This window comes from Flavobacterium rakeshii, assembly GCF_009741375.1.
In the GTDB taxonomy this organism is placed as follows: Bacteria; Bacteroidota; Bacteroidia; order Flavobacteriales; family Flavobacteriaceae; genus Flavobacterium; species Flavobacterium rakeshii.
In genome coordinates, this window is the sequence record NZ_WOWP01000011.1 from 173,015 (window position 1) to 230,685 (window position 57,671).

The following is a 57,671-nucleotide window of genomic DNA, read 5'->3' on the forward strand; positions in this document are numbered from 1 at the left end:
CCTAATCTGGAATATGCCCTACCAAGAGCAATAGAATACTTAAAGAAGAAAAAGTTTAGGTTTGAGGCTATGCACTAGTACTGGTAAATTCCTGTACCAGCCCGATAATAGTATTAGCATCCAGTTCACCTGATTGCCTCCACACCATTTGTCCTCCCTTGTAAATCATTAACGTAGGAAGTCCTTTTATTCTTAAAGCATCGGCCAGTTCCTGATTTTTATCTACATCGATTTTTATCACCTTTGCCCTGTCTCCCAGTGCAGCGGCTACATCTCTAATTACAGGATGCATTGACACAGAAGGCTCGTTCCACTCTGTGTAAAAATCGATTAGTACAGGTACCGGGGAGTTTATAAGTTCTCCAAATTTTGACATAAAAAAAGATTTAAACTTACTTAAAAACCTTTAGTTCCAAATAATCTATATACAAATATAACATTTTTAAGCAATCACGCTACTTTTGAGCCTTTTTTTAGTTCTAATACTGTTATTTCTGGCCAAATACCTACCCTACCCGGATAAGCATGGAAGCCAAAGCCTCTGTTTACATAGATGTAGCGTCCTACATTTTCATACAGTCCGCCCCATTGTTTGTAACGGTACTGTATAGGACTCCACTTAACAAAGCCCGGTATTTCTATACCAAACTGCGATCCGTGTGTGTGCCCGCTAAGGGTTAAATGATAATTATCCCTGTGGGTTTTTACCTCATGCTCCCAGTGAGACGGGTCATGACTCATAAGTATTTTAAAGTCGGTTTGCTTAATACCTTCGGATGCTTTTACCAAATCACCTGCCTGCTTAAACCCAATTCCCCAGTTCTCAACCCCAATAAGGGCAATTTCATCATTCCCTTTTTTAAGCTTCACATTCTCGTTAAGCAACAGTTTGAAATCAATTTGCCTGTGCAGGTCTTTTATAGCCTCAAAGTTTTCGTTCTTGTCCTTTTGCGAAGGCCAGGTAACATACTCACCATAATCATGATTCCCTAAAACTGAAAACTTACCGAACTGAGGGGTTTCAATAGATCTAAAAGTTTCAATCCACGGATTCATCTCATCGGCATGGGTGTTTACAATATCACCGGTAAACAATATAATGTCTGACTTCTGCTCATTAATCATATTAATGGCATGTTCAATTTCATGGTGGTTATCAAAACTACCACTATGCACATCAGATATCTGGGTAATGGTAAACCCGTCAAAACTATCCGGAAGGTCGGGATAGTAAATCGTTTTTTTATGCACCTTAAAATTGTACTTCCCTTTTGTCATACCATATAATAAGGAAAGAAAAGGTATAGCAGCCGCACCAAGCGCTATCTGACTAACAAACTTTCGCCTGCTGGAAAGGAAAGACTCGTTTGTAGTACCCGAGAATTCTTTAAGAAACCCGCCAATAACACGAATAATATCTTCCCCAAACATAAATGCCATAAGCATCATTTTAGGAATATAAGTTATTAGCAACAGCCCTATAGTAAAAAGGGTATGTTTGTTTTGCCCTACGCTTCGGTCAAACTGAGTGGCAAACGAGTAAAATATATAAACTACAATTAAAAGGGAAATTACCTGATAAGCAATAAGCACCCATTTTATTCGGGTTAATGTTTTTACAGCTTGAAAAGCATATAGCTCTACCAATACCACAAAAACAAAAAGTATAATCCAACGTAACATCTAATTATTTTTAAATAAGTGGGAATAAAGGTATTTCAAAAAAACACCCGATATTCAAATTTAACAAAGTTTCGCATGGCTCGCCTCAAAAAACGCACCATAAAACAATAAACGACACAGTAGCAGTTATGTAACACAAAAGCCTGACATATTATTCTTATTCTGCACCAGTTTGTTTATTTTTACGCCAAATAGATTTTATCATGTCACAGCAAAAACGACTTTTCCTACTCGATGCATATGCATTAATTTTCCGTGGTTATTATGCCTTTATCAAGAACCCTAGGATAAACTCCAAAGGGATGGACACATCGGCAATTATGGGATTTATGAACTCCCTGCTGGATGTGATAAAGCGCGAAAAACCAGATCATTTAGCTGTTGCTTTTGATAAGGGAGGAAGTGCTGTGCGTACTGAGATGTTTGAGGCATATAAAGCCAACAGAGATGAAACCCCTGAGGCTATAAAACTGGCAGTTCCTTATATACAGGAAATTCTTAAAGCAATGCACATCCCAATTGTAGAGCTTGCAGGCTGTGAGGCCGATGACCTTATAGGAACCATTGCAAAACAGGCCGAAAAACAGGGTTATCAAACTTTTATGGTAACACCCGATAAGGATTTTGCCCAGCTGGTTAGCGAAAACATTTTTATGTACCGCCCTGCCAGAATGGGGAACGGTATAGAGATATGGGGTGTACCCGAAGTACTGGAGCGTTTTGAGATAGAAAGACCGGAACAGGTTATTGATTTTCTGGGTATGATGGGTGATGCTGTGGATAATATACCGGGACTACCAGGGGTGGGAGAAAAAACTGCCAAAAAACTACTTAAAGAATACGGCTCTATGGAAAATCTTTTGGCCAACACACATGAGCTAAAAGGTAAAATGAAGGAAAAAATTGAGCAGAATGCCGATCAGGGAAGACTATCTAAAGTACTGGCGACGATTATTACCGACTGTGATGTGACTTTTGATGAGAAAGACTATGAGCTTTCCAAACCGGATACCGAAAAAGTAGAAGCCATTTTTAATGACCTTGAGTTTAGAAGAATGGCCGACCAGTTCCACAAACTGTTTGCCGATGGCGAGGAGTATAGTGAAATTTCAAACAACAGTACCGCCCCTACCAAAAAGGTAGCCAAAAGTGACGATCAGCAGTTTTCACTATTTGGAGGCGGAGAAGAAACTCCGTCGGCAGACACTGCAACCGAGAGTTTTTACAAAAACCTGGAGACCACAAACCATTTTTACCAGTTGGTTCAGGGTAACCTGGCAACCGGATTACTAATTAAAGACATGCTGAAACAGCCTAGTGTTTGTTTTGACACCGAAACTACAGGAGTAAATACACTTACTGCCGAACTGGTAGGTATGTCATTCTCGTGGGAAACCGGAAAAGGTTTTTACATTCCGTTTCCTGAAAACCGGGACGAAGCACAGGAACTAATCAATAAATTCATTCCGTTTTTTGAGGATGAGAACATAGAAAAAATAGGTCAGAATCTTAAATACGACCTACAGGTACTTTCCAACTACGGCATTACCGTAAAAGGGAAAATATTTGACACCATGATTGCCCATTACCTTATTAATCCTGATATGAGGCACGGTATGGATATACTGGCAGAAACCTATCTGCAATATTCCCCAAAGCCTATTGAGGAACTTATTGGGAAGAAGGGTAAGAACCAAAAGTCAATGCGCGATGTGGAACTGGAGCTTATTAAGGAATATGCCTCTGAAGATGCTGATATTACCCTACAGCTAAAAGAACTTTTTGCACCACAACTGGAAGCTACCGGAACTCGTAAACTGTTTGATGAAATAGAAATTCCGTTAATGCCTGTACTGGCCGATATGGAACACGAAGGAATTAGACTTGATACTGATTACCTGAAACAGCTTTCTACAGAACTTTCAAACGATGCTAAAACATTAGAGCAACGTATCTATGAAGTTGCCGGAGAGACATTCAATCTTGCTTCTCCAAAACAGCTGGGCGACATTTTATTTGACAAACTAAAAATAGGCGGAGCCAAACAGAAAAAAACCAAAACCGGACAATATGCTACCGGAGAGGAAGTCCTTTCTTACCTGGCAAAAGACAATCCTATTGTACAGGATATTTTAGACTGGCGACAGTTGGTTAAACTGCAAAACACTTATGTAGATGCGCTACCGTTACAGGTACAGGAAACCACAGGTCGTGTACATACCGATTATATGCAGACGGTTGCAGCTACCGGACGTTTGAGTTCCAACAACCCTAACCTGCAAAACATCCCTATACGTACCGAAAGAGGACGACAGATACGTAAAGCCTTTATAGCAAGAGATGAAAACTACACCCTTGTTTCTGCCGATTACTCGCAGATAGAGCTTCGTATTATTGCAGCCCTGAGCGGTGACCCCGAAATGGTAAAATCATTCCAAAACGGGGAAGACATTCACGCTTCTACCGCCGCAAAAGTGTTTAATGTACCGCTTAACGAAGTAACCCGCGAACAGCGTAGCCACGCCAAAACGGTAAACTTTGGTATTATATATGGTGTTTCGGCCTTTGGGTTAAGTAACCAAACATCGCTAAGCCGTTCGGAATCAAAAGAGCTTATTGACACTTATTACAAAACCTACCCTACCCTTAAAAAGTATATTAACGACCAGATAGAGTGGGCACGTGAAAACGGTTATGTTCAAACCATATCAGGACGCCGCCGTTACCTTAAGGATATCAACTCGCAAAACGCAGTAGTACGCGGAGCTGCCGAACGTAATGCCGTTAACGCGCCAATACAGGGTAGCGCTGCCGATATTATTAAGATTGCGATGATAAACATCCATAAAAAACTAACAGATGAGAACTGGAAGAGCAAAATGTTACTACAGGTACACGATGAGCTTGTGTTTGATGTTCACAACAGTGAGCTGGATAAAATAAAACCAATGATTAAGCATGAAATGGAAAACGCCTTTAAAATGGCAGTTCCGCTTGATGTGGAAATTGGCGAAGGTCACAACTGGCTTGAAGCACATTAAAAATCACAAAGAGCGCTATTATAGCGCTCTTGTTATTATGTCTTTTGCTGATTTAAATGTTGAGGCTGATAAATTTTTATCTTGAGTAAGAACATGAATATTTAGCATTAAATAATTATAAAAATTAAGCTCAATCATATTACCTTTCACAATAAAACTCTTTCTATATAAAAGTGATGGCGTTTTCACTAGTTCTTCAAAATTTGACGGACAAATTGTAAGCACAAAATCATCATTATTTAATATAGCGGCATCTTGATAGAATTGTTTAAAAGGAGTATTTATAAGACTCTCATTAGATAATTTTTCTAAATAATAAGGACGTACTGAATCATTACTAGACTGTAAATCTTTTTTATATTGCCTATTAAAAGTTACCTTTTTGTATGAATAATTCACGAAACCGTTATAAAAATCATGATAAAACTCATGCAAAATGATTAAATAAAAAACTAGTAGAGTTTCAAATAGACTGTTATTATCTTCATCAACATCTATATTAGGAAAATCATCTAATACATTTAATTTTTTCACATTACGTAATAAAGCAAATTTATTAAGCACTTTTTTAACTCTTCTTGGATTTGTAAAATCCAATTTAACAAGAAAATCTTCAATCCATCCACTCATTTTTAATTTCACACCAGCTGATTCATATATTCTATCTCCAAAATATTTATTCAAAAGAAGCCTTAAACTATTATAGTAAGGCATAGTAAAAGATATATCAAAAATCTTCTCCAAATATTCATTGGCTTTTATCACTTCACCATACTTCGTTCTAACTGCCTCTTCAACTGCTTTTTTATCTATACCACAAAAGAAAATTGTTTTCTCTCCATAAGTAAAAAACAATTTTATTGCTGACAAAAGATTTAGCACCTGTTCTGGTTCACACCTGTCTAAATCATCAATAAATACTATATTGTACTTCTGTTCACTCTTAGCTATAATCTTATCCTCAAGACGAACAAACTCCTTTTTAAAGTTCTCTAATGCTTTGTAAAAAGTCAATTCTTCCTCTTTTGATACTTCTTCAACAAAGGCAGCCGGATCAAGTTCAACTCCGGGACCACCAGGAAACAAAGGGATATTCATCTTGATAGACTTCCCCAATCCTCTTAAAACCCTACCTCCAAATTTTAATATTTCATCACAGGTCTCACCTAATGCATCCCTATTTTCTGAGGCTAAAAATTCAATTAGGGAATAGGCTAAATTCTCATCTTTTTCAAACTCCCAAGCTTCAAAAAAAAATGTATTAAAATCACTTTTTAATTCAGTCTGTAAGTATTTCATTAAGCTACTTTTCCCGCTTCCCCACTCACCATATAGTGAAAACATTTTTATTTCATTAAACTGCTCTTTGTTATTAATCAAAATAGCTTTAATTATATCAGCTTTATCAAGTAAGCCTAAATAGTCAGTTTCATTAGTAAGTTGTTCTACGGGTAAGTTTGAAAGTAATCTTGGTGTGGTCATTTATTTATGTTTTAGGTCAATAAATTTAACTAAATAAAAGTTATAATTTAGTGCAATGAATTTCAATCAACAACCAGCTATGAGAAAAACCGCTTTATTTCTATTTTTCTTAATGGCTTCGGCACAGGGTATTGCCCAAACCGAACCCAAGTTTGAAAAAATAGATCAGCTTTTAAACCACTTTTATACTAACGACCGCTTTATGGGATCGGTTTCCATAAGGGAGGGTAACGATGTGGTTTTTGAAAACGCTTACGGCTATACCGATGCAGAAAACGGCATTAAGGCAAATACCCATACCAAATACAAAATTGGCTCGATAACAAAAATGTTTACTGCCGCTATTGTGCTTCAGTTAATTGAAGACAAAAAGCTTACACTGAACACCAAACTGTCCCAGTTTTATCCGGAGGTAAAAAATGCCGACAGCATAACCATAGACCATTTACTTAGCCATAAAAGCGGTATTTATAACTATACAAATGCTGATGATTTTGTTGAGTATACCGTAAATGCCCAAACTAAAATGGACATGCTAAAAAGGATTGCAGGGTTTGACCCTGTGTTCAAACCGGGTGAAAAAGCCGAATACAGCAACTCTAACTATGTACTACTGGGCTATATTATTGAAGATGTAACCAAAAAAACATACAAGGCAAACGTTAACGACAGAATTACCAGACCGGTAAAACTAACCGATACCTATTATTACTCTAAAACCAACCCAAAAAGAAACGAGGCTTACTCGTATACTTTTGAAGGCGGTAAATGGGTACAGTCGGATGAGTGGGACAGCTCTGTAGCTTATGCTGCCGGAGCATTGGTTTCTACCCCAAACGACCTTACCAAATTCATAAAGGCGCTGTTTGACGGAAAAATAATCAAAAAGGAATCGCTTGAAATAATGAAAACCATGGATATGGGTTACGGCAGAGGGATGTTTATTTTCCCTTTTAACAGCCGTAATTTTTATGGTCATAACGGCGGCATCGAATCGTTTACTTCTGTTTTAGGTTACTACCCAAAAGAACAGATGTCAATATCGGTTATTCAAAACGGCAGTAACTACGACCTAAACGAAATTTTAATCGGCATTTTAAGCTGTTATTATAAAATACCTTACCCATTACCTAACCTGACTATTGCAGAGGTAGCTCCTGAAGTTTTAAAAGGCTATGAGGGAACTTATGATTCATCTGAGATTCCGTTAGAGATAACCGTTAAATACACCGAAAACGGATTGACAGCTCAGGCCACAGGGCAAAGCGCTTTCCCGCTGACTCCTACCAGCGACACTCAGTTTATATTTAATCAGGCGAATATTGAAATAACATTTAAGGATAACAACAGCTTTGTACTCAAACAGGGACAAATGCAGTTTAATTATACCAGAAAAGAACAATAAAAAAAGCCTCCTAAACGGAGGCTTTTTTTATTTTATAACTTACGGGTCGATTCCCTTTGTCTTAATTCGGTTTTAATTACGCGGGTTTCATAATCCGGCTCTTCACCTTCTTTAGCTTCCAGCCTCTTGATAAGCATCTCTGCTGCTGCCGACCCAATTTCAGGTCCGTGCTGGCTTACTGTACTTAGGCTAGGTGTTAGTCGTTTTGACCAAACCCCATCGGCAAAACCAATAATGGAAAGCTCCTCCGGAATTTTAATCCCTCTTTTAATAGCCGCTTTCATCCCCATTACCGATGCGTGTTCGTCGAGAGCAAAAACCCCATCCAGTTTATTATTATCAAACAAATCCTGAAGTTTAGCATCAAACTCCTCGGTACTTTCTGTTCTCAGGATTATTTTATCGTTTACTTTAATTCCGTTTACTGCAAGGGCTTTTAAATAACCCTCTGCTCTAAGTTTACCAACGCTAAGATTATCAATAGTAGAAAGCAAGGCTATATTCTTGCAATTGGACTTTATAAAGTGATCCATAGAATATACAGCCGAATCAAAATCATCTACAATAACCTTATCACAATTTACATCGTCAGATATCCTGTCAAACATCACTATAGGCAAATCATCTGCCATAGCTTCCTTAAAGTGTTTAAACTCGCCTTCCTTTTGCGTCTCTTCGGATATCGAAAGGATAAACCCGTCTATAGTACCGTTACTAAGCATGTCCATAGCGTGGATTTCCTTTTCAAGCGATTCGTTAGAGATACAGGTAATCACATTGTAACCCTTTTCGTTAGCGGTTTTCTCTATACCGCTAAAAACCTTGGCAAAAAACGGGTTCAGGATGTTTGGAATAATAACCCCAATGGTTTTAGACCTTTTGTTTTTAAGGTTCACCGCCATGTGGTTAGGCTTATAGTTTTTAAGCTTGGCAAACTCCTGTACTTTAATTTTTGTAGGCTCACTAATTTCAGGGCTGTTGCTTAAAGCTTTAGACACTGTGGACACAGAGACATTTAGCTCTTTTGCGATCTGTTTTAATGTAGCTTTTGGTTTCATATACTGCGGATAAATTCTTAATGTAAAGAAACGAAAAAAAATGAATTTATAACGGTTATTACACCAATAAAAAGGACATAAAACACTAAAAACTCATTATTCCTTATCTTTTTTATTAAAAAAGAAAAATTAAAATCTCCTTTAAAACCTCCACAACTCACATACAGCTAACCCTTTGAAACAAAAGACTTAAACATTAAAAAGTATTCAAAAATAAGATATTAAACACTACGTATTAAAATCAAAAAATGTTAAAAAAATACAAAAATGAGAATATACCAAAAACCAATATTGAAAATAAGGCGTAAGTAAAAACATCAACCGTACACTAAACCTACATCGGTAGAAAAGCAATTATTATTAACCTCAAAATCTTTAATTATGAAAAAAGTAAAAGTTGAGGAAGTAAAATCAAACCTGACCAACAGGCGAAGCTTCCTTAGAATCAGCGGGCTTGCCATTGCGGGAACCGGTCTTGTTATAGCAGGATGCAGTAACGATGATGATGGTGGTATGACAGACCCTCCGGTAGACAACCAGCTTCCCGGCGTAAGAAACGGAGTATTTGACCTTGGCGGCGGAGATGCCGGTATTCTTACTTATGCTTATGCTTTAGAACAGCTTGAGGCTGATTTTTATACACGAGTAGTAAACGGAAATAATTTTGGTTCTGTTTTCAGTAGTGAAGAACAATCGGTTCTTACTGATTTATACAGACACGAAGTAATACACCGCGAGTTTTTCAGGGCAGCACTAACAGGCGCTCTAAACGACCCAGATCGCGTATTACCTGATTTGGATTTTGATTATGGCGGACTTGATTTCGGCAACAGGCTACAGGTACTGAATACTGCAAAAACACTTGAAGATACAGGTGTAGCAGCTTACAACGGTGCCGGACGATACATTACAACACCTGATTATCTTGTTATAGCAGGTAAAATTGTATCGGTAGAAGCAAGACATGCATCGGCTATCAGGAGCTTATTAAACCCCGGATCGGCAGATTTTGCAGGAAACGATGTGATTGATGCAAACGGATTAGACCTTGCACAAATGCCTTCAGAGATTTTAGCAGCGGTAGGTTCGCTGGGTGTGGTACAAACACCTTTCACAGCACAGTTCTTACCATAATCAACTAACATTTAAACTTCAGCATTATGAATATTTTAAAATTTATAGAGTCGTTTACTGATGATAACTTACTAAACAGTAAAAGCTCCAGAAGAGATAGTTTTAACCAGTTTAAAACATTAGGAAAAAATGCCGCTTTGGCATCCCTGCCACTGGGTATTGCATCGCTTGTACTGGCTCCTACTAAAGCCAATGCAGCCGCTACCGCATTTATGACTACTCAGGATACTCCTACCACTGCCCTGCAACTGGCACTGATACTGGAATACCTTGAAGACGAATTTTACCAGATGGCACTGGATACTAACGGACTTATCCCGGCTGCCGATCAGGCAATAATAGCACAGATATCACAGCACGAAGCGGCACACGTACAGTTCCTTTCGAGTGCACTGGGAGATATGGCTCCTGAAAAACCTGATTTTGACTTTACCGTAGGCGGTGCTTTTGATACTTTTGGAGACTATCCAACATTCATGGCTTTAGCACAGGCTTTTGAAGACACCGGAGTTCGTGCCTACAAAGGACAGGCTGGTAACCTGATGTCTAACGGAGATTTGCTTACCGCAGGGTTACAAATCCACTCGGTTGAGGCACGCCATGCTTCACAGATAAGAAGACTGAGAGGACAAAAAGGATGGATTGTAGGTAGTGATCGCGGCGGATTACCGGAAGCAGCACAGGCTGTTTATGATGGTGAGGAAAATGCAATGCAGGCTGGTTTCAATACCGCATCGGTAATGGCTACAAACGGACCTGATATCCCTGCCGCAGCCGGACCGGAATCGTTTGATGAAATTCTTACCGGACAGCAGGCAAGCGACATTGCTTCGCTATTCTTTGCACAATAAACATAAACATAATTTTAGTATATAGAGTTGGTTTTTAAAAGCCATAAGAGATAATCTTATGGCTTTTTTATATGTTCCCACGGTCTACCCGAAGCACCAAAGCTATTTAACGTACTCATGGCCACATGCATGGAAATAGGTTCGTATTCACAAGCTGCCTTTTCTACAAAGCGTATTTCCCCTCCCCCCATATTTGGAGCATCGGGTATAAATACACTCATAAACTTATCGTCTCCCTCATCAGTAATAAAAGCGAGTAAATAAAAATCGCCATCCTTTAGCAATATGGCTTTCCAGGCTCCTTCTACCTCTGCCCGGTTTTCATCAATAAGCCTGTATTTAAGCACCTGTAAACTGGGCACCACTAAAAAAAGCTGCTGTTCCATTTTTTTACCCCATTGCCTTACAAGTCCTATTTGAATTAACATTCCCGCCACATAACACAAAAAGATAATGAGCAACATACATATAACAGTTAAAGTAGCTGCTCCAAAAAGAGAATGAATATTTAAGAGATTGGAGATTTTTTGACCTAACGGAATTAAAATCTGAATGGCATGATTAATAATTATAAGGATAAACACTAAGGGAATTACCAAAAAAAGCCCTCCTAATATTACTGCCCTGGTTGGTTTTTTAATGATTGACATAGGCAAAAAAGGTTAAGTTAGTATTTGAAAATAAGACAATTACACTAACTAATTTACGGACTTTTTTAATCTGCCAACAAATAAACCACTGAAAATAAACCTACTTACACCAACAATAATTAAATCAAAAGAAAAAACTATAAATATTACATTAACAAGAGAGATTACATTACTCAGTTGCTAATATTCGACTTATAACGTTTATAAAATTTTTTGACCAATTTTTATTACTATGCCCACCTTTAAACTCTTTTACTTCAATAAAAGAATTAAGCTTATCATACTTATTCATTAACAACATAGCATCATCTTTAAGAAAAAAAGGCTCTTCACTCCCATAATATAAATACAAATTAGGATAAATTATATTTTCATTCCATGTATACGACTGCATATTGCCCCCAAAAACAGAAAAACAGATATAAGTACCAATAAGATCCGGATTAGTATTTAACAAATCGACTCCAAATCCTGCACCGTTAGAAACCCCATAGAAATACCTGTAACTACTCTCCGGATTTTGATTATAATCTTGTTCTATTGTCGGTATTAATTCATTAATAAAATACAGCTTGTGGTTTTTAAACCTATCAAACAAAAGAGAATCTTCCTGTCTTATTGGATGCCTGTCTACATATTCAAAATTCCTATAATCCAAATATACCTTTTCTCCGGTACCAAGAGTAGTACTTGTACTATCAGCTATTTTATCGTTTGAAAAGCTCGCAACAAAAATCAAAGGTCTTATTATCCCACCATCAATCAACGAATCAAGTGTATGTTTTTTATCTGTCAAATCACTACCACCATCGGTAGCATAAATTATTGGATATTTTTTGGTTTTATCAAATCCTTTAGGAAGATAAATATCGTGTTTTCTATACTCCGATAGTTTTTTACTATAAAGTGAATCTGTAAAAAACAAAGAGTGTGTCTTCGCATTCGGCTTTTCTCCTTTACAGGAAATAAATAAGCCTGTTAACCCCAAAAATAATAACACAATGGCAGTTTGCAGAGTAAATATTTTTTTAAACGGAGAATTCATTTTAAATAAGTGATTTTATACAAATCTAAAGTAAAATAAAAATAGACTCAAAAGTAATCAATAAAAAAAGCCTCTGATTTCTCAGAGGCTTTGTGCGGGTGATAGGACTCGAACCTACACACCGTGAGGCACCAGATCCTAAGTCTGGCGTGTCTACCAATTTCACCACACCCGCAGGCAGATAATAAAACTAATAGTGTGTTTCATTATTACGGCTGCAAATATACGCATAGTTTTTAAACTTCAAAGTAATTTTTAACCTGTTATTAAAATAAATTTTCACTTTATTTCACTCTAAAATGCTACTCACACAAAATAAGCGTGAATAAAACAATTAAATAATTAAGATAAAAAGGATGTAAATAAAAAAAGCTCCTGAAAATCAAGAGCTTTTTGTGCGGGTGATAGGACTCGAACCTACACACCGTGAGGCACCAGATCCTAAGTCTGGCGTGTCTACCAATTTCACCACACCCGCAGGCCGATAATAAAACTAATAGTTTGTTTCATTAAGAGGGTGCAAATATACAACTACTTTCAAACAAACAAAGAAAAAACGAAAATTTTTTTCATTTTATTTTTTTGTATTTTTGGGCGTCAATTCTATATCATTAATTATAAGATGGATAACATAAAAAGCTATGTCGGACAGCATAAAGACCGATTTATCAACGAACTTGTTGAGCTATTAAAAATACCTTCGGTAAGTGCCGATAGCGCCTATTCTCAAGACGTGATAAACACTGCCGAGGCAGTTAAGGAAAGCTTGGAAAAAGCAGGCTGTGATAAAGTAGAGCTTTGCGAAACTCCGGGATACCCTATCGTATATGGTGAAAAATTTATAGACCCAAACCTTCCTACAGTATTAGTATACGGACATTATGATGTTCAGCCACCAGATCCTGTAGAGCTTTGGACTTCCCCTCCTTTTGAGCCGGTTATCAAAGAAACAGAACTACACCCTGAAGGTGCAATATTTGCACGTGGGGCATGTGATGATAAAGGCCAAATGTACATGCACGTAAAAGCGTTAGAGTACATGACTCAAAACGGAAACCTGCCATGCAACGTTAAGTTCATGATAGAAGGTGAAGAAGAAGTAGGATCACCTAGCCTTAGCTGGTTTGTGGAACGCAACCAGGAAAAGCTTAAAAATGATGTAATATTAATTTCGGATACCGGAATGATATCTAACACTCAGCCATCTATCACAACAGGACTAAGAGGACTTAGTTATGTAGAGGTAGAAGTTACAGGCCCTAACCGCGACCTGCATTCAGGTTTATATGGTGGTGCTGTGGCAAACCCTATAAATATACTGGCAAAAATGATTGCCCAGCTTCACGACGAAAACAACCACATTACTATCCCTGGCTTTTATGACAGAGTTGAAGAACTTTCACGTGAGGAAAGAGATGAAATGGCAAAAGCTCCTTTCTCTCTTGAAGCATACAAAAGAGCTCTTGATATTGATGATGTATATGGTGAAGCGACTTACACCACAAACGAAAGAAACTCCATTCGCCCTACTCTTGATGTAAACGGTATTTGGGGTGGCTATATAGGCGAAGGTGCTAAAACGGTTATTGCAAGCAAAGCGTATGCAAAAATCTCTATGCGTTTAGTACCGGATCAGGACTGGAAAGAAATTACAGAACTTTTCACTAAGCACTTTGAAAGCATTGCTCCAAAAGGAGTAAAAGTAAAAGTAACACCTCATCACGGTGGTCAGGCTTATGTTACACCTATAGACAGCATAGGGTATCAGGCAGCAGCGGCAGCTTATGAGGAAAGTTTTGGCGTTAAACCTATCCCGGTTCGTTCGGGCGGCAGTATTCCAATCGTTGCCCTTTTTGAAAAAGAGCTGAAAAGCAAAACTATAATGATGGGCTTTGGTCTTGACAGTGATGCTATTCACTCACCAAACGAACATTTCGGAGTATTTAATTACCTAAAAGGTATTGAAACCATTCCGTTGTTTTACAAGTATTTTACAGAGATGACCAAGTAATAAATCATCCTACAAATAAAAAAATCCGCCTAATGGTGGATTTTTTTTATCCTATTACAACCCTTTTTAGCTTACCTGCATCTTTAAAAGAAAGAATCAAGGCCACACCAAATGAAGTATACTTTTTTTGTAGCATTGAACGTTATTATATCGGAAAAAAATCACTGTACAGAAGCACCATTGTTTAGTTAACACCTAAACAACTAATTAATTTTGTAAATTTAGAGCAGGAATACACAAGCAAACAGCTTTCTAAATCCGCAAAAAGAGAATAACCATCCGAAATAACCGGCAATAGCTACAATCATAAATGACCGAACAGCAACTTATACAAGGCTGCAAAAAACAAGACAGGCTTGCCCAAAACCATGTCTATAGTACCTATGGTACTAAAGTAATGGGTATATGCAAGCGTTATATGAAAGACCACGAGCGCGCCGAAGAAATGGTAATGAACACCTTTCTAACAGTCTTTCAAAAAATTGAACAGTTTAACAACCAAGGTAGTTTTGAAGGCTGGATTTTACGTATAGCCGTTAACTGCTGCCTTATGGAATTAAGAAAAAAGACAAATTTCAAAAATGAAATAAGCACTGATGATATTGCTATTGCAGTAACAGACAATGACAGCAACCTTTTAAGTAATGATATCGAAAAAATGCTTAACAGCCTTCCGGAAGGAGCACGAATAGTATTTAACCTATATGCAATTGAAGGGTATAAACATGCTGAAATAGCCGAAAAAATGGGAATTAGCGAAGGCACCTCTAAGTCACAACTTAGTTATGCCAAAGAGAAATTAAAGAAAACCTTTTTTAGTTCACAAACCCTAAAGCAATAAACAATGAAAGACAACGAATTGTTTAAGTATTTTAAAGACAGAACTGATGTTTTTAATGAGCAGCCAGGGGATGAGTTATGGGCTAAAATTGAAAATCAGCTCAGCAATACTCCACCTGCAAAAACAGTCCTAAAAAAGGGCTTTATAATAAAGTCGTTACTTATAGTCGGAATCGTTTCGGCAGGAATAGCTTTCACTATTATCAGTCTTAATAAAACTGAGGATATAAAACCTCCCCAAACAAACACCCCTGCTCCTGTTGTACAAAAAACAGACAGCATTCAAAATATCGAAGAAGACTATATAGTACCTGAACCTGTTAATGAGCCTGAGCTTATTGAAGAACCAGAACCTAAAAAGACACCTGTCCCTAAAGCTGAAGAGAAGAAAACAGAGCCGGTTGTTGTTAAACAGAAAAAACAAACCAATGTAACACAACAGCCTAAACCCGAAAAAGCTGAAAGTAAAAAAGAAGAACCAACCAACCAACCAATAATAACAACTTCTACTCCTGTAAAAACGGAGCAGCCTCCTACAGAAGAGACAACGCCAACTCTAACACAGGAGAAACCTGTTTTTAGCGATAGTGAGCTAACTAAACGCCCAGAATTTCCGGGTGGTATACAGGCTTTTTATAACCTAATAAACCGCAAGTTTATTATTCATGAAAAAATTCCGCCGGGAAAATACAAGGTAATGATTGCTTTTGTTATTAACGAGGACGGAACATTATCTGACGTAAAAACAACTAACGACCCAGGGTATGGTATAAGCGCTGAAGTCTTAAAAATATTTAAGTCCATTGATGAAAAATGGATGCCGGCTGAGATAGACGGTAAAGCAGTAAAAACAAATTACTCTTTACCTTTTACAATCACCATACGATAACCAATAAACAACCTACACACCTTCCATTTCTTATACCTTTTTTAATTTATTTAGAAGAAAAATCCGTTACTAGTAACGGATTTTTTTTATTCCCCTCCCAACCTTTTTTATTATTTAGATCTCTATATAAATAACCATACCTTTTTATCTTAATTACTAACTAAACTCACTAATCCACCCCAAACCGGGTGGATTTTTTATTGAAAATAGTTGCACATATCATTTTTTATTCTACATTTGTAGAAACAATTCTAAAATTGTAGAACATGCAGCTTACAAAAACAGAAGAACAGGTAATGGAACTTTTATGGAAACAGGAAAAGGCTTTCATGAAAGATTTGATGGAAGAGTTCCCCGATCCAAAACCCGCCCCTACCACTCTTGCCACACTATTAAAACGCATGACCGACAAAGGTTTTGTTGGATATAAAGAGTATGGAAAGTCGAGAGAATATTTCCCTATGGTTAAAAAAAATGATTATTTCTCAAAACAGGTTAATGGTATAATCAAAAACTTCTTTAACAACTCTGCTTCCCAATTCGCCTCTTTTTTCACAAAAGAAACAAACATGAGCACAAAGGAGTTAGAGGAATTAAAAGCTATTATAGACAAGGAAATCCAAAAGAAAAAATAACAATCATCATTCATAAAATTTATGACACTTAAAAAGAATTCATTATTAAACGCATTAAACAAAAAAACAATAATAGCAATTGCATGTACAGGCATACTGTATCCCGTTAATATAACAGCCGCAAAACAGCCTTTTCCAAAATTTAAGCAAGTAAAATTATTTCAGGAGCAGGAAGAAAAAATATACTCTCTAAAAAAACTGGACAAGAAACCACAGTTTGTAGGGGGTGAGAGTAAAATTTACGAATACATATACAACAACTTATCTATACCCGAAATAAACAAAGATATAACTGTTAAAACAAAAATGTCTTTTGTTATTGAAAAGGACGGAAGCATTACCAATATTACTATTGAAAAAGGAGGAGAGTATGGTATAGGGGAAGAAGCTGTAAGAGTATTAAAAAAAATGCCTTCTGAGTGGATTCCGGGTCAAAAAAACGGCAAAGCCGTTAGGAGTCGCTTTATAATCACAGCAACGATTAAAATTAGTAATTAATCCTAAAATGTAATTATGACTGAATTTCTTATAAAATCGGGAATTAGTATGGTTGTACTCCTAGGGGTTTACAAACTGCTTTTGGAAAAAGAAAAAATGCATCGCTTTAACAGAATATATCTGTTAGCCAGCCTTATATTTTCTGTTTGCGTGCCCTTTATAAGCATTCCTTCATTTGCTAATTACAATAACAGTATTGATACTTTACCACAAATAGCATTAAACGAGATCACCATAACCAGAGGAAGTACAGGTATTAACACCCGGTTTTGGCTTATCTTAACATACATAATCATCACTTCATCACTTATTATAAGATTCTTAAAAAACATACTATCGTTTGTTTTCAAAATAAAAAACAACAAAAAAATAAAATACAAAACAGCATCATTAATATTATTACCATACAACACCTTACCACACACCTTCCTTAATTACATCTTTATAAGCGAGGATGACCATAATAAAAATGCTATTGAAAAAGATCTCTATACACACGAGTTAGCGCACGTGAATCAAATGCATACTATGGACATCCTGCTTATAGAGCTGTTTAAAACCCTGTTTTGGTTTAACCCTGTTTTATATTTCTATAAAAAAAGCATACAGCTTAATCACGAATTTTTAGCCGATGATGCTGTAATAAACAACAATAAAAACACTGCAGGTTATCAAAACCTGCTACTCAAAATGGCATCCGGAAGCCATACTGTTGCACTGGCCAGCAACATTAATTTTTCTATAACTAAAAAACGATTTGTTATGATGACTAAAACCACACCACGATTTTTAGCAATAAGCAAACAACTGCTTGTTGTTCCGGTAATGGCAGGACTGTTTTTAATATCCTGCGCAGAAAATGAAGTAAAACCAGAACCCGAAACAAATTCTGTACAGGAAATTCCGAATGTAATCGAAGAAGACAGTGTAAAACCTGAAGTTCGTATACCCGGACCTCCATCAGAATCTGATGAAATACTTAGTACAGCCGGACTTACCTTACAACCTGAATATCCGGGAGGCATGCCTCAGTTCTATAATTACATCAATGAGAACTTTACAATCCCAGATGTAAAAGAAAATAAAACATTAAAAATTTACATTTCATTTGTTGTGGAAAAAGACGGATCAATGAGTAATATTAAAGTATTACGTGATCCTGGGTATGGTGCCGGAGAAGAAGCGATAAGAGTACTTAAGTCGGTACCTGAAAAATGGATGCCTGGAGAAATGGATGGTAAATCGGTAAGAAGCAGTTTTACCCTGCCTATTACAATAAATATACACGACTAAAATAAAAAGGCTAAACCATGAGTGAATTTCTTATAAAATCGGCGATAAGTATGGCAGCACTTTTCCTGTTGTACAAACTTTTCCTTGAGAAAGAAAAAATACACCGTTTCAATAGGTCTTACTTATTGTTTAGCCTTATATTTTCCTTATGTCTGCCATTTATAACCATACCCATATATGTTAGTATACCTACTATCTCTATTGAGAATCCTGTAACAGTATCCAATATTGTTATGAGTCCGCAAATGGAGTATGGTACAGTAACTAATGTAGTATTACAACCTAATATTGTTTGGGCACTATACAGCATAGTAACATTACTACTGGTTATAAGGTTTACTATAAACATTACCAGGTTATACAGGCTTAAAAAAAGGAACCAAAATATTCCTTACAAAGGCGCAACACTTGTACTTATTGACAACAACATACTTCCTCATACTTTTTTAAACACTGTTTACATCAGTAAAGAGGAATATGAAAACCAGGCAATAGAGCCAGAAGTTTACAGTCACGAACTCACTCATGTAAAGCAGCGACATACACTTGACATACTGTTTATCGAATTGCTAAAAACAATACTATGGTTCAACCCGCTGCTTTACTTTTATAAAAAAGCCATACAGCTTAACCACGAGTTTCTGGCCGATGAGACTGTAATTTACAAAAAAAACATTATTTCTTACCAGCAGTTATTGCTTAACAGGAGTCAACAAAAGGCTCCAACAGCAATGCTGGCAAGTAACTTTAACTTCCCCATAACTAAAAAACGATTTGTTATGATGACTAAAACCACACCTAAATTGAGAGCCGCTTTTTTACAAATAGGCACTCTACCCCTAATTACGGCATTAATATTATTACTATGTACACAGGCTAATGCTCAAGAGCCTCAATTATCTGATGAAGCAGTAGCCAAACTTGAAAAATTCAGGGCAACAGATACTGAAATTAAACAGTTTAAAGAAAATAATCCTGAGGCATTTAGTGACAATCCTGAAGTAGCTTTTAAGAATACTGAATTTACTTTTACAGATAAAAAAGGAAATTCAGTTAATAAAAAAGGGTATGCCAACCTAAATAAAGCGGAAAAAGAAATGGTTAAATTATCTCCTGTAAGAGGAGCAGGCAAACTGGGGTTTGTTGAAGAACAGGAATAATATAACAACCAACAGTAAGCCTTAAAAAAAGAGTTGTAATCCTTAATAGTAAAACAAAAACATAATGGAAACCTTTCTTATAAAATCGGCAATAAGTATGGCAGCACTTTTCCTGCTATACAAACTTTTCCTTGAAAAAGAAAAAATGCACCGTTTCAATAGGTTTTACTTATTGTTTAGCCTTATCTTTTCGTTGTGTATTCCATTTATAACCGTACCAATATATGTTAGTACACCAGTTACTCCTATTCAGGATTCGGTACTGATGATCCATTCTGTTACCGAACAACAACCTGTAATAAATAGCGTAGCACCCACTGTTTTAGTACAACCGGAGGTAAACTACACACCATATATTATTTTGGGGTTATACTGCCTTATAACAGCATTACTGGTTATACGGTTTGCTATAAACATTACCAGGTTTTACAAACTTAAAAAAAGGAATCAAAATATTCCTTACAAAGGCGCAACACTTGTACTTATTGACAACAACATACCTCCCCATACTTTTTTAAACACTGTTTACATAAACAAAAAGGAGTATGAAAACCAGTCGATAGAGCCCGAACTTTACAGTCACGAACTCACTCATGTAAAGCAGCTACACACACTTGACATACTGTTTATCGAATTGCTAAAAACAATATTATGGTTCAATCCGCTGCTTTACTCTTATAAAAAAGCCATACAGCTTAACCACGAGTTCCTGGCCGATGAGAATGTAATTTACAAAAACGACATAATATCTTACCAAAGGCTATTGCTAAACAGGAGTCAACAAAGGGCTCCAATAGCAATGCTGGCAAGTAACCTTAACTTTCCCATAACTAAAAAACGATTTGTTATGATGACTAAAACCACACCTAAAATTAAAACACTAGCTCTTAAACTGGCCTGTGTATTAACCGTTACCGCAATAGTATATTTTTTAAGCACCGAAAATGTAGCTTATGCCGGTACACAACAAAACGAAACGCTTACAGCAACCGATTCTGTTAATCCCGACAGCAGAAGAGATGAATATTTTAAAGGAGTAAATATAATTATTCAGGACAGCCTTAGAGATGTATTTATAAACACCCCTTATGAGAAACTGACTTTGGAGCAAAAACGATACTATCTGGCTAATGTTCCTAAAAAAAATGGAGATTCTGACGGTGTTAGTGAAGAGGATTACAAATTCTCACTTGAACAGAAAGACAGCCATTTTTACATTGATAACAAAAAGATAAGTCGTGAAGAGTTTCTGAAACATAAACGCAAAGAATTTGCTTCAACCACATTTGAAATGTTTGGGGAAACAAAAGCAGGTGAAGAAATATCAATGACATTTATGATGTTTTTTTACACTTATCCATATTACAATAAACACATTAAACATAAATATGATCATTACCCGAATACAACATGCCAAATAACTATAAGTAAAACACCTTTAGAGTATGGCTATTTTAACACTCAAAAAGCAGGTAGTAGAACTGATAAAATTACGGATATGAGGCAAGAAATAGAAATAAGTGCAACCTCAAATAACTTTGAGGAAAAAAATAAAAAAGCAACTCCTAACAGATCGGCATCTTTCCCTGGAGGAAGAGAACTATTTGACAGTTACATTACAAATAACCTTGATCTGGATGACCTTGTAAAAGATGAAAAGACATATATTACTTTCAAAATTAATACCGACGGTTCTGTATCTGATCCGGAAATTATAGGTAATAAAGACCCTGACATTACTAACCGATTAAAAAAAGTATTTGAAGCATCTCCTAAGTGGATTCCTAAACAAGAAGACGGAAAACCGGTAAAAATTGGCACTAGCTATTTATATCATAAAAAAACCAAATAACCACACCATCTTACTATATTACCTAAATCCGTCTCACTTGAGGCGGATTTTTTATTTATAACCTAAAACATATCAACACATTATAACATTTACAGTAAAAAACGCGTTACCTTTGTTACATCATCAATCAAAAATCAAATCATCATGTTAAAACGTTTTTTCATTATCTGCTCGGGGGCAGATAAAAAACTAATCTATTCCTGCTCTGACGGCGAACAGAACAAATATGCAGGTATAGGAGCCACCGTTTTCTTTACTGCTGTTATGGCATTTATTGCCGCCAGTTATGCCCTGTATAAGGTTTTCGATAACATTTACACCTCTGTATTCTTTGGTTTGATATGGGGACTGCTTATTTTTAACCTGGACAGGTTTATCGTTTCCACAATCAGGAAAAGAGAGCGCTTTGGTCAGGAATTACTACAGGCAACACCCCGTATTATTTTGGCACTTATCATCGCTGTGGTTATTTCAAAACCGCTTGAAATAAAAATATTCCAAAAGGAAATAGATACCGTACTGCTTAAAGAGAAGAACGAACTGGCAATGGCCAATAAAAAACAGGTTGCCGATTATTACCAGTCTGACCTCGACAGGAACAAAGCATCTATTGACAGCCTTAAGTCGGAAATTGCACAAAAGGAGAAGGAAGTAAACGATTTATATTCCACCTACATTACCGAGGCCGAAGGTACCAGTGGCACCATGAAACTGGGCAAAGGACCTGTTTACAAAGAAAAAAGAGATAAGCACGACAATGCCCTGGCACAACTGGATACTCTACGAAAAAGGAATGAGGCAAAAATAGCCGTAAAAGAAGCTGAGGCTGTTACCCTTAGAAGTGATTTAGACAAAAAAATTACCGAAACCCAACCCATAATAGATAAGTTTGACGGACTCATGGCACGCATCAATGCGCTTAATAAACTGCCATTGCTCCCTTCATTGTTTATAATGTTGCTGTTTTTAGCCATAGAAACAGCCCCTATAATCGCGAAATTACTCTCACCTAAGGGTGAATACGATTTTAAACTGGAAGACAGCGAAATGGCCTTAAAAACAAATTTGGCACAAAACAAACATCAGCGCGAACTGATGCGCACTACCGATGCCGGTATTTATGATGATGTATATGCCGAGATAAGGCAGGATAAGGAACTGTATGATTACAAAAAGAAAAAAGCTATAGAACTGCTGCAAATGCAGGCCGACAGTTTTAGTGAAAAACAAAAAAACGTTATGTAACAAAAAAGGGCTAAAAGTGTCATTCTGAACGTAACGCAGTGAAGCGAAGAATCTCAATCAATTTGATTTTAGATTTTTCCTGTCGTCAAAATGACATACGTAACAGATACTACTTTTAGCCTTTTATATTTTATCCTGATTAATCAATCCTTATAGACATCCAGGTAGCTTCCATAACCAGGGTATCTCCTACATAGGCCTTGCCTGTTTGTTTGATTATTTTTTCGCTCATCCGTATGTTGGTGATTTCATGCCTAACCTCATCGTTGTATTTTACAACATCAAAAAAAGCCGACTGCTCTATGTGCGCCAGGGCAAAAATCCCTTTGCTAACGCCCAGTAGCCTTACACCTGCTCCTCCGCATTGTGCCATAGATTCTAAAAGTATAGTATTTGGTACTACACCTTTTCCGGGAAAAGTCCATTTTAAAAGTAAATTTTCTGAATCAAAAACTACCGTACCCACAATTTGATTGTCTTTTGCCGAAACAATTTCATCAACAAATAAAAAAGGGTATCGGTGAGGTATAAGCTGTTCAATATTAGTAGTGGTTTCCATAATCTAAGTAAGGTCAAACAAAGAATAACATCTTATCCTGCTTACTTATTGCCTTAACTACCACTTATTTCTGCCTGTAGTTTTTTGGTAAGGCTTTTAAACACCAGTTCATACGAATGATCTATAAGCTCCAGTAAAAGCTTTTGCGGAACATCGCTGTTTACCGTAACCGTATTCCAGTGCACCTTGCTCATGTGGTAACCGGGTTTTATACCCTCATACTCGGCACGAAACTCCTCTGCCCTGTCGGGATCACATTTTAAGTTTATTGAAGGTGTATTGGCCTCCCATCCTTTTAGTGAAGAAAGGGCAAACATTTTTCCACCCACTTTAAACACCAGTGTATCTTCATCAAACGGAAAATGCTCGGTAACGCCTTTCTTGGCAAGGCAGTAATCGTAGTAAGACTGGATATTCATGGTTTATAGTTGCTTAGTTTTTACCTATCTCTCCCAAATGGGTGAATTTAAATCCGTTTTCATATTTGAGTCCGTATCCAAACATCCTGTCCATACTGGAGTGTGCAAACCATATCACACCAATTAGCTGTAATAACTGACTGGAGTAATACATTCCGGCTAAATACAGCAGTATTGCTACTCCCCTGTGATGAAAAAAATTATAAGCCCACGCTCCGGCCTTATTGCCAAACGCATAGCCTATCATCGAAAAATCAGGCGCCAGGAGTAACACCAAAAACCACCACCATGCATAATCCAGTTGGCTAAAAAAATAGATCCCCAACAAAAACAAGGCGGCTTCTTCCAGTTTTATAAGTCCTTTCATTACAGTTTGTACAATATGGGTTTACTTGGGCTGGCATCGTTTTCAAAAGATGCTATCTGTAAATTTAGTAAATAACTCCCATCCTTAACCTCATCGTTTACATAAATCATTTCGGTAATGGTAGCATCATGTCTGGCATCGGTATTAAGGTTATTTACATCCTTAACGTTCCAAAAAGCTTTGTGTGCAACCAGCTTCCCTTCGTCCTTCTCTTTATCCACACTAGGTAAATCGATTAAAAGATGCTTTATACCACACTCACGTATATAAGTCGCAGCTGCCTCTTCCAGATAAGGCGGATTGGTATTGCTGTAGTTTTTAGATTTTTTAATCGCTTCATTCGGCAGGGTACGGATAACAATTGCTTCCGGCGATTTGCCTGTCAGTGCATCTGCAATCTGACCGCGGGTAATAACAAGATCCTCATCATATACCTCAGGAGTAATCGAAACTACTTCGGCTAAAAAGAAGAATTGCTTTAGCGCCTGATTTATACTGTAAAAATCTTTCGTTATATGTCCCAGGCACTCGGTATGTGTACCGTGACCGTGCGGGTTAAAAAATATATTATTAAAATTTGTAGACGAACCCTCGCTCACCTTCCCCACCCAGTCACCCATTTTTACGGGTTCGATAACCGGCTTATCTATATACCAAGCAATAGGATTAGCATCGGTATTGGTTAAAGGGATGGAAATATCTATAGGGCTTGAAAAATCAATAGTATAAGTAGTATTGTTATGCTGTATGGTAGCTTTCATATTTTGTTTGTTTATGCTATTCCAAATTTATAAAAAACAGGTCACTGGCTAAACCGTCAGCAAGAAACTTTCCTTTTGAGGTCGTTTTTAAAACATTATCCTGAAGCGAAAGCAAATCATTGCTAATAAAATTAGCAGCCTCAGTAAGCAGGTGCTTTTTGTACAGCAAACCAAATTCCTGCTCTACCCTTGTTATAGATACGCCCCAAATGGTACGCAAGCCTGTCATTACATATTCGTTATACCTGTCGGCTACGGTTAGCTTTTCTTTTTCGGCAGGTAATTGATTATTTTCAATTGCTTTTAAGTACAGAGCATTGTTTGCTATATTCCAGCTACGGGAAATTCCTTCATAGCTATGGGCAGAAGGCCCTATACCCAAATATTTTTTCCCAAGCCAGTAAGCTGTATTGTTACGGGAAAAGTAACCTTCTTTCCCAAAATTGGAAAGCTCATAATGTACAAACCCGTTTTCCTGAAGTTTTTCGGTAAGTAACATAAAATGCTCATGAGCAACCTCGTCACTCGGTTGGGCAATGATACCCTTTTGTACAAAATTGTGCAGTGCTGTTTTGGGTTCTACCGTAAGAGCATAACTCGAAATATGAGGTACCCCGAAAGACAACGCCTTATCTACATTTTGCAGCCAACGCTCGTTTGTCATTCCCGGAACACCATAAATAAGGTCTACAGAAATATTGTCAAAATATTTAACCGCTTCGGTAAGGCATTCACTAGCCTGCTGAGCATTATGTGCACGGTTCATCATTTTAAGATCATCCTCAAAAAACGACTGTATCCCAATGCTTAATCTGTTTATTCGGGAATTTGCTAATTCGGTTATGCGGTTAATTGAGAGGTCGTCCGGATTGGCCTCAAGGGTAATTTCAGGATTACCGGTCACGGTATAGTTTTCCAGAACCGTATTGATAAGAAACTCTATTTCCTGATTGGTTAATACCGATGGTGTTCCTCCGCCAAAATAAATGGTTTCTACCGTTTGACCTGCAAATTCATTTTTCCTTATGCTAATTTCCTTAGCAAGTGCCATTATCATTTCCTGCTTTTTCTTCATGGAAGTAGAAAAGTGGAAATCACAATAGTGACATGCCTGCCTGCAAAAAGGAATATGAATATAAATACCTGCCATGGTTGTTATTTTATCCTGTTGGTATTTTGCTTAACAAAAGCATCCCATCCTGAATAGCTTTTACCAACAACAGTTTTACCCGAATTAAAGAAATGACAAACCGCAGCGGCTAGTCCGTCGGTACTGTCTAGGTTTTTAGGAATTTCCTTAAGTCCCAGTAACTGTTGCAGCATTTTTGCTACCTGCTCTTTACTGGCATTACCATTACCCGTTATCGCCATTTTAATTTTTTTTGGCTCATACTCGGTTATGGGTATCTGTCTGGAAAGTCCGGCAGCCATAGCTACGCCCTGTGCTCTGCCCAGTTTTAGCATAGACTGTACGTTTTTACCAAAAAAAGGTGCTTCGATGGCAATTTCATCAGGATGATGGGTATCAATTAACTCAATGGTTCTTTCAAAAATATGGCGAAGCTTTAAATAATGGTCATCATATTTACCCAACTGAAGTTCGTTTAGCTGAATAAATTCCATTTTCTTATTCACTACCTTAATAAGACCAAATCCCATTATGGTAGTACCGGGGTCAATACCTAATATGATACGCTCGTTTGCCAATTTAATTTGTTTATTTTGTAGTTATGATTACACTGTCCCGCAAAGCTAAGCATTTCCTAACTGTAGTCGTTAAACTTTTAATAGTTAGCGGCGCATTTTATTTTATATACAGCAGGCTTGCAGGAGACAACAGTCCCGACTGGATAAAACTAAAAGACCTTTTTAACGGAAGTACTTCTTTTATTCTTGCGGCTGTTATTATAACGCTAACCTTCCTAAATCGTTTTTTGGAAATTATAAAATGGCAAAACTTAGTTTCTTCTTTTAAGGAGATAAAATTAAGAGAGTCGGCTGCACAGGTACTCGCTGCGATGACTGCAGCTCTGTTTACCCCAAACGGAATAGGCGAATATGCTGCCAAGGCATTGTACTTCGAAAAAACACAGACAAAAAATATTGTTTTCCTTAACCTTGTTTGCAATGGCATCCAATTAATTATAGCTGTTTTTGCCGGACTAACAGGACTTGCCGTATTTAACACCTATTATGGTATTTTACCTTCCAGCTATTTGCTAATTTTATTAGCAATAGTTTTTGTTGTAATCGTGCTACTGTTCACTGCCCGTAACTTTACCTTAAAAGGATATTCGGTTCAAAAAATAGTTAACAAGGTAAATGCCCTGCCAAAACAAATACACCGTAAAAACATATTGCTTGCCTTCGCCAGATATTTTTGCCTTATACATCAGCATTATTTTTTATTCCTTTTGTTTGGTATACATGAACCCTACCCCGAAATGATTGCTGCTATTACAGCCGTATATTTTTTAGGATCGTCACTGCCTACATTCCAGCTTTTTGATTTTGCCGTTCGCGGTAGTGTTGCTGTATTGTTTTTCGGTAAAATGGGAATTAATGAATGGGTGGTCGTATTTGCTGCCACATTACAATGGCTGCTTAACATCGTAATACCGGTAAGTATAGGGAGCTATTTTGTGTTTAGGTTTAAAACCAATACTACTCCACGTTAATTATAACCGGTAAAATAAACTGACTCTTTACAGGAATTCCTTCTTTTGATGCCGGTTCTACAGCAGGAAAATCACTGAGCCTGCTACGCAAAAGGCTGTCTATTTTAGTTCGGTCATAGCCCACACTGTCTTTAGGAAACTCGGTTTCAAAAGCAAGAGTAGCATCGCGAAATATGGTTACTTTAAGCTGTATGGTATCAATTTCAGGATAAAGAAGCAAAAGGGTATCGGCATCCAGTCTTTCCTGTACCAAACGGGTCATGGAAGAGAAAAAGCATTCTTTTTTCTGCTCCTTGTCCATTACACTGTCACACTCACCAATAGACGGATAGGAACTAACCTCATCCATATTGATTTCGGCGCGGCGTTTTTGCAGCAATTCTTCCTCACTGGGCACCTTTTTATCAAAATACTGGCAAGAACCCAATAGTAAAAGTGATAATGCAACAACTGCTTTCTTCATTGTAGGGATAAACGTTTTGGCGTATCAGCCAAAAATAAGGAAATTTTCAGGAAAGAAACAGCACTACGCAGTAATATAACAATCAATGACGTTTATATTTTTTTGCAATAGCTATTAAATCATCCTTGCGAGGCACCAGGTTTCCGCCTACTTTTTCAACAACATTCCCCTCACTGTCAAGCACTAAACATGTAGGGTAACCACGAACATTATAACGCTTGGCAAGCTCAACGCCATCTCCTTTCTCTGCATCATATTTTAGATTAACAAAGGTTTCATTCATGGCATCCCCCACCTGGTCATCTGTAAAAATATGCTGAACCATATGCAGGCACGGTGTACACCATCCCGTATAAAAATCAACAAATATGTATTTATTTTCCTGTTTAGATTTGGCAAGGGCATCTTCAAAACCATTTTTTTCAAAGTGTACAGCCGTTTCAATATTAAACTTTTGCCTTTTAAAATTAGTATCAAGCATAAAATAACAGCCTTCTGTAACAGAATATAAACCTGCTGAAGAAAAAATCACAACTAAGCTAACTCTTAACCATTTTATTTTAAGCAAAGCCATTGAAAGTAAACCTCCTACAACAAATCCTAATGCAATAATACCATAGGGTTGCTTAACCGAGATATACAGATAAACAGAAAGTGCCAGAAGAATTACAAGAAAGCCGTAAACAATTTTTTTAAACATGGTAAGGTGTTTTGCAGTAAATTTTGATTTTGCTAATATAACAAAATACAGCTAAAGACTCTGGTTAACCGATACAACTTATTGCAGAAAAACTATACTTCGGGAAATATCATCAATACATCGGGAAGTATTGCTATTCTCTGCGACATAGGTTACAAATAGATTTGCTAACATATTAATCTAAACCAAAACGAGTTATGAAATTAAAGAAAATTGCAACTGCGGGAATTCCGGTTTTACTAACCGCCCTTTTTACGGTTTCGTGCCAAAATGATGATGATACACAAAGCGTAATGCCACAATCGGCTATGTTAACGGTAGAAAATGTTTTACAGTCACAACCACTGGTACAGTCGGGCACTTTTCAGGGAGAAGGTACTCCGCCTGTTGTTTTCCCCGGCGAATCTGTAAGCATTAGTTTTTATGCTGCAAAAGGTCAGGCTTTGAGTTTTGCCACCATGTACGGATGGTCTAACGATTTGTTTTTTGCTCCCGAAAATCCCGGAATCACTTTATATACCGAAGACGGAACCCCTATTGAGGGCGATGTATCACAACAAATAAAACTATGGGATAACGGTACAAGGGTAAATCAGGCACCGGGACCTGATGTAGAACATCCGGGAGAGGCAACAAGTGCCAACATAACCGAAATAAGCGGTATGGATGCCGAGGGTAACTCCTACCTGCCAGCTTCACAACTTGTAAACGCCAGCCTTACCTACAATGGTAATTCCAACTTCACATTAACTCTTATGAATACCTCCGGCGGAACACAAAACGAAACCCCTATAAGTCCGGGAGTATGGGCTATTTCATACATTGCAGGAGGCAACCTGCTTAACCCTGCCCCTTTATATCAGGAAGGACAGCCTACAGCAAACGGACTTACCGATATTGCCGAAACAGGAAACAATGCTCCGCTTTACGAATACATACAGGGAATCACAGGTATTTTCACTCCGCTTTCACCAATATTAGTTGTGGTATATAGCGGTGATGAGAATCCGTTTTACAAAACCGGTGAAAACGATCGTGGCGAAGGCTTAAAGGAAATTGCCCAAAAAGGAGATGCATCTGTACTGGCATCTGCACTTGAAAACAAAGCCGGAGTAAAAAGTGTTTACATATTAGCCCAGTCGCAAACTACAGTATTACTACCATCAATTAACGGACAACCGGGTGGTAGTGTTTCTCAGGAAATAATGTATGAATCCGGAGACCGTATCGCCATAGCTACTATGTATGGCTTTAGCAACGACTGGTTTTTTGCTACCGAGGGTAATGGTGTAGCCGCATCCTACAAAGGCGACATATCCGACTCTATAAAGCTTTATGACGACGGTACTGCACTAGACCAGTATCCGGGTGCCGGGATCACCCAGTTTAACCTTGCAGGCACTCCGCTTAATGAAAGTAAACCTATTGAGGAAGTTCCAAACCCAAACACCTATACTACACTTCCGGTAGTAAGCAATATTATAAAAGCAACTCTTAATTAAAAACAAAAAAAAAGCCTTTCAGTTTCTGAAAGGCTTTTTAATTAAAGGATAACATGAACTAAGGCCAGCTACAATCATATCCTTTTTTTCTTGCATATTTTAAAGCATCGGTATCATACGATTCGTAATCAACACCAAGGTTGTATACCTTAAACTTACCACAGGTATCTTTATACTTCATTTTTTTTGCTTTCTTAGCCTTTGAGCCAACTACATACTCAAGAGCTTTCTCTTCGGTTTTCTCACCCGCCCACAGCGCCTGTACAGGGCCTACTGCAAACCAGTAGCCTGAACTGTTTTGCCATGTTACAGCATAAGCTGTTCCAGATGGCCCTTCGTCAACCATGTTGACTTTTTCATTTGTTGTAAATGCAAAGCATAAAAAAGCTGCTGCCATTAATGTTGCAGCGGCAAAAAACGGTCTTTTTGTTTTCATAATGTATAGATTTAGTTATTAATAAAATGTGTTTCTATGTCAATACGATTTATTAAAAAACTAAAAAGCTATGTAATAAGCTTTTACATCATAAAATTAACAATTAGGTTTTAACAAAACAATACCTATAAATGGGTATTTTTCAAAAAGACTGTCTCCTTCAATAAATTTCCTTTAACACTAACAATCAGTTGATTATATTTTTATTTATATTGCATGTGATAAAACCACACTAATCATGAAAAAACTTTACTTTTTACTTTCATTTGCCATGTTTTCTCTTTTGGCAAATGCACAGGAACCTTTTATTACTACATGGGAAGTACAAGGCACATCTGATAATGACTTAACAATATTGGTTCCTGTAGCCTTTAATGAAGATAATAATTTCACCATAGACTATGGCGATGGAACGGTTTTTACAAACATTGAAAGCACTTATTATTACACTTACAGTAGTCCTGGGATATACACCATTACTATGTCAGGAAATTTTCATGGACTTGATTTTTCAATGATATCAAACGACTTACTTAGCGGAAAGATAAAATCTATAGAACAATGGGGCGATATAGAATGGCTTGATATGGAAGAAGCATTCACATATTGCAGCAATTTAACCATAAATGCTACAGACACTCCTAATCTAAGTCAAGTAACAAATATGGCACGAATGTTTAGAGGGTGCTATTCATTAAACCAATCTATTAACAATTGGGACGTTTCTAATATAACAAATATGGAAGGTATGTTCGCAAATGCAACTTCTTTTGATCAACCATTGGATAATTGGGATGTATCTAATGTTATTAGTATGCAAGGTATGTTTTGGTCTGCCAGTTCATTTAACCAACCATTAGACAATTGGAACGTATCTAATGTTAATAATATGAGCCATATGTTCCGACTTACATCATTTAATCAACCTTTAAGCGGTTGGGATGTATCTAATGTTACTGACATGAGCTACATGTTCATAGATAACACTTCTTTCAATCAACCTTTGAGCAATTGGGATGTGTCTAATGTTATAGACATGAGTTATATGTTTTATGGAGCATTAGCTTTTAACGAATCTTTAAACGATTGGGTTCCCTCATCTGTAACAAACATGAATAACATGTTTACTGAAGCTACAGCATTTAATCAACCTATAAATAACTGGGACGTATCAAACGTTACGAATATGAGTAAAATGTTTTTTAAAGCATCAGCTTTTAATCAGCCTGTTAACGACTGGAATGTATCAAGTACTACTAATATGAATGGCATGTTTTGGTCTGCATCATCATTTAATCAACCACTAGACACTTGGAATGTATTAAATGTTTTAGACATGTATAGTATGTTTTTTCAAGCTGATTCATTTAATCAAGATGTTTCAAACTGGTACTTTAATTCTAATATAAATTTATTCGGTTTCCTTTCAGACAGTAATCTTGATTCACAAAACTACGACGCTTTACTATTAAGATTTGCACAATTAGGCCTTGAAAATAAATCTTTAGGCGCCACAGGTTTAAAATATTGTGATTCTACAGTAAGAGATTATTTAATTAATCAGTTAAACTGGAATATATCAGGAGACAGTTTTAATTATTATTGTCAAAACAATAGTCTTTCGGGAAATATAATTTTTGACGAGAACAATAATGGTTGTGATACAGATGACCCTAAAGCGAATAACTTTCTAGTAACTGCAAATGATGGCAATTTTACCTACTCAACGATCAGTTCAAGCGGAGAATATGATTTAAGTGTCATGGAAGGCAGTTATACCCTACAACTGCTTAATGTACCCGATTACTTTATAGTTACACCACAAACTTCTACAATAGATTTTACAGGTTTTGACAACGAGCAGGAATTGAATTTTTGCCTTACTGCCAATGAGCAAGTTGCCGACCTAAACATTACCGTATTACCCTTAAATGAGGCGCGCCCGGGCTTTACTTCACAATATCGTCTTCTGGTTCATAATATAGGAACACAAACCATGAACGATGTTTATGTCTCTTTTAGCTATAATGAGGAGATACAGCAATTTTCAGAAGCCAGTCATGAAACTTCCTCTGCGACTGACAACGAACTTACCTTTAGTCTTGGCAGTATATCTCCATTTGAAAGCAAATTTGTAGATATTACCATGGAAACATTTGCCCCTCCTACAGTAGAAGGTGGTGAGATAATCAGCTTTAATGCCACAGTTACACCTAACACAAACGATAATACACCTAACGACAACAACTTTAGCTTCAATCAGCCGGTTGTAAACTCATTTGACCCTAATGACAAAAGAGTGGTACAGGGTGAAGAAATTTATATTGAAGAGGCAGGAGAGTACCTTGATTATATAATACGATTCCAAAATACAGGCTCGGCGAGTGCTATAACGGTAAGAATAGAGGATGTACTGCACGAAAACCTCGACTGGAATACATTTACCCCAATAACTGCAAGTCATAATTACAGGGTAGAGATAACAGATGGAAATCAGGTTTCGTTTATTTTTGATGACATTTATCTACCTCACGAGGATGCCGATGAAGAAGGAAGTCATGGCTTTGTTGCCTATAAAATAAAACCTGTACAGGATATAGAGATAGGCGATATGATTACAGGAACCGCAGGGATCTATTTTGATTACAATTTACCTATAATAACAAATTCGGCAAATACTGAAGTAATAGAGCTACTAGGTTTAAATGATTTTAGCCTTAACTCAATAACCGTTTATCCTAACCCGGCAAAAAGTATACTAAACATTCAAACCGACGGAAATACTATTATTGAAAATATTAACATCTATAATATTGAGGGACGTGAAATACTTAATGTAAAAGAACAAACCGAAAGCATAAACATTCAGAATCTTAGCGAAGGGGTTTATTTCATGAATATTCAAACCAACAAAGGAATTTCAAAACATAAGCTTATTAAAAACTAATAAGTAAGTTATAACAAAAAAGCCTCCTTATAAGGAGGCTTTTTATTTATTGATGTTAATAGCTTTCTCTACAGAAGAAACAAAATTGACAGTACTCCCCTTATTACTTTCAAAAATAAAATCATTTAAGCTCTTACTTCCATACTTATCAAAATCACCCACAATAGCCAGCCTGATTTTATAATTGGAAAATTTTTGAAGTATCTCCCCTGCCATACGGGTTTTTAAATCAAAAAATGAAGGTGTGATATTCTTTTCTTGAAGCACTACCTTATCAAACCCCTGATAGTACAGATTCCCTATCAGGTCTTTTCCGTCTTCAACAGTAGTAATAATAATGTTCTGAGAAATTATTTCTGCTATGGTAAGATTATCTGTTTGGTGTGTTTTAATTTCCATATAACCTGATTTTAAAACCAAATGTATTAAAATCAAAAAAGCCCTCCAATTTAATGGAAAGCCTTTCATTCGGTTTAACTACTAAACCAGCCCGTTAGGGCAAACAACACAACTAATCTTAAATGCTTTGAGGCGAAAAAAGCCCCGCAATTGCGAGGCTACTTCTCCTTTACTGGCGGTCTGGACGGGACTCGAACCCGCGACCCCATGCGTGACAGGCATGTATTCTAACCAACTGAACTACCAAACCAGCGTTTTTAATAAAACCGGCGCTTTGTAAGTGCCGTTGTTTGTTTCATTATTACGGGTGCAAATATACGGCGCTTTTTGACATTTGCAAGCCTTTTCAAATAAATTTTTAAAAAAAATTTTCGCTTTTTAGCCAAACTTTTGTTTTTCAACCAAGTATGTAATTAAAATTTTTTCAAATTTTTCGTCCACCGAAACCGGAACATACTTAATTCGGTACTGCATACAGGTCTCCTCTATCTTCCTAAAATAGTCGGCAACTCTTTTTTCGTACTCTTCTTTTATATTTTCGGCAAATAAATTCACCTGTTCACCCGTTTCAAGGTCCACAAATTTGCGCGGAGCATTGTCAAAATCAAAACTGAACTCAGTTTTTTTATCCGTTACATGGAAAAGCACAACTTTATGCTTATTGTGTTTTAAGTGCCTTAGTGCATTAAACAATGCTTCGTTATCCTCGGTTTGGAACATATCAGTAAACAATATAATCATCGACCTGCGGTGCATCTTCTGTGCTATTTGGTGCAAATAAGTAATCGTGTCAGTATTTTTAGCTTCTCCCGGTTTTTGCAGTACATCTTCAAGTTTGTTTAAAAGCATCCTGTGGTGCCTGCCACTACCTTTCTCGGGCGCATAAAACTCATACGAATCAGAATACACACTTAATCCCACCGCATCACGCTGCCTTTTGAGCAAATCCATAAGCACTGCCGAAGCCAATACCGAAAAACCTATCTTATTCTCATAAAACGGCTGTCCGTCTTTTAAAGCCGGATAATGCATGGACGAAGAGTTATCCAGTATAATGTGACACCTTAAATTGGTTTCCTCCTCATAACGCTTAGTATAAAGCCTATCGGTTTTTGCAAACAGTTTCCAGTCTATATGACGGGTACTTTCTCCCGGATTATACACTTTGTGTTCGGCAAACTCTGACGAGAACCCGTGAAACGGACTCTTATGCATACCGGAAATGAATCCTTCCACAATCTGGTTTGCCAAAAGCTCCAGATGCCCAAATGATGATATTTTCTCTAATTGCGATTCTAGCTTCATATCCCAAATGTAACGAAAAAAAGCGGAGCCTTTACAAATCTAGCCTCACTCCAAAAGACACGGCATGTTCCTTATAAGTGGAATTGTCAAAAATAGGATTAAGCTCATATCGTGCAAAAAGACTAATCGCCCCAAAACCTACATATCCGTCCAGTCCGTACACAAATTTATTTACGTTATAGTCTGCCCTGTTTTTATCCACTACCTTTTTACCGTCTATTTCATATTGCAGTCGCTGTACAGCTCCTGTATTCACTCCTACATAACCACCTAAACCTACTTTAAAACTGGTAGTGGTATCATACCTGAAATAATCTTTATATTCTTTTTTCTTCGAAGGACCAAACTCAAGATGTACCGGCACAACAAGGTTTTCTGTTCGCAGGAAGCTGTTTTTAAGCTCATACGGAAACTGCTGTACTATTGTCTTACCGTTGTCATTCACAAAATACTTATCCTTACCCGGAGAGTACATACTTATTTGGTATGACAAACCATAAGACAGCCTGAAATAATTTGAATCCTTTAAAAGTCTTGTTTTAAAAGCCAGGCCTAACTCAAACCCGCTACTTCTCCAAAATTTATAACTGTCTCCTATGGTTTGCCCATCACCTACGGCATTCACAAATCCCGACTTAAACACTACATCCCTATAAGTGCGTTTATCATACTTGGTTTTTTTATCCAGCCCTTTATAATCCAGCCCCAATAAAAAGCTTCCCTTGTCATCTATCACATTACCAATCCCCAAAGCAACATAAGCCCCTGTATTAGGCTTATAACTGTACATTGCCACATCTCTTTCAGTAAGAGCTATCTGATTATCTATAATAGCCGTCCTGTTATCTATATTCAGTGCCGATCGCTTTGCCGCTTCCTTTTTAAGCGCAGTAGCTTTTTCCTGATTTATTTCTCCTTTTTCAAGTTTCTTGTCTATATCGGCAACAATCTTTTTAAGTTCAAACTTTTCGTTCTCAATAATATTCTGCTTTTCTTCCTTAAGATCATCCAGGGTATTTTGCTTTACCCTCGCATAATATTCTTTTTCTCTTTCGTCCAGTTCGGCCTTTTTTTTCTCTTTTACAGATAGTTCCTTTACACTATCACTCTCGGTTTGAGCGTTAACTTTAGGCAAAAAAATCCCTGTCGCCAAAAAGGCGATACACAATAAGGTGCGTTTCATAATTTAAAAAATTGAAGTTATTGTTTGTCTTTTACAGCTATGCGTATGGTTTTATGCTTAAGTGAAAATATACTCATAGCCTTTTCACGGTAGTATTCATCCATTTCAGCCTCTACTTCTTTCAGTAGAGCGGTATCGTTTGTAGTATTAGATAAATGTTTGTTTGCTGCGACATCTTTCACAGCCTCTTTTAAAAGCATATCGGTTTCCTGCTCATAGAACTTGTCCTCTTCTATAGAAACAAGTGCCTCTATCGGTTCAACATGCAAATTGAATTCAGGTTGTTTTTTCTTTATCACAATCTCTTGATCAGCTACCGAAGCCATTTCCTGTTTTTCAGTAACTACCTCAACACTTTGTTTCTTAACTAAAACCTCGGGCTCTTTATAAGCAACTGCCTCCGTTTCTTTTATTTCTACAGATTTACTAACAACAGCCTCTTCTGATGGTAATACCGGAGCCTTAACCTCTCCACCATCCACAACCTGCGGTTCGGTTATAATAACATCGGTTTTATTTTGCATAAGGAAAACATACCCTGAAGCTAAAAGGAAAAACACTGCCGCTGCCGCATAATAAGCAAACACTTTTTTCTTTTTCTTTTGGGTTTTACCCTGTTGCCTGTTATTCGCAATACGGTCCCAGGCTTTCGCCGAAGGTGTAATGCTTCGGTTGCCCAGTTTATCTGCTAATTGTTGTTCCAGGTTTCTATCTTTCATTTTCAATCCTCCTTACTTTTCCCAATTGTTCCTGTAGCTGTTTCCTTGCCTTAAACAATTGTGATTTTGATGTATTCTCACTAATATTTAGCATCTCTGCTATCTCTTTGTGGCCGTACCCCTCAACCGCAAACATTACAAGTACGGTACGGTAGCCCTCGGGAAGTTTATCAATCAGTAACTGGAGCAACTCGGCATCCATATCCTGATTATCGGTTATAACAGGCGCTACTTCGACTTCTGTTATATCTTCAAAATAAAGCTGAGTGCGCTGTCGTAAAAAATCAATAGACTCCCTAACCATTATACGCCTTAACCAGCCCTCAAAACTCCCTTCAAACCTAAACCTGCCCAAATTATCCAGCGCACGGGTAAACCCCTCTATCATTACATCTTCGGCATAATGCATATCTTTAATATACATCCTGCAAACGCCAAGCATTTTTGCTGCATAGCGGTCATAAAGCTGCTTTTCGGCCCTGCTGTCTCCCTGCAGTATCTTTTTAATAACAGCTTCATCAGAAGTATGTAAGCGAATAATTTTCAAACTCTGTTTAATTGGTTTATATCTGAAAGACGGAATTTTTATTCTTCAGGTTGCCTGAAGAATAAAAATTTTTTAAAAATACTGAAAATAAAAAAGTCCGAAGCAGTATTGCTCCGGACTCCCTTAGCCTGATAAGCTAAAATCAATTAATATAATTTTTGCACACTGGCAGCCTCAAAAGGCTTTATATCCTCAAAACTTCCTGCTTTTACTTTTTGAACCCACTGCGGATCCTGTAACAGGGAACGTCCTACAGCAACCAAATCAAAATCACCACGTTCAAAACGACGTAACAGCTCGTCTATTTTAGTAGTTTCGGCACCCTGACCTGTCCACACTCCCATAAAATCATCTGAAAGTCCTACAGATCCAACCGTAATAGTTGGCTGACCGGTTACTTTTTTAATCCATCCGGCAAAGTTCAGGTCGCTACCCTCATACTCAGGTTCCCAGTACCTTCTTTGTGAACCGTGAAAAATATCCACTCCGGCTTCAGCAAGCGGCACCAACCACTCTTCCAGTTCGGCAGGGGTTTGTGCCAGTTGCACGGTATAATCCTGCTGTTTCCATTGTGAAAGACGAAGGATGATTACAAAATCAGGTCCAACAGCCTCACGAATAGCCTTAACCACATCGAGCGCAAAGCGGCTGCGCTCCTTTAATGTCTTTCCTCCATACTCATCTGTTCTGTGATTGGTTTCAGCCCAAAAGAACTGGTCTATCAGGTATCCGTGTGCACCGTGAATTTCCAATGCATCAAAACCTAAGGCTTTTGCATTTTTAGCAGCATCGGCAAAGGCTTTGATTGTAGCTTCTATATCCTGAAGCGTCATGGCATCAGGGCTTTCAAGCGGAGCTTCCGGCAACCACGGTCCTGCCTGTGTATTCCCTACATGCCATATTTGCGGAGCGATTAACCCTCCCTTATTATGTACCGCCTGTGCTACTTTACCCCAGTTTGCCAATGCCTCATCTCCGTAGAAATTAGGAATATCTTTCATGTTTTTAGAAGCGGGCCTGTTTATAACTGTACCCTCGGTAAGTATAAGTCCCACACCGGCAGCAGCACGGCGTGAATAATAGTCGGCTATTTGTTCGTTAGGTACGCCACCTGTAGCAAAAGCACGGGTCATGGGTGCCATAACAAAACGGTTTTTAAGGGTAAGTCCTTTATATTGAAACGGATTAAAAAGGGCGTCTAAATTCATTTTTCTGTTTTTTAATTTTTAAGGTTCTTAAATTATCAGCTATGCGAATAGCACTATCATTTAAATAGTTACACAAAGTAACTGATAATAGTTTACTTTTGTAACTATTAAGGTTTTAAAGTGGTAACCAACAAGTAACCAACAAGTAACCAACAAGTAACCATCATGGCAAGAAATATTTTTAAATACAGCGACTGCCCCATGCACCGCTCTATGGCGATACTGGGCTCTAAATGGAAGCCCATAGTGATTTATGCACTAAGAGAACGCACAGCACGTTTTGGGCAAATACACGCCATTATAGGCAGCATATCTAAAAAAGTACTTACAACCACCTTAAAGGAGCTGGAAGAAGACGGTATTTTAAACCGTACCGAATACAGGGAACTGCCCCCAAGGGTAGAATATAACCTTACAGATAAAGGACGCACGCTTATCCCAATAATTATACAGCTGGCAAAATGGGATAACGAGCATTATGAAGAAAAAAGGGAGAAACTGGAAACAACTCCTTAACCCTATAAAAACAAAAATCCCGGGCCATGCCCGGGATTCATGTATATTGTTACAAAAACTGATTATAGTAACGCATCAATAGCATCAGTATATGTTTGCTTTGGAGCAACACCTACCTGTCTTCCAACAACTTCTCCGTTTTGGAATACTAATACAGTTGGGATGTTTCTAACACCATATTTAGCAGCAAACTCCTGGTTAGCATCTACGTCTACTTTACCTACAACAGCTTTTCCGTCATACTCTGAGCTAATCTCTTCGATGATAGGACCTACCATTCTACAAGGACCACACCATGCAGCCCAAAAATCTACCAAAACCGGTTTATCTGATTTTAATACTACTTCGTCAAATGTAGCATCTGTGATTTCCTTTGCCATATTATTATATATAAATAGTTAAGTTTATAAAGAACAAAAATAGGTATAAATATTTAATTGAAAAGTGAAACGTTTATTAGTTTTAATTATGAATAAATAGACGTAACCTATCAAAAATTTAATTTAGCTTAAAATTAAGTTGTAACTTTTCAAGTTCGTGCAAAAGCTCGTTTGAAATTTTCACCTTCAGTTTACGGCTTGGCATAACCACCTTTGTAACTACCTGTATATCCTCTACATCTGTCATTACGCTTTCCGGCATTTCACCATCCAGTTCAGCCTCCACTTCACCGTCCAGTTGTTCATCGGCTACAGCAGCTACCTCAACCTTTCGCTTAACACGTTCCAGTTCCATTACCTCAAACTGTACCGAATGGTCTCCCTTATTATGCATAAACAACTCATTTAAATGAATAATGAGCTGCTCCTGCAGTTCGGTAATATTAAACTGTATAATGAGCTTTTTAGCAAAAGTGGTAAGTACATCCTGAAGGTACTGTATCGCTATAAACTGTATTCTCGGTTCACCGCGTTTCCCTTCGGCATTTACCCAGCCTTCACGCACCAGTATTTTCATATAGGTAAAGTTGTTAGGGATAAGGAAGTGCCTGAACTTTAAATACTCCTCTCCATAAATACGGAACTCATAACTCTCGTCATACCCTTCGAGCATGAAGGACGCCCAACCTTTACCGTTTTTAGCTATACGATGTTGCACATTTGAGATGATACCCCCAAAGCTAAGATTTTTACTTACATGCTGTTCCAGGCTTTTTAACGCATCAAGCTTAGCATTACAAAAGTATTTCATCTCAAACTTGTAATCATCAAGCGGGTGACCCGATATATAGATACCCACTACCTCTTTCTCCTTGGCAAGTTTTTCCATGGTACTCCATTCCTCACATGCCGGAATTACCGGCTCGGGTATCTGTACATCACTCGACTCACCAAAAAGACTCACCTGAGAGGAGTTCTCATTTTCCTGATACTTGGACCCATAACGCATTGCCTTTTCCAGGAAGGTAATATTATCCCCCTCCTCATGATGGAAGTACTGCGCCCTTTGGGTATCGGTAAAACAGTCAAATCCTCCTGCCAGCGCCAGGTTTTCAAATGCTTTTTTGTTAGCAGCACGTAAATCAATACGCTTTGCCAAATCAAATATAGATCGGTATCTTCCGTCTTTACGGTTCTCTACTATGGTATCAACAGCACCGGCACCCACACCTTTAATTGCTCCCATACCAAAACGTACCGCACCCTGATCGTTTACCGTAAACTTATAGTACGATTCATTCACATCGGGTCCAAGTACCTCTAAGCCCATTCGCTTACACTCTTCCATAAAGAACGATACCTGCTTAATATCATTCATGTTATTGGAAAGTACCGCCGCCATATACTCTGCCGGATAATGTGCCTTTAGGTAAGCCGTTTGATAGGCCACCCATGCATAACAGGTAGAGTGCGACTTGTTGAAGGCGTAACTCGCAAAAGCCTCCCAGTCTTTCCATATTTTCTCCAGTACTGTGGCATCATGACCTTTTGCAGCGGCCTGCTCCACAAACTTGGGTTTCATTTTATCCAGTACGTCTTTCTGCTTTTTACCCATCGCCTTACGCAGTACGTCGGCCTCACCTTTGGTAAAGCCTGCCAACTTTTGCGACAGTAGCATTACCTGCTCCTGGTATACGGTAATACCATAGGTTTCCTTTAGATATTCCTCACAGGCTTCAAGATCGTATTTAATTTCTTCCTCACCGTTTTTCCTTCTTACGAAACTCGGGATATATTCCAGCGGCCCCGGACGGTACAACGCGTTCATCGCAATAAGATCGGCAAACACGGTAGGCTTTAGGTCCTTCATGTACTTTTGCATACCGGGCGATTCGTACTGGAATACACCTACGGTTTCACCACGCTGGAAAAGCTCATACGTCTTTTTATCGTCTATCGGGAAATTATCGGGATCGAGATCTATATTAAAGCGGTATTTTACCAGCTTCACCGTATCTTTTATCAGGGTAAGGGTCTTTAACCCCAGGAAGTCCATTTTAAGGAGTCCGGCACTTTCCACCACCGAGTTGTCAAACTGGGTAACATACAAATCGGAATCCTTTGCCAGCGATACCGGAACGAAGTTCGTAATATCATCGGGCGTAATGATAACCCCACAGGCGTGGATACCTGTATTACGCAACGAACCTTCCAGTACTTTTGCCTGCTGAATGGTTTCACCCGCAAGGTCTCCAGCATCTGCCATACCTATAAGCTCCTGTACCTTTTCAAACTCTTCCGAACGCAACGCACCTTTAAGCGCATTAGGATCAAGATTAAATATCTTAGCCAGTTTCATGTTCGGGATAAGCTTAGCAATCTTATCGGCTTCAAAAAGCGGAAGATCAAGCACCCTCGCCGTATCACGTATGGACGATTTTGCTGCCATGGTACCGTAGGTAATAATCTGTGCTACCTGGCTCGCTCCATATTTATTGATTACATAATCCATTACACGACCACGACCCTCATCATCAAAGTCGATATCAATATCGGGCATCGATACACGGTCGGGGTTAAGGAAACGCTCAAAAAGCAGATCGTAAGCAATAGGGTCGATATTGGTAATACCCAAACAGTAGGCTACCGCCGATCCTGCTGCCGAACCACGGCCCGGCCCTACGGAAACCCCAAGATTTCGTGCCTCGGCAATAAAATCCTGTACAATAAGGAAATACCCCGGATAACCGGTATTCTCGATGGTTTTAAGCTCAAAGTCAAGCCTCTCCCTTATATCATCGGTAATTTCCTCATATCTTCTTTTAGCTCCTTCATAAGTAAGGTGCCTTAAAAATTTATTCTCACCGCGTTTACCTCCGTCTTCATTATCTTCTTCCACCTGAAATTCTTCCGGAATATCAAACTTAGGAAGAAGTACATCACGGTAAAGCGAGTATATTTCTATTTTATCTACTATATCCTGAACATTAACAATAGCTTCAGGCAAATCAGCAAAGAGCTTTTTCATCTCGTCCCCTGATTTGAAGTAGTATTCATTATTAGGAAGTCCGTAACGGAAACCTCTACCACGTCCCTTTGGCGTAGCCAGCTTCTCGCCATCTTTTACACACAGTAAAATATCGTGGGCGTGGGCGTCATCCTTATCTACATAATAGGTATTGTTTGTAGCAATAAGCTTAACGTCGTGCTTTTTAGCCAGCCTGATAAGCGAGTCGTTTACACGATTCTCATCTTCCTGCCCGTGACGCATAAGCTCTATATAAAAGTCATCTGCAAACTGATCTTTCCACCACAGCAAAGCTTCCTCTGCCTGGTTCTCACCTATATTCAAAACCTTATTAGGTATCTCACCATACAGGTTACCCGAAAGCACAATTACATCTTCCTTATACTGCTCTATAACTTTTTTATCAATTCTTGGCACGTAGTAAAAACCTGCGGTATAGGCTATAGATGCCATTTTTGCCAAATTGTGATAGCCGTTTTTGTTTTTGGCCAGCATTACAATCTGGTAACCGTTGTCTTTCCTTGATTTGTCTTTATGATCTTCACAAACAAAAAACTCACAACCCACAATAGGCTTCATAGTTACCTCGGTAGGTTCTTCACCATTCTCAATAAGCTCCTTGTTTTTAGCTTCGGCAGCCTTATTGTGGTTAAGCACATTACTCACAAAGTGGAATGCCCCCATCATGTTAGCATGATCGGTCATGGCTACCGCCGGCATTTTATGCTTTGCAGCCGCCTTAACCAGGTTAGGCACCGCTATGGTAGACTGTAGTACCGAAAACTGGGTATGGTTATGCAGGTGCACAAACTCTACCTCTTTTAAGTCCTGCTTAAGCTCTTCGGTGACATGGCTTACTTCCTGAGCACCTTTTAATTTATCAAGGCGTTTCCTTACTTCTTCAGAAGCTGCTTTAAGGTTAATGTGTTTTAACCCTATTAACTGTATAGTTTGCGGATTGGCTTCCTTAAACTCACGATAGTAAGTAGGCGGTACATCAAGCTCCTCTAAAGTAAATACTTCCCTTTTAACCAGTTCAAGGAAACAACGCGTGGTAGCCTCAACGTCGGCAGTTGCATTGTGAGCCTCGGCAAAAGGTTCTCCAAATAAATATTCATGAAGCTCGGTTAGTGTGGGTAGTTTAAATTTACCTCCACGACCTCCGGGTATTTTTAATAGTTCGGCAGTAACCTCGGTACAGGTATCCAAGATTTTCATATCCTGTAACGGAGTATCTACACCAAACCTGTAGTACTCACTTCCCATAATGTTAACGTCAAAGCCAACATTTTGTCCTACTATAAATTTGGCTTTCGCCATTGCTTCATTAAACTTCTCCAATACACCCTCGAGCTCTACACCCTGCTCCATAGCAAGTTCTGTAGATATACCGTGAATACGTTCGGCATCATAGGGAATATTAAAGCCATCAGGTTTTATTAAATAATCCTGATGCTCTATAAGCTGCCCCATCTCATCATGCAGCTGCCATGCTATTTGTATACAGCGCGGCCAGTTATCGGTATCACTAACAGGAGCGTCCCATCGTTTAGGTAATCCGGTGGTTTCGGTATCAAAAATCAAGTACATAACCGGTTAATTATTTGGAAGTTAAAAGAAAAGCATTCCCTTAAGGGTAACTTTTCAAAAATACAGTTTTTCAGTCAACAATAAAAACAAAAAAACCATCCTTACGGACGGCTCAAAATGAAGTCTTTACACGCTTAATAAATTCTTAACACATATAATTTGCAAATAAAAAAGCCATCCGTTTGGGATGGCTTTTGTTTTCTTTATTATTGGCCTACCGGCTGTATTGGCACTCTGTAAAAAACACCGCTTCTGAAGTTAACTACCGTTCCGTCATCCTCAACTGCATTAAAACGGAAGGTACCTGTTATAAAACCCTGAACAAGATCAGTATCCTCAGCTAGTATTTCAATTCTTCCGTTACCTAAATCAGTACCTGTCTGATAGTTCATTTCTATCCCGTCAACAGAAACCGAATAAGCCGCCTTATTTTGCTCATTCAGACCTAGTTCGTAAACACCCGGATCTACAGAGGCAGTCCTTAATACAAGGGTTTCGAAACCATTTGTTGCCTGTATGGTAAGTGAATTATCTGTTTCTCTTGTCGCGGTGTACTCTACTGCCCTCCACAACTCATCGTCTCTCATTGCCTGTACGGCCGGATTATTGAATTGGATGTCTTCTTCACATGAGGCAAAAGTAACCATCAGCACTAGTAGTGATAAAATCTTTTTCATTATTAATATATCTTAAAGAAATGGTGTATCAAATTTTACAACGACAAAAATAGTTTTTTATGACATATATCCTAATTAAATTATAATAAATCACAATAAAAGTATGTATTTTGAACTTTTTGAACGTCAAAATTCATAAAAATTAACGCAAAAAAAGTTTGTAAGCTAAAGTTTCATATATTTGCACCCTTAATTAACAGAGGTCGGGTACCTCAAACTTAATCTAAAGATTATGCCTGTAAAAATCAGATTACAAAGACACGGTAAAAAAGGGAAACCTTTTTACTGGGTAGTAGCGGCAGATTCCCGCTCAAAAAGAGATGGTAAATTCCTTGAAAAAATAGGAACTTACAATCCTAACACTAACCCTGCAACTATCGACATCAATGTTGAAACAGCTGTACAGTGGTTACACAACGGTGCTCAGCCAACTGACACTGCAAGAGCTATCCTTTCTTACAAAGGTGCTTTACTTAAACACCACCTGGACGGAGGTGTTCGTAAAGGTGCTCTTACTCAGGAGCAGGCTGATGCTAAGTTTGCTGCTTGGTTAGAACAAAAAGATTCGAAAGTAAGCGCTAAGAAAGACGGACTTTCTACTGCTAAAGCTGACGCGAAAGCTAAAGCTCTTGAGGCAGAGAAAAAAGTTAACGAAGATCGTATTGCTGCGAAGAAAGAAGCTGAAGCTGCTGCTGTTGCTGAAGAGACTACAGCTGAAGCTGAAGAAAACACAACTTCAGAAGAAAACACAGAAGAAACCCAAGCTTAATTTGACTGCGATTTATGCGTAAAGAAGATTGTTTCTATTTAGGCAAGATCGCCAAAAAGTTTAGCTATAAAGGCGAAGTCCTTATCTATCTTGATACCGACGAGCCGGGTTTGTATGAAAACATGGAATCAGTGTTTGTTGAATTCAACAAACACCTGGTTCCATTTTTTATTGAATCATCTTCAATTCATAAGGGCGACTTTTTAAGAACCCGCTTTGAAGATATAGACAGCGAGGAAGAAGCCGAAAAGATTTTAGGCTGCGAAGTATACCTACCGCTATCTATGCTACCTAAACTGGAAGGCGATAAATTTTACTTCCACGAAATAATAGGCTTTGATGCCGAAGACCTGCGACTGGGCAACATTGGTAAAATAACCGGTGTAAATGACACTTCGGCCCAACCTCTTTTTGAAATCCTTAAAGGTGATATAGAAATACTTGTCCCTATGATAGATGATTTCATTGTAAAGGTAGATCGTGAAAACAAAAAAATTATACTTGATACTCCCGAAGGACTGGTAGACCTGTACCTTGATATATAGTTTATTTCAGGCTACATACTAACTACCTCAACCTTTAATCTTACAAATCTAAATTCTAACATCTCACTTTTTAAGAAATGTTCCAGTTTAAGCAATTTACTATCCAGCAGGACCGATGTGCAATGAAAGTAGGTACCGATGGTGTATTGCTTGGAGCATGGACACCGGTGAGTAACAATCCGTTTAGCATTCTTGACATTGGAGCCGGAACCGGACTCATAGCTTTAATGATGGCTCAACGTAGTACTGCCGAACAGATTGACGCTATAGAAATTGACGATGAGGCTTACGAACAGGCTGTAGAGAATTTTGAAGAAAGTAAATGGGGTGACCGACTGTTTTGCTACCATACCGGGCTGGACGAATTTGTTGAGGAAATGCACGATGAAGAGTATGACATTATCGTTTCAAACCCTCCTTTTTATTCTGAGAATTACTCATCCGGTAACGAACAAAGAGACAAAGCCCGCTTTACCGAATCACTTCCTTTTGAACACCTTATTGAAGCCGCTGCGATATTATTATCTGAAAACGGTATCTTTTCGGTTATCATTCCTTTTAAGGAAGAAGAAAAATTTATAGCCATTGCTACCGAATTTGACCTGTACCCAGCCAAAATTACAAGAGTTAAAGGCACACCCGATACCGAAATAAAAAGAAGCCTTATGGCTTTTACCAGACAACAAGCTGAAACAAATTTTGACGAGTTAGTTATTGAAACGGCACGCCATCAATACACCCCGGAATACACCGAGCTTACTAAAGATTTTTATTTAAAACTGTAAGCTCCCTCCCTTTTCATAACTTATCGGGTTTTAAATTTCACTCTTGTTACTACAGCAGGAGCGCTTTCATTTTTACCTTACTATAAAAAATACAACATTTTTTTATGGATTTGTTACAATTCTTCTTTACTTTTGCCATCAACTAAAACGTTATAAATGAAACCTGATTTATTTCAAGCTCCTGATTACTATCTTCTTGACGAACTATTGTCAGACGAACATAAAATGGTTCGCGATGCTGCCCGCGAGTGGGTAAAACGCGAAGTATCTCCAATAATTGAGGATTATGCTCAAAAAGCAGAATTCCCAAAACAAATTATTAGCGGCCTTGCCGATATTGGTGCATTTGGCCCTTACATTCCTGAAGAGTACGGAGGTGCCGGTTTAGACCAAATCTCTTACGGACTTATAATGCAGGAAATAGAAAGAGGTGATAGTGGTGTTCGTTCTACAGCATCAGTACAGTCATCTCTTGTTATGTACCCTATATGGAAATACGGTAACGAAGAGCAACGTAAAAAATACCTTCCTAAACTGGCTTCAGGTGAGTTTATGGGGTGTTTCGGTTTAACAGAGCCTGATTATGGTTCTAATCCGGGCGGCATGATTACCAACTTTAAGGATATGGGTGACCATTACCTGCTTAACGGTGCCAAAATGTGGATATCTAACGCTCCGTTTGCAGATATCGCTGTAGTATGGGCTAAAAATGAAGAAGGAAGAATTCACGGTCTTATCGTAGAGCGTGGTATGGAAGGCTTCTCTACTCCCGAAACACATAACAAATGGTCATTAAGAGCATCGGCTACCGGTGAACTTATTTTTGACAATGTAAAAGTCCCTAAAGAAAACCTTTTACCAAATAAATCAGGGTTAGGCGGTCCGCTTGGGTGTCTTGACTCTGCCCGTTACGGAATCGCATGGGGTGCCATAGGTGCTGCTATGGATTGCTACGATACTGCACTTCGCTATGCTAAAGAGCGTGTACAGTTTGACAAACCTATTGCCGCTACCCAGCTGCAACAGAAAAAACTTGCCGAAATGATTACCGAAATCACTAAAGCCCAGCTATTAACATGGAGACTTGGTGTTTTAAGGAACGAAGGTAAAGCAACATCGGCACAAATATCTATGGCAAAAAGAAACAATGTGGATATGGCCCTGCATATTGCCCGCGAAGCCCGCCAGATTTTAGGTGGTATGGGTATTACAGGAGAGTATTCTATTATGCGCCATATGATGAACCTTGAAAGTGTTATTACTTATGAAGGTACTCACGATATTCACCTGCTTATAACAGGACTTGACATAACCGGTCACGCAGCATTTAAATAAAATATAAGTAAAATTTATACGTTTATTTAAAAATTCAATTGTTAAAAGCTTCTTTGTCTAAAGAAGCTTTTTTAATTTTGTAAAAAACTATGCTATGAATACAGATACCGTTAACAAAAGTATCCAACCCCAAAAAGACCTTCTGTTAAAACACTCTTTATACAGCAAAGTAAAAACGATAGACGATTTAAAGTGTTTTCTTGAAGGACACGTTTATGCCGTTTGGGATTTTATGTCGCTGCTAAAAGCATTACAATCAAAACTTACCTGCACCACTACCCCGTGGTTACCGGTAGGAAATGCTGAGATAAGATACCTTATCAATGAAATCGTACTGGCAGAAGAAACCGATATTACCTTAGAGGGTAAAAGACAAAGCCACTACGAAATGTATGTGGATGCAATGGAAGAATGTGGTGCTAACACCAGCGAAGTAAAAGCATTTTTACAGGATGTGGTAAACACCCAAAACATTTTTGTTTCCATAAAACAGAGTCACCTGCACGAAAAAATTAAAGAATTTCTTGACTTCACTTTCAGGATTATTGAACAGGGCAAACCACATGAAATTGCCGCAGCATTTACCTTTGGACGTGAAGATCTTATTCCGGCAATGTTTACAGAAATACTTAGAAACTTCCAGAAGAATTTCCCTGAAACCAATTTGGAGAGACTTATCTATTATTTTGAAAGACACATAGAACTGGATGCCGATGAGCATGGCCCAATGGCAATGCAAATGATTAGTGAACTATGTGGCGAAGATGAGCAAAAATGGAAAGAGGTTGAAGAAGCTTCAAAACAGGCGCTTGACAAACGTATTGAACTATGGAATGCCATTGAGGAAAACATTATGCACCACGACATGGCATCAATATAAAAAAAAGAGTATAAAACCCTGAAATCCCGATATATTATATCGGGATTTTTTTGTTAAAACAGCAAATTAATCGGCTTGCATATAAAATATTATGTATTTTCGGCGCTGAATTTAAATACCTAATAATGAAATTAAACACTACTACTATTAAAATCGGTTTACTTGCATTGTCTGGTTTGCTATCAGCAGGAGCTTTTGCGCAAAACAAAAAGGCAAAACAATTTGGACCAAACCAAAAAAACGGGTTCATTAACTGTGCATCCACACAATACGAAGAAAGCTTACAGAGAAAATTCCCAAACAGATCTAACACAGCGCAGTTTGAAGAATGGATTGCTCAAAAAATAGACGAACAAAAAGCCAAAGGCTTTTTAAAAAACACACAAACCACTAACCAAGTAGTAACCATACCTGTAGTATTTCACATTATACATGATGGAGACGCTGTTGGTGAAAACGAAAATATTGCCGATGAGCAAATACTTTCACAGCTTACCGTATTAAATCAGGACTTTAGAAGAATGGAAGATACTCCGGGCTACAATGAAAACCCTGTTGGCGCTGATATGGAAATAGAATTTTGCTTAGCACAAAGAGATGAGTATGGAATTGCAACCAGCGGTATTACAAGGCATTATTTTGAAAACGATGATCCTTTTGGCTGGGACATGGAGGCTGTTGAAACTATAATAAAGCCACAAACACAATGGGATCCTAATAAGTACCTAAACATTTGGGTACTAAGCAATCTATACATAGGGTTCAATGGCACCCCTTTAGGTGAACTTGCCGGATATGCTCAATTCCCAACAGAATCAGGACTTGAAGGACTTGAAGGGGATGGACTACCAATACTTGCCGAAACAGACGGTGTTGCACTTGGAGCAATGTATTGCGGTTCTTCAGACATTTATCCTGAAGGTTATTACAATGAGGAAAGCGGTAAAGACAAAGGACGTTCAGCCTCACACGAAGTAGGACACTATTTCGGCTTAAGACACATTTGGGGAGATGGAAATTGTGACTTTGACGACTATTGTGAAGATACACCAACAGCAGCACAAGCTAATAGCGGATGCCCTACAAATATGGACTCATGCCTTGATTCTCCCGGACTGGATATGATTGAAAACTATATGGACTACACTAGTGATTTATGCCAAAATGTTTTCACCCAAAACCAAAAAGAAAGAATGCAAGCAGTATTAGCTAACTCTCCAAGAAGAGCATCACTAATTACATCTGACGGTTGTATTCCTGGAGTTGTTTATAACAATGACGGATCACTAAACGTAAATCCGCTTCAGCAAGCATGTGGAGAGGATTTTGTTCTAACCATCAACCTTAAAAACACAGGTACAAATACAATTACAGTTGCCGAAATAAACTATACTATTGACGAAGAAGCTGCTGTTTATAACTGGACAGGTGAACTTGAAAATGGAGAAACTACCACTATAGAACTTCCGATTTCAGAACCTACAGCAGGTGAACACACTCTTAGTCTGTCTATAGCATCTATAAACAACACAGAAGACGAAGCTCCATTAAATGACACTATAATACAAGATTTCTCCTATACACCGGTAGCATCATACAACACTCAGGAATTAACAGTTACCATTTTAACAGATGGTTATGGAGATGAGACAATATGGGCTGTTCTGGATGCTAATGAAAATCCAGTTACTTTTGGCGGACAATATAACAATAACACCATGTATACCGAAACTGTTGAACTGGAAGCTAGCCAGTGCTACACCTTTGTAATAATTGACCAAAACGGAGACGGAATGTGCTGTCAATTTGGAGAAGGATACTATGAGGTTACAACTACAGACGGAACAGTTGTTGCATCAGGAGGTTCATTTGATTTCACTGAAGAAACGACATTCTACGTAGATACTACTTTAGGTAATAATGATTATGTTTTTGAAAACGGAATCACACTTTACCCTAACCCGGTTAACAACATTGTAAATATTGCAATGCCAAACAATGAGCTACCGGAAAGCTACACTATATTCAATAACCTTGGACAAGTAGTTTCTCAGGCTAAAGTTAGTTCTCAGGCAAATCTTAGCATAGATGCAAGCTCATACAGCAACGGTATCTACTTTGTAAAAGTTGAGAAAAACGGACAAAGCACTACGCTTAAATTCGTAAAGCAATAATGTTTTAAAAACATATCTCTTAAAAGCCTCTTCAAATGAAGAGGCTTTTTTTTGTATTCATAATTAGGCTACCTGTTAAAATTTTATTCATAGATTTGAGTTAAGGTATAATAGACCATGAATAAAAAAATTTATACTTACCTACCCCATATACTGGGCAGCCTACTATTTTTAAGTATCCCTGTTTTATCATCTCCCGATTTTAACTCAGGCGAACCGCTATTTAGCCTGGTTCCGTTTCAAAAAAGCTTCTTCAGTCATGTACTGTTATTGCTTTTTTTCTATTTAAATTACGGCTACTTAATCCCTAGGTTTTATTTCAGTAAAAAGCGAACTGTTTTCTTTGCGTTGATAGTAGTTTGTTATGCTGCCATAGCGATTACACCATCATTGATTTTTCGTGAACAGTGGCCACAGCAAATGCAGTCACCACCCGAAATGAAAACAAACTTCCCTGAAATAAAAATGCCACCACCAACGGGCATGCCAAAACAGCCGGCAGAATTTTCAAGATTCAGGGCTATGCGCCCCATAGAAGGGAGTACACTTTTCCAGTTCCTGTTGGTCTTTTTTGTTTCGTTACTGCTACGCATCAACCAAAGGCTAACAGATATACAAAGTGAAAAACTAAACACCGAGATTGCCTACCTAAAAGCACAAATTAATCCGCACTTCCTGTTCAATACCCTAAACAGTCTCCATGCGCTTGCCATAACAAAATCAGACGATGCTCCCGAAGCCATCGTTAAACTATCTTCACTAATGCGCTATGTAGTTACCGAAAGTAGTGAAGACTATGTCCCTTTACAGGATGAGATTGAATATGTAAAAAACTACATATCCCTGCAAAAGCTAAGAATGGATAACAGTATTGACTTTCAGTTTAAAATAAAAGGAAATACCGATAATAAAGTAATATCACCCCTGCTGCTTATTCCGTTTATTGAAAATGCATTTAAGTATGGCATTAACCCCGATGAAGAATCGGCTATAGCCATATTAATCCATATAACGCAAAATGAGGTGTTGCTTAACGTTAAAAACAAAAAGGTTAACATTGACCTGCCTGAAAGCGAAAAGAGCGAGAAAGGTACCGAAAACACTTTAAAACGAATAAAACACCTTTACCCCGATAAACATGAAATAACTTTTCATGAAACCGATGACACTTTTGAAGTTAACTTAAAAATAGAGCTGACATGATTAGAGCCATTGCTATAGACGACGAACCACTCGCATTACAGGTAACTTCACATTTTTGCTCGCAGGCAGAAGGTGTTGATTTAGTAAAGACTTTTACCAAAACATCTGATGCGGCTGCCTACCTCAAAAAGCACCCCGTAGACCTATTGTTCCTGGACATACAAATGCCCGGAAAAAACGGACTGGAATTTTACCGAAGTATTGGCACTGAACTACCTGTTATTTTTACCACCGCCTATAGCCAGTATGCCGTAGAAGGGTTTAATGTAAATGCGATAGATTATTTACTGAAACCTTTCTCGTTAGAGCGTTTCCTGCAGGCGCTTGACAAGGCCAAAAAACAGTTACAGCAAAATACTACAGAGCATCCGCACCTGGTTATAAGAGCCAATTATAAACTACAGCGTGTAGACTTTGATAACATTATGCTTATTGAAGGGCTGGACGATTATATTAAAATACACTTACAGGACAAAACCAGCCTGGTAACCCGAATGCCTATGAAGAGCATTGCCGAAAAACTCCCTTCGTCTGACTTTATAAGAGTGCATCGTTCTTATATTGTTCCGGTAAAAAAGGTAATGAGTATATATAACAACACCATCAAAATGGATGATTTTGTAATCCCTATCGGGAACACCTACCGTAAGGAAGTAAGTAAACATTTCAGTTTATAAAATAAAAAAAGCGCTCCGGATTGGAACGCTTTTTTTATTTTATGATTCGGGAGCGAGCTCAATTTCAAGCCCCTCTAAATCTTCTGTAACGGGTATCTGGCAACCCAGCCTACTGTTTGGCTTTACGTAAAATGCTTCAGCCAGCATGGCATCCTCATCAGGCCCCATTTCTGGCAATTCCACATCGTTAAGCACATAACACTGGCAGGAAGCACACATCGCCATACCCCCACATACCCCAATGGTACCTTCGGGAGCAAGCTCGTAAGCCCTAACCACTTCCATTATATTCATCGACATATCAGTAGGCGCCTGCACTTCGTGCATAACACCATCTCTGTCTGTTATTTTTATGGTAACATCTGCCATACTATTCTATTGCTTTTACAACCTGCTTTTCAGCTTCTTTACGGGTTCCGTCAAAACCGTCAACACCGCTTACCGTTGTATATTTAAGAACAAATTTTTTGCCCGGGTTAAGTTTGTTGTACACACTTTGACACATAAGGGTAGCTTCGTGGAAACCACAAAGAATAAGCTTTAACTTACCGGGATAGGTATTAATATCACCTATGGCATAAATACCCTCTATGTTGGTTTGATAATCCAGTGCATTATTAACCTTAATGGCATTTTTCTCAATTTCAAGACCCCAGTTGGCAATAGCTCCCAGTTTTGGAGAAAGTCCGAAAAGCGGAATAAAGTAATCGGTTTTAATAGTCCTGTGTCCGCCATCGTGGTCAATATCCAGTTCTTCAACGTGCTCTGCACCTCTAATACCGGTTACCTCTGCCGGAGTAATCAGGTTAATTTTGCCCTGTTTCTTTAATTCCTGTACTTTCTCTACAGAGTCTAAAGCTCCTCTAAACTCGTTTCTCCTGTGTACCAGTGTAACCTCTTTTGCTACATCAGAAAGGAAAATACTCCAGTCCAGCGCAGAGTCACCACCACCGGCAATAACAATACGTTTATCACGGAAAAGCTCAGGATCTTTTACAAAATACTCTACCCCTTTATCCTCATAGAATTCCAAATCTTCGATTATAGGTTTTCTGGGTTCAAAGCTACCTAAACCACCGGCAATAGCAACTGCCTTAGCATGGTGTTTTGTCCCTTTGTTTGTGGTTACAATAAAGGTACCGTCTTCCTGCTTTTCTATGGTTTCGGCTTTTTCGTTAAGGGTAAAGCCCGGCTGGAACTGCTTAATTTGTTCCATCAGGTTAGTTACAAGGTCTCCCGCTAAAACAGACGGGAATCCCGGAATATCAAAAATTGGTTTTTTCGGATACAGTTCGGCCAGCTGCCCGCCCGGTTGCGGAAGCGCATCTATAATGTGGCATTTCAGCTTAAGCAGTCCTGCTTCAAATACGGCAAAAAGCCCGGTTGGTCCCGCGCCTATTATTAATATATCGGTACTAATCATTTTCTTACTTGGCATAATAAAACAGTTTTAAAGCAAAATTCTTTAAAACTGTTTTTCCTTTTTATGATAATTATCAGCCTTCAGGCCATAATTAACACTATGCAATATTTACTACAGTTTCTATTTGCGGAGCATACTTTTTAATAGTAGTTTCCACTCCGGCTTTTAATGTCATCTGGTTAACGCTGCATCCTACACACGCGCCTTCAAGTCTAACTTTTACATGCTTATCATCTTCAATTTCGATAAGGCTTATGTTACCTCCGTCAGACTCTAGGAACGGGCGGATCTCATCCAGCGCCTTTTCCACATTAAATTTAATTTCTTCTGTTGTCATGGGTTATTTCTTTTTAACTGCTGAACAGCCAGCCATGGTAGTTATTTTAATTGCCTCTGTAGGCGGAAGGTTGTCATTTCTGTTTACGGTTTCCTGTACTACAGATCGTGCCAGCTCTTCAAACGAAGCCTCTAGTGGTGTTGCCGTTTGCAGGGCAGCAGGACGACCGTAATCTCCGGCCTCACGTATACTCTGTACAATTGGCACCTCTCCAAGGAAAGGAACATCTAAATCTTCTGCTAAGTTTTTAGCACCTTCTTTACCGAAGATGTAGTATTTGTTATCAGGAAGTTCATCCGGAGTAAAGTAAGCCATATTCTCTATAATACCCAGTACAGGTACATTGATACTTTCCTGCTGGAACATTGCCACACCTTTTTTGGCATCGGCAAGGGCAACAGCCTGTGGTGTACTAACCACAACCGCACCTGTTAAAGGAAGTGACTGCATTATAGACAGGTGAATATCTCCTGTTCCCGGAGGAAGGTCGATAAGCATAAAATCAAGGTCACCCCAATCGGCATCAAAAAGCATTTGGTTAAGTGCTTTTGAAGCCATAGGACCTCTCCATATAATAGCCTGCTCAGGCGTTGTGAAAAAGCCTATAGAAAGTAGTTCCACGCCGTAGCTTTGTATTGGTTTCATTTTAGATTTGCCGTCAACCTCTACCGAGATTGGTTTTTCCCTTTCTACGTCAAACATAATTGGCATAGACGGACCGTAAATATCGGCATCAAGAACACCAACCTTAAAACCCATTTTAGCAAGGGTAACAGCTAAGTTTGCTGTAATAGTAGATTTACCTACACCACCTTTACCCGAAGATACCGCAATAATATTACTGATACCCGGTATACCTTTACCTTTAATTTCAGGTTTTTCGGGCGCTTCCACCTTTACGTTCACCTTAACCTTAGCATCGGCATTTACTTTTTCCTGTATGGTTTTTATAATATCGGCTTCGGCACGTTTTCTAATATGCATTGCCGGATTAGCAAGTACAAGTTCTACAACAGCCTCATCACCAAAAGTAAGTACATTTCTCACTGCACCGCTCTCTACCATATTTTGCCCTTCTCCGGCTATGGTTATGGTTTCAAGAGCTTTTAATATCTCTTTTCTATCTAGTTTCATAATATTTATACCTTTCTGTTTCAGCCTCTTATTAAGACTGATTTCAAATTGCAAAGATAGTATGAAAACTTTATACAATAAAGTTTTAAAGCAGTAAAAGCGTAATTATGAGAGTTAAAAATCTAATTCGGTTGAAGGATCCCAAAAATGCGCATCGAAATGAACCACTTTATTGTCATCTATTTCGACACCTTCACTTTCCAGTAGTTGCTGCATAAGGTTACTCCCCGGGAAATGATGTTTACCCGATAGTAGCCCCTGCCTGTTAACCACCCTGTGTGCCGGAACATCGTCCCTGCCATGACAGGCATTCATAGCCCAGCCCACCATTCTTGCCGAACGTGCCGCACCAAGATATTTTGCTATAGCTCCATATGATGTTACCCTTCCGTTTGGGATTAGACGGGCAACATCATACACCCTTTCAAAAAAATTATCATTTTTGTTTTCGGGCATGGCTACATATTTCTAAGTAGTTTGATTAAAGTAATTACAGATACGATTCCGGTTACACCACCAATAAAGTAGTTGACGTTTTTCATAAAAAAGCCCGACCTGTTTTCCAGCTTTTTAAAGAAAACAATATATAGGTAAAACACCCCGAAAGTACTACTCACAGCCCCCATTACAAACAGGAATACAAACAGGTTATCAAAAGAGAAATACTTATAAGCCGAGAGTGTTACACTCATTACCACATAATATGGAATTGGAAAAAAGTTAAGTACCGAAAGCAGTACACCCAAAAAGAAACAACTGGTACGCGACCTTAGTTTCACCGGTTCGTCTTCATCTTCATTTTGCTGTGGCTTTTTTGCAATAAATATAAAATAGACGGTAAGCAGTACAAATATACCAAGCCCCACCTCTTCCAAAAGGTTGATAATATCAGGCCTTCGGCTTATAAATTTTGCAAACGAAACAGCAATATACGACTGGATTAAAACAATAAACGTAGCGCCTGCAGCAAAAACCACAGCACACGATTTACCGTCCCTCAGGCTAATTTTGGCTGCTGTCATATTTATCAAACCCGGAAGCAAGATGCCCGGTGTTGCGACAAGTATACCTATTAGCACAGGGAAAATTATATCCATATTTACTTTATTTTAAACTGAATATAAGTTATTGGTTTACCTTTTTCAAGATACTGTTGCTCGTAAAATGTTTGTATAGAGGTTACCTCTTTTGGAGCACCGTGGTTTTCATATATGTTATGGTTAGCATATATCACCTCGTGTCCTTCACCATGA

At 38.2% G+C, this 57,671-nt stretch carries 57 protein-coding genes and 3 tRNA genes (2 of these 60 running past the window's edge); 26 read left to right on the forward strand and 34 right to left on the reverse strand.

What is annotated here, in order from left to right; genetic code table 11:
- A protein-coding gene (locus GN157_RS03340; RefSeq protein WP_157481707.1) for a polysaccharide deacetylase family protein crosses the window boundary here: on the forward strand, positions 1-78 show its end. It extends 567 nt beyond the left edge of the window; the window shows 78 of its 645 coding nt (coding positions 568-645); the start codon falls outside the window, past its left edge; the stop codon is at positions 76-78.
- Here the strand turns inward: GN157_RS03340 and GN157_RS03345 are convergent.
- Together GN157_RS03345 and GN157_RS03350 are read right to left on the reverse strand one after the other, a co-directional pair.
- Positions 68-376: a thioredoxin family protein gene (locus GN157_RS03345; RefSeq protein WP_035134121.1), complete on the reverse strand. Its 309-nt coding sequence runs from the start codon at positions 374-376 to the stop codon at positions 68-70. The two genes, GN157_RS03340 and GN157_RS03345, sit on opposite strands and share 11 nt — an antisense overlap.
- Positions 377-450: 74 nt before the next feature.
- Positions 451-1,683 (reverse strand): metallophosphoesterase, encoded by a 1,233-nt coding sequence (locus GN157_RS03350; protein ID WP_157481708.1) that lies wholly within the window; start codon positions 1,681-1,683, stop codon positions 451-453.
- A 203-nt stretch (positions 1,684-1,886) separates the two neighbouring features.
- Between GN157_RS03350 and polA the strand changes: the two genes are divergently transcribed.
- A complete protein-coding gene (gene polA / locus GN157_RS03355; RefSeq protein ID WP_157481709.1) occupies positions 1,887-4,724 on the forward strand; it encodes a DNA polymerase I in 2,838 nt (945 codons plus the stop codon).
- An 18-nt stretch (positions 4,725-4,742) separates the two neighbouring features.
- On the opposite strand, the gene GN157_RS03360 is transcribed toward polA, so the two are convergent.
- Positions 4,743-6,206 carry a KAP family P-loop NTPase fold protein gene (locus GN157_RS03360; protein WP_157481710.1) on the reverse strand — a complete coding sequence of 488 codons (1,464 nt, stop codon included), beginning with the start codon at positions 6,204-6,206 and terminating at the stop codon, positions 4,743-4,745.
- Positions 6,207-6,285: 79 nt separating this feature from the next.
- Here GN157_RS03360 and GN157_RS03365 point away from each other — a divergent pair, with 79 nt between their 5' ends.
- Positions 6,286-7,611, forward strand: coding sequence for a serine hydrolase domain-containing protein (locus GN157_RS03365; protein WP_157481711.1), 1,326 nt, complete (start codon positions 6,286-6,288; stop codon positions 7,609-7,611).
- 32 nt (positions 7,612-7,643) lie between these two features.
- Here GN157_RS03365 and GN157_RS03370 read toward each other — a convergent pair whose 3' ends face one another.
- Positions 7,644-8,669: a LacI family DNA-binding transcriptional regulator gene (locus tag GN157_RS03370; protein ID WP_157481712.1), complete on the reverse strand. Its 1,026-nt coding sequence runs from the start codon at positions 8,667-8,669 to the stop codon at positions 7,644-7,646.
- 378 nt (positions 8,670-9,047) lie between these two features.
- Between GN157_RS03370 and GN157_RS03375 the strand changes: the two genes are divergently transcribed.
- Both GN157_RS03375 and GN157_RS03380 read left to right on the forward strand, forming a co-directional pair.
- Positions 9,048-9,803, forward strand: coding sequence for a ferritin-like domain-containing protein (locus GN157_RS03375; RefSeq protein WP_394350055.1), 756 nt, complete (start codon positions 9,048-9,050; stop codon positions 9,801-9,803).
- Positions 9,804-9,829: 26 nt separating this feature from the next.
- On the forward strand, positions 9,830-10,654 hold the full coding sequence (locus GN157_RS03380) for a ferritin-like domain-containing protein (protein ID WP_157481714.1): 825 nt from the start codon (positions 9,830-9,832) through the stop codon (positions 10,652-10,654).
- Positions 10,655-10,710: 56 nt separating this feature from the next.
- On the opposite strand, the gene GN157_RS03385 is transcribed toward GN157_RS03380, so the two are convergent.
- The 4 genes from GN157_RS03385 to GN157_RS03400 all read right to left on the reverse strand — a co-directional run bounded on the left by GN157_RS03385 (position 10,711) and on the right by GN157_RS03400 (position 12,827).
- Positions 10,711-11,304: a DUF502 domain-containing protein gene (locus tag GN157_RS03385; RefSeq protein ID WP_157481715.1), complete on the reverse strand. Its 594-nt coding sequence runs from the start codon at positions 11,302-11,304 to the stop codon at positions 10,711-10,713.
- 169 nt (positions 11,305-11,473) lie between these two features.
- Positions 11,474-12,349, reverse strand: coding sequence for an alpha/beta hydrolase (locus GN157_RS03390; protein ID WP_157481716.1), 876 nt, complete (start codon positions 12,347-12,349; stop codon positions 11,474-11,476).
- A 93-nt stretch (positions 12,350-12,442) separates the two neighbouring features.
- Positions 12,443-12,524, reverse strand: a tRNA-Leu gene (locus tag GN157_RS03395).
- A 221-nt stretch (positions 12,525-12,745) separates the two neighbouring features.
- Positions 12,746-12,827, reverse strand: a tRNA-Leu gene (locus GN157_RS03400).
- 144 nt (positions 12,828-12,971) lie between these two features.
- Between GN157_RS03400 and GN157_RS03405 the strand changes: the two genes are divergently transcribed.
- The 9 genes from GN157_RS03405 to GN157_RS03445 all read left to right on the forward strand — a co-directional run bounded on the left by GN157_RS03405 (position 12,972) and on the right by GN157_RS03445 (position 22,772).
- A complete protein-coding gene (locus tag GN157_RS03405) occupies positions 12,972-14,360 on the forward strand; it encodes a dipeptidase (protein WP_157481717.1) in 1,389 nt (462 codons plus the stop codon).
- Positions 14,361-14,670: 310 nt separating this feature from the next.
- Positions 14,671-15,201, forward strand: coding sequence for an RNA polymerase sigma factor (locus GN157_RS03410; RefSeq protein ID WP_157481718.1), 531 nt, complete (start codon positions 14,671-14,673; stop codon positions 15,199-15,201).
- A gap of 3 nt (positions 15,202-15,204) precedes the next feature.
- Complete coding sequence (locus GN157_RS03415; protein WP_157481719.1) at positions 15,205-16,089, forward strand: energy transducer TonB; 885 nt, start codon at positions 15,205-15,207, stop codon at positions 16,087-16,089.
- A 266-nt stretch (positions 16,090-16,355) separates the two neighbouring features.
- A complete protein-coding gene (locus GN157_RS03420) occupies positions 16,356-16,724 on the forward strand; it encodes a BlaI/MecI/CopY family transcriptional regulator (protein ID WP_157481720.1) in 369 nt (122 codons plus the stop codon).
- A 21-nt stretch (positions 16,725-16,745) separates the two neighbouring features.
- The gene (locus GN157_RS03425; RefSeq protein ID WP_157481721.1) at positions 16,746-17,222 is read left to right on the forward strand and encodes an energy transducer TonB; all 477 of its coding nucleotides are present in this window, start codon (positions 16,746-16,748) and stop codon (positions 17,220-17,222) included.
- A gap of 15 nt (positions 17,223-17,237) precedes the next feature.
- A complete protein-coding gene (locus tag GN157_RS03430; RefSeq protein ID WP_157481722.1) occupies positions 17,238-18,515 on the forward strand; it encodes a M56 family metallopeptidase in 1,278 nt (425 codons plus the stop codon).
- A gap of 17 nt (positions 18,516-18,532) precedes the next feature.
- The gene (locus GN157_RS03435) at positions 18,533-19,675 is read left to right on the forward strand and encodes a M56 family metallopeptidase (protein WP_157481723.1); all 1,143 of its coding nucleotides are present in this window, start codon (positions 18,533-18,535) and stop codon (positions 19,673-19,675) included.
- A gap of 64 nt (positions 19,676-19,739) precedes the next feature.
- Positions 19,740-21,527, forward strand: coding sequence for a M56 family metallopeptidase (locus GN157_RS03440; protein WP_157481724.1), 1,788 nt, complete (start codon positions 19,740-19,742; stop codon positions 21,525-21,527).
- A 144-nt stretch (positions 21,528-21,671) separates the two neighbouring features.
- Complete coding sequence (locus GN157_RS03445) at positions 21,672-22,772, forward strand: DUF4407 domain-containing protein (protein WP_157481725.1); 1,101 nt, start codon at positions 21,672-21,674, stop codon at positions 22,770-22,772.
- Positions 22,773-22,911: 139 nt separating this feature from the next.
- On the opposite strand, the gene GN157_RS03450 is transcribed toward GN157_RS03445, so the two are convergent.
- From GN157_RS03450 to ruvC, 6 genes are read right to left on the reverse strand one after another with little or no spacing between them, the layout of a single operon-like run.
- A complete protein-coding gene (locus GN157_RS03450) occupies positions 22,912-23,331 on the reverse strand; it encodes a 3-hydroxyacyl-ACP dehydratase FabZ family protein (protein WP_157481726.1) in 420 nt (139 codons plus the stop codon).
- A 53-nt stretch (positions 23,332-23,384) separates the two neighbouring features.
- Complete coding sequence (locus GN157_RS03455) at positions 23,385-23,750, reverse strand: MmcQ/YjbR family DNA-binding protein (protein WP_157481727.1); 366 nt, start codon at positions 23,748-23,750, stop codon at positions 23,385-23,387.
- A gap of 13 nt (positions 23,751-23,763) precedes the next feature.
- A complete protein-coding gene (locus tag GN157_RS03460; RefSeq protein WP_157481728.1) occupies positions 23,764-24,117 on the reverse strand; it encodes a DUF4260 domain-containing protein in 354 nt (117 codons plus the stop codon).
- A complete protein-coding gene (locus tag GN157_RS03465) occupies positions 24,117-24,878 on the reverse strand; it encodes a cyclase family protein (protein WP_157481729.1) in 762 nt (253 codons plus the stop codon). Before GN157_RS03465 ends, GN157_RS03460 begins: the two co-directional genes overlap by 1 nt.
- A 16-nt stretch (positions 24,879-24,894) precedes the next feature.
- Positions 24,895-26,028, reverse strand: coding sequence for a radical SAM family heme chaperone HemW (hemW, locus tag GN157_RS03470; RefSeq protein ID WP_157481730.1), 1,134 nt, complete (start codon positions 26,026-26,028; stop codon positions 24,895-24,897).
- Positions 26,029-26,033: 5 nt separating this feature from the next.
- Positions 26,034-26,585 carry a crossover junction endodeoxyribonuclease RuvC gene (ruvC, locus tag GN157_RS03475; RefSeq protein WP_157481731.1) on the reverse strand — a complete coding sequence of 184 codons (552 nt, stop codon included), beginning with the start codon at positions 26,583-26,585 and terminating at the stop codon, positions 26,034-26,036.
- Between the two features lie 23 nt (positions 26,586-26,608).
- Between ruvC and GN157_RS03480 the strand changes: the two genes are divergently transcribed.
- A complete protein-coding gene (locus GN157_RS03480; RefSeq protein WP_157481732.1) occupies positions 26,609-27,556 on the forward strand; it encodes a lysylphosphatidylglycerol synthase domain-containing protein in 948 nt (315 codons plus the stop codon).
- Here the strand turns inward: GN157_RS03480 and GN157_RS03485 are convergent.
- Both GN157_RS03485 and GN157_RS03490 read right to left on the reverse strand, forming a co-directional pair.
- Complete coding sequence (locus tag GN157_RS03485) at positions 27,543-28,019, reverse strand: hypothetical protein (protein ID WP_157481733.1); 477 nt, start codon at positions 28,017-28,019, stop codon at positions 27,543-27,545. The genes GN157_RS03480 and GN157_RS03485 overlap by 14 nt on opposite strands.
- 82 nt (positions 28,020-28,101) lie before the next feature.
- The gene (locus GN157_RS03490; RefSeq protein ID WP_157481734.1) at positions 28,102-28,719 is read right to left on the reverse strand and encodes a thioredoxin fold domain-containing protein; all 618 of its coding nucleotides are present in this window, start codon (positions 28,717-28,719) and stop codon (positions 28,102-28,104) included.
- 197 nt (positions 28,720-28,916) lie between these two features.
- On the opposite strand from GN157_RS03490, the gene GN157_RS03495 reads away from it, so the two are divergent.
- Positions 28,917-30,221: a spondin domain-containing protein gene (locus GN157_RS03495; RefSeq protein WP_157481735.1), complete on the forward strand. Its 1,305-nt coding sequence runs from the start codon at positions 28,917-28,919 to the stop codon at positions 30,219-30,221.
- Positions 30,222-30,279: 58 nt separating this feature from the next.
- Here GN157_RS03495 and GN157_RS03500 read toward each other — a convergent pair whose 3' ends face one another.
- Positions 30,280-30,657, reverse strand: a complete 378-nt coding sequence (locus tag GN157_RS03500; protein WP_157481736.1) for a hypothetical protein — start codon at positions 30,655-30,657, stop codon at positions 30,280-30,282.
- A 238-nt stretch (positions 30,658-30,895) separates the two neighbouring features.
- Between GN157_RS03500 and GN157_RS03505 the strand changes: the two genes are divergently transcribed.
- Positions 30,896-33,604 (forward strand): BspA family leucine-rich repeat surface protein, encoded by a 2,709-nt coding sequence (locus GN157_RS03505; RefSeq protein WP_157481737.1) that lies wholly within the window; start codon positions 30,896-30,898, stop codon positions 33,602-33,604.
- 42 nt (positions 33,605-33,646) lie between these two features.
- Here GN157_RS03505 and GN157_RS03510 read toward each other — a convergent pair whose 3' ends face one another.
- The 7 genes from GN157_RS03510 to GN157_RS03540 form a co-directional block, all read right to left on the reverse strand.
- Positions 33,647-34,003: a DUF4180 domain-containing protein gene (locus tag GN157_RS03510; RefSeq protein WP_157481738.1), complete on the reverse strand. Its 357-nt coding sequence runs from the start codon at positions 34,001-34,003 to the stop codon at positions 33,647-33,649.
- A 173-nt stretch (positions 34,004-34,176) separates the two neighbouring features.
- Positions 34,177-34,253: transfer RNA gene (locus tag GN157_RS03515), tRNA-Asp, on the reverse strand.
- A gap of 128 nt (positions 34,254-34,381) precedes the next feature.
- Positions 34,382-35,308 (reverse strand): DUF58 domain-containing protein, encoded by a 927-nt coding sequence (locus tag GN157_RS03520; protein WP_157481739.1) that lies wholly within the window; start codon positions 35,306-35,308, stop codon positions 34,382-34,384.
- 31 nt (positions 35,309-35,339) lie between these two features.
- On the reverse strand, positions 35,340-36,491 hold the full coding sequence (locus GN157_RS03525) for a hypothetical protein (protein WP_157481740.1): 1,152 nt from the start codon (positions 36,489-36,491) through the stop codon (positions 35,340-35,342).
- A 17-nt stretch (positions 36,492-36,508) separates the two neighbouring features.
- A complete protein-coding gene (locus GN157_RS03530; protein ID WP_157481741.1) occupies positions 36,509-37,210 on the reverse strand; it encodes a hypothetical protein in 702 nt (233 codons plus the stop codon).
- Entirely contained in the window at positions 37,200-37,757 is a 558-nt protein-coding gene (locus GN157_RS03535; RefSeq protein ID WP_157481742.1) for an RNA polymerase sigma factor, read from the reverse strand. Before GN157_RS03535 ends, GN157_RS03530 begins: the two co-directional genes overlap by 11 nt.
- Positions 37,758-37,903: 146 nt before the next feature.
- Positions 37,904-38,965, reverse strand: a complete 1,062-nt coding sequence (locus GN157_RS03540; protein WP_157481743.1) for an NADH:flavin oxidoreductase — start codon at positions 38,963-38,965, stop codon at positions 37,904-37,906.
- Between the two features lie 165 nt (positions 38,966-39,130).
- Here GN157_RS03540 and GN157_RS03545 point away from each other — a divergent pair, with 165 nt between their 5' ends.
- On the forward strand, positions 39,131-39,481 hold the full coding sequence (locus GN157_RS03545; protein ID WP_157481744.1) for a winged helix-turn-helix transcriptional regulator: 351 nt from the start codon (positions 39,131-39,133) through the stop codon (positions 39,479-39,481).
- 62 nt (positions 39,482-39,543) lie between these two features.
- Here GN157_RS03545 and trxA read toward each other — a convergent pair whose 3' ends face one another.
- The 3 genes from trxA to GN157_RS03560 form a co-directional block, all read right to left on the reverse strand.
- Positions 39,544-39,861 carry a thioredoxin gene (gene trxA / locus GN157_RS03550; protein WP_035134421.1) on the reverse strand — a complete coding sequence of 106 codons (318 nt, stop codon included), beginning with the start codon at positions 39,859-39,861 and terminating at the stop codon, positions 39,544-39,546.
- 118 nt (positions 39,862-39,979) lie between these two features.
- The gene (gene dnaE / locus GN157_RS03555) at positions 39,980-44,479 is read right to left on the reverse strand and encodes a DNA polymerase III subunit alpha (RefSeq protein ID WP_157481745.1); all 4,500 of its coding nucleotides are present in this window, start codon (positions 44,477-44,479) and stop codon (positions 39,980-39,982) included.
- 206 nt (positions 44,480-44,685) lie between these two features.
- Positions 44,686-45,156 carry a DUF6252 family protein gene (locus GN157_RS03560; protein WP_157481746.1) on the reverse strand — a complete coding sequence of 157 codons (471 nt, stop codon included), beginning with the start codon at positions 45,154-45,156 and terminating at the stop codon, positions 44,686-44,688.
- Positions 45,157-45,388: 232 nt separating this feature from the next.
- Here GN157_RS03560 and GN157_RS03565 point away from each other — a divergent pair, with 232 nt between their 5' ends.
- The 8 genes from GN157_RS03565 (at position 45,389) to GN157_RS03600 (ending at position 53,524) form a co-directional block, all read left to right on the forward strand.
- Complete coding sequence (locus tag GN157_RS03565; RefSeq protein WP_157481747.1) at positions 45,389-45,925, forward strand: 30S ribosomal protein S16; 537 nt, start codon at positions 45,389-45,391, stop codon at positions 45,923-45,925.
- A gap of 14 nt (positions 45,926-45,939) precedes the next feature.
- Positions 45,940-46,470 (forward strand): ribosome maturation factor RimM, encoded by a 531-nt coding sequence (gene rimM, locus GN157_RS03570; RefSeq protein ID WP_035134429.1) that lies wholly within the window; start codon positions 45,940-45,942, stop codon positions 46,468-46,470.
- A 77-nt stretch (positions 46,471-46,547) separates the two neighbouring features.
- Positions 46,548-47,255: a tRNA1(Val) (adenine(37)-N6)-methyltransferase gene (locus GN157_RS03575; RefSeq protein ID WP_157481748.1), complete on the forward strand. Its 708-nt coding sequence runs from the start codon at positions 46,548-46,550 to the stop codon at positions 47,253-47,255.
- A 156-nt stretch (positions 47,256-47,411) separates the two neighbouring features.
- Positions 47,412-48,590, forward strand: coding sequence for an acyl-CoA dehydrogenase family protein (locus GN157_RS03580; protein ID WP_035134434.1), 1,179 nt, complete (start codon positions 47,412-47,414; stop codon positions 48,588-48,590).
- A gap of 94 nt (positions 48,591-48,684) precedes the next feature.
- Positions 48,685-49,470: a DUF3050 domain-containing protein gene (locus tag GN157_RS03585; protein WP_157481749.1), complete on the forward strand. Its 786-nt coding sequence runs from the start codon at positions 48,685-48,687 to the stop codon at positions 49,468-49,470.
- A 125-nt stretch (positions 49,471-49,595) separates the two neighbouring features.
- On the forward strand, positions 49,596-51,644 hold the full coding sequence (locus GN157_RS03590; protein WP_157481750.1) for a M43 family zinc metalloprotease: 2,049 nt from the start codon (positions 49,596-49,598) through the stop codon (positions 51,642-51,644).
- Positions 51,645-51,761: 117 nt separating this feature from the next.
- On the forward strand, positions 51,762-52,847 hold the full coding sequence (locus GN157_RS03595; RefSeq protein WP_157481751.1) for a sensor histidine kinase: 1,086 nt from the start codon (positions 51,762-51,764) through the stop codon (positions 52,845-52,847).
- Positions 52,844-53,524 carry a LytR/AlgR family response regulator transcription factor gene (locus GN157_RS03600; protein ID WP_157481752.1) on the forward strand — a complete coding sequence of 227 codons (681 nt, stop codon included), beginning with the start codon at positions 52,844-52,846 and terminating at the stop codon, positions 53,522-53,524. Before GN157_RS03595 ends, GN157_RS03600 begins: the two co-directional genes overlap by 4 nt.
- Positions 53,525-53,563: 39 nt before the next feature.
- Here the strand turns inward: GN157_RS03600 and GN157_RS03605 are convergent, their stop codons facing one another.
- From GN157_RS03605 to trmB, 7 genes are all read right to left on the reverse strand, one after another.
- Complete coding sequence (locus GN157_RS03605) at positions 53,564-53,893, reverse strand: 2Fe-2S iron-sulfur cluster-binding family protein (RefSeq protein WP_157481753.1); 330 nt, start codon at positions 53,891-53,893, stop codon at positions 53,564-53,566.
- Between the two features lies 1 nt (position 53,894).
- The gene (locus tag GN157_RS03610; protein WP_157481776.1) at positions 53,895-54,947 is read right to left on the reverse strand and encodes an NAD(P)/FAD-dependent oxidoreductase; all 1,053 of its coding nucleotides are present in this window, start codon (positions 54,945-54,947) and stop codon (positions 53,895-53,897) included.
- A gap of 97 nt (positions 54,948-55,044) precedes the next feature.
- Complete coding sequence (locus tag GN157_RS03615; protein WP_035134441.1) at positions 55,045-55,284, reverse strand: NifU family protein; 240 nt, start codon at positions 55,282-55,284, stop codon at positions 55,045-55,047.
- A gap of 3 nt (positions 55,285-55,287) precedes the next feature.
- Positions 55,288-56,418 (reverse strand): Mrp/NBP35 family ATP-binding protein, encoded by a 1,131-nt coding sequence (locus GN157_RS03620; protein WP_157481754.1) that lies wholly within the window; start codon positions 56,416-56,418, stop codon positions 55,288-55,290.
- 114 nt (positions 56,419-56,532) lie between these two features.
- The gene (locus tag GN157_RS03625; protein WP_157481755.1) at positions 56,533-56,874 is read right to left on the reverse strand and encodes an MGMT family protein; all 342 of its coding nucleotides are present in this window, start codon (positions 56,872-56,874) and stop codon (positions 56,533-56,535) included.
- 2 nt (positions 56,875-56,876) lie between these two features.
- Positions 56,877-57,515 carry a lysine transporter LysE gene (locus GN157_RS03630; RefSeq protein WP_157481756.1) on the reverse strand — a complete coding sequence of 213 codons (639 nt, stop codon included), beginning with the start codon at positions 57,513-57,515 and terminating at the stop codon, positions 56,877-56,879.
- Positions 57,516-57,517: 2 nt separating this feature from the next.
- Positions 57,518-57,671 carry the 3' end of a tRNA (guanosine(46)-N7)-methyltransferase TrmB gene (gene trmB / locus GN157_RS03635; RefSeq protein WP_317163502.1) on the reverse strand. Its footprint extends 521 nt past the window's final position, so only the last 154 of its 675 coding nucleotides appear in the window; its start codon lies off the right edge, out of view — the gene reads right to left on this strand; its stop codon occupies positions 57,518-57,520.

Excerpts from the sequence above, each read along its gene's own strand:
- GN157_RS03500 (WP_157481736.1), bottom strand. The coding sequence starts at position 30,657 with ATGAAAACAAAAAGACCGTTTTTTGCCGCTGCAACATTAATGGCAGCA.
- polA (WP_157481709.1), top strand. The coding sequence starts at position 1,887 with ATGTCACAGCAAAAACGACTTTTCCTACTCGATGCATATGCATTAATT.
- GN157_RS03530 (WP_157481741.1), bottom strand. The coding sequence starts at position 37,210 with ATGAAAGATAGAAACCTGGAACAACAATTAGCAGATAAACTGGGCAAC.
- GN157_RS03615 (WP_035134441.1), bottom strand. The coding sequence starts at position 55,284 with ATGACAACAGAAGAAATTAAATTTAATGTGGAAAAGGCGCTGGATGAG.
- GN157_RS03490 (WP_157481734.1), bottom strand. The coding sequence starts at position 28,719 with ATGTTTAAAAAAATTGTTTACGGCTTTCTTGTAATTCTTCTGGCACTT.
- GN157_RS03560 (WP_157481746.1), bottom strand. The coding sequence starts at position 45,156 with ATGAAAAAGATTTTATCACTACTAGTGCTGATGGTTACTTTTGCCTCA.
- GN157_RS03625 (WP_157481755.1), bottom strand. The coding sequence starts at position 56,874 with ATGCCCGAAAACAAAAATGATAATTTTTTTGAAAGGGTGTATGATGTT.
- GN157_RS03415 (WP_157481719.1), top strand. The coding sequence starts at position 15,205 with ATGAAAGACAACGAATTGTTTAAGTATTTTAAAGACAGAACTGATGTT.
- GN157_RS03420 (WP_157481720.1), top strand. The coding sequence starts at position 16,356 with ATGCAGCTTACAAAAACAGAAGAACAGGTAATGGAACTTTTATGGAAA.
- GN157_RS03605 (WP_157481753.1), bottom strand. The coding sequence starts at position 53,893 with ATGGCAGATGTTACCATAAAAATAACAGACAGAGATGGTGTTATGCAC.
- GN157_RS03465 (WP_157481729.1), bottom strand. The coding sequence starts at position 24,878 with ATGAAAGCTACCATACAGCATAACAATACTACTTATACTATTGATTTT.
- hemW (WP_157481730.1), bottom strand. The coding sequence starts at position 26,028 with ATGGCAGGTATTTATATTCATATTCCTTTTTGCAGGCAGGCATGTCAC.
- GN157_RS03610 (WP_157481776.1), bottom strand. The coding sequence starts at position 54,947 with ATGATTAGTACCGATATATTAATAATAGGCGCGGGACCAACCGGGCTT.
- GN157_RS03455 (WP_157481727.1), bottom strand. The coding sequence starts at position 23,750 with ATGAATATCCAGTCTTACTACGATTACTGCCTTGCCAAGAAAGGCGTT.
- GN157_RS03360 (WP_157481710.1), bottom strand. The coding sequence starts at position 6,206 with ATGACCACACCAAGATTACTTTCAAACTTACCCGTAGAACAACTTACT.
- GN157_RS03580 (WP_035134434.1), top strand. The coding sequence starts at position 47,412 with ATGAAACCTGATTTATTTCAAGCTCCTGATTACTATCTTCTTGACGAA.
- rimM (WP_035134429.1), top strand. The coding sequence starts at position 45,940 with ATGCGTAAAGAAGATTGTTTCTATTTAGGCAAGATCGCCAAAAAGTTT.
- GN157_RS03510 (WP_157481738.1), bottom strand. The coding sequence starts at position 34,003 with ATGGAAATTAAAACACACCAAACAGATAATCTTACCATAGCAGAAATA.
- trxA (WP_035134421.1), bottom strand. The coding sequence starts at position 39,861 with ATGGCAAAGGAAATCACAGATGCTACATTTGACGAAGTAGTATTAAAA.
- GN157_RS03380 (WP_157481714.1), top strand. The coding sequence starts at position 9,830 with ATGAATATTTTAAAATTTATAGAGTCGTTTACTGATGATAACTTACTA.
- GN157_RS03385 (WP_157481715.1), bottom strand. The coding sequence starts at position 11,304 with ATGTCAATCATTAAAAAACCAACCAGGGCAGTAATATTAGGAGGGCTT.
- GN157_RS03370 (WP_157481712.1), bottom strand. The coding sequence starts at position 8,669 with ATGAAACCAAAAGCTACATTAAAACAGATCGCAAAAGAGCTAAATGTC.
- GN157_RS03525 (WP_157481740.1), bottom strand. The coding sequence starts at position 36,491 with ATGAAACGCACCTTATTGTGTATCGCCTTTTTGGCGACAGGGATTTTT.
- GN157_RS03450 (WP_157481726.1), bottom strand. The coding sequence starts at position 23,331 with ATGGAAACCACTACTAATATTGAACAGCTTATACCTCACCGATACCCT.
- GN157_RS03460 (WP_157481728.1), bottom strand. The coding sequence starts at position 24,117 with ATGAAAGGACTTATAAAACTGGAAGAAGCCGCCTTGTTTTTGTTGGGG.
- GN157_RS03345 (WP_035134121.1), bottom strand. The coding sequence starts at position 376 with ATGTCAAAATTTGGAGAACTTATAAACTCCCCGGTACCTGTACTAATC.
- GN157_RS03545 (WP_157481744.1), top strand. The coding sequence starts at position 39,131 with ATGGCAAGAAATATTTTTAAATACAGCGACTGCCCCATGCACCGCTCT.
- GN157_RS03365 (WP_157481711.1), top strand. The coding sequence starts at position 6,286 with ATGAGAAAAACCGCTTTATTTCTATTTTTCTTAATGGCTTCGGCACAG.
- GN157_RS03440 (WP_157481724.1), top strand. The coding sequence starts at position 19,740 with ATGGAAACCTTTCTTATAAAATCGGCAATAAGTATGGCAGCACTTTTC.
- GN157_RS03445 (WP_157481725.1), top strand. The coding sequence starts at position 21,672 with ATGTTAAAACGTTTTTTCATTATCTGCTCGGGGGCAGATAAAAAACTA.
- GN157_RS03505 (WP_157481737.1), top strand. The coding sequence starts at position 30,896 with ATGAAAAAACTTTACTTTTTACTTTCATTTGCCATGTTTTCTCTTTTG.
- GN157_RS03540 (WP_157481743.1), bottom strand. The coding sequence starts at position 38,965 with ATGAATTTAGACGCCCTTTTTAATCCGTTTCAATATAAAGGACTTACC.
- GN157_RS03410 (WP_157481718.1), top strand. The coding sequence starts at position 14,671 with ATGACCGAACAGCAACTTATACAAGGCTGCAAAAAACAAGACAGGCTT.
- GN157_RS03425 (WP_157481721.1), top strand. The coding sequence starts at position 16,746 with ATGACACTTAAAAAGAATTCATTATTAAACGCATTAAACAAAAAAACA.
- GN157_RS03565 (WP_157481747.1), top strand. The coding sequence starts at position 45,389 with ATGCCTGTAAAAATCAGATTACAAAGACACGGTAAAAAAGGGAAACCT.
- GN157_RS03390 (WP_157481716.1), bottom strand. The coding sequence starts at position 12,349 with ATGAATTCTCCGTTTAAAAAAATATTTACTCTGCAAACTGCCATTGTG.
- GN157_RS03430 (WP_157481722.1), top strand. The coding sequence starts at position 17,238 with ATGACTGAATTTCTTATAAAATCGGGAATTAGTATGGTTGTACTCCTA.
- GN157_RS03620 (WP_157481754.1), bottom strand. The coding sequence starts at position 56,418 with ATGAAACTAGATAGAAAAGAGATATTAAAAGCTCTTGAAACCATAACC.
- GN157_RS03435 (WP_157481723.1), top strand. The coding sequence starts at position 18,533 with ATGAGTGAATTTCTTATAAAATCGGCGATAAGTATGGCAGCACTTTTC.
- GN157_RS03480 (WP_157481732.1), top strand. The coding sequence starts at position 26,609 with ATGATTACACTGTCCCGCAAAGCTAAGCATTTCCTAACTGTAGTCGTT.
- GN157_RS03600 (WP_157481752.1), top strand. The coding sequence starts at position 52,844 with ATGATTAGAGCCATTGCTATAGACGACGAACCACTCGCATTACAGGTA.
- GN157_RS03630 (WP_157481756.1), bottom strand. The coding sequence starts at position 57,515 with ATGGATATAATTTTCCCTGTGCTAATAGGTATACTTGTCGCAACACCG.
- GN157_RS03495 (WP_157481735.1), top strand. The coding sequence starts at position 28,917 with ATGAAATTAAAGAAAATTGCAACTGCGGGAATTCCGGTTTTACTAACC.
- GN157_RS03595 (WP_157481751.1), top strand. The coding sequence starts at position 51,762 with ATGAATAAAAAAATTTATACTTACCTACCCCATATACTGGGCAGCCTA.
- GN157_RS03585 (WP_157481749.1), top strand. The coding sequence starts at position 48,685 with ATGAATACAGATACCGTTAACAAAAGTATCCAACCCCAAAAAGACCTT.
- GN157_RS03405 (WP_157481717.1), top strand. The coding sequence starts at position 12,972 with ATGGATAACATAAAAAGCTATGTCGGACAGCATAAAGACCGATTTATC.
- GN157_RS03350 (WP_157481708.1), bottom strand. The coding sequence starts at position 1,683 with ATGTTACGTTGGATTATACTTTTTGTTTTTGTGGTATTGGTAGAGCTA.
- GN157_RS03485 (WP_157481733.1), bottom strand. The coding sequence starts at position 28,019 with ATGAAGAAAGCAGTTGTTGCATTATCACTTTTACTATTGGGTTCTTGC.
- GN157_RS03575 (WP_157481748.1), top strand. The coding sequence starts at position 46,548 with ATGTTCCAGTTTAAGCAATTTACTATCCAGCAGGACCGATGTGCAATG.
- GN157_RS03520 (WP_157481739.1), bottom strand. The coding sequence starts at position 35,308 with ATGAAGCTAGAATCGCAATTAGAGAAAATATCATCATTTGGGCATCTG.
- dnaE (WP_157481745.1), bottom strand. The coding sequence starts at position 44,479 with ATGTACTTGATTTTTGATACCGAAACCACCGGATTACCTAAACGATGG.
- GN157_RS03590 (WP_157481750.1), top strand. The coding sequence starts at position 49,596 with ATGAAATTAAACACTACTACTATTAAAATCGGTTTACTTGCATTGTCT.